Below are 57,671 nucleotides of genomic sequence, written 5' to 3' on the forward strand. Positions count from 1 at the left end.
GACTCGAACTCGCGACCTCCGGCGTGACAGGCCGGCATTCTAACCAACTGAACTACCGGTCCGCTATTACATCATGCTGATGCTACTTTGATACTGCTTTACGTTTCCAGACCATCTTGCGATGGTGGGTGGTACTGGGTTCGAACCAGTGACCCCCAGCTTGTAAGGCTGGTGCTCTCCCAACTGAGCTAACCACCCGCTGGTCACGTGGCGCTGCATTCTACAGAAGCCTGCCTGGATGTCAACACGTTACGTTTAAACTTTATGATTTAAACCAGCGCGTTGCTCACCTTCCCGAAGACGTTCCATGAGCGCGGACGAAGGATGCCGCAAGTTGGGCTGCTTCGTCAATCAAAAACTCATGTTTTAACCCGGAAGCACGCCTTGGCTTGAAATCGTGATCGCCATCGGTGAGCCATTTTAGGCAGGCATGGGGAATCAGTGAATAACGCTCTACTTCTTCACGGATGCCAAAAGGGTCGCGCTCTCCCTGCAGCACCAGTAGCGGACATTGAATATCGGGCCAATGGCTTAAGCGAAGCTTTTCAGGCGCTTTAGGCGGATGAAACGGATAGCCTGCCACAATGACACCCGGGCAGGCATGCTGGCTTGCCAGCAGTGTGGCAATTCGGCCACCCATGGATTTACCCCCTGCCCATAAGGGTAGGTCACCTAGCGGCTCAAGTAGACGGTACCACGCCATCAACGTTTCCAGCGTGCGCTCAACCGCTGGCGGCGGGCGACGCTTGCCCTGCTGCTGCATCTGCTGCATATACGGGAAATCAATTGCGAATACCTGAATGCCCTCTGCGGCGAGCGCCTTGATCATCTGCTGCATAAACGCCGACTGATGCCCCGCGCCCGCCCCGTGGGCCCATAAAAGCCGTCCAATGCGCGCCTCCCCCACCACAGCCAAAGGCCCTAACCCTTCCACCAGCAAACGTGGCGAGGCGACCTGCTTTAAGGCCCCGGCTAATGCTGCTGGCTGAATGGGGGTGTATTCCGAGTACGCGTCCTGTGTCACCGTTAGCTCTCCTGATGGCTATAACTGGCAGAAGTTTTCTGAGTATCCTGCTAGTCTTTTCAAGCTGTTAAGCATTTACTATTTATTGATTATCTGCCCATGGGCCGTTCACTCAAGGAAAGCGTCTTGCCGGATAAAGCGTTGATCATATGGCAACTTACAGCGCTGACAGCAAGGCCATGACAACGTTTGCGGCCAGTGCCTGCTATCACTGCGGCAGCTCCGTGCCCGCCAATGCGCCTTGGCACATTACGCTGAATGACACAGTGCATCCCCTGTGCTGTCCAGGCTGTGAAGCTGTGGCCCATGCCATTGTTGAGGGTGGCCTGGAAAGCTATTACCTCCAGCGTACCGAGCTACCTGAAAGGCCGGCTAATGATGCGCTGGATAGCGCTGCCTGGGCGCACTTTGACCAGCCTGAACGGCAGCGTACCTTCGTGACGCATGAAGGCGATACCGGGCAGGCAAGCGCTACGCTGGCGGTGGAAGGCATTACCTGCAATGCCTGCGCCTGGCTGATTGAACACCGCTTGAATGCGCTTGATGGACTCGTTTCAAGCGCGGTAAATATGACCCACCATCGGCTAACCGTTAGCTGGCAACCAGATCAGCTTAAAATTTCCAGACTCATGGCTGAGCTTGCGGCTATTGGCTACAACAGTCTTCCCTTTACGCCTGACCCTGACCAAACGCGTTTGCAGAATAAGAAACGCCTGACAGCCAAGCGCCTGACAATAGCGGCAACAAGCCTGGGGGGTATTGTCCTTTTGAATTTTTATCGCCCTATGGACGGGGTTGAAGCAAGCGGCGGCCGTGCTGATATTCTACTTGCCTGGCTATCGCTTGCGCTCGTCTCTGCCGTGATGTTTACCGCAAAGCCTTTTTTTCACCAGGTGTTCGTCGATCTCAAACGCGGCCGTTTTGGCCCCATGCTCCCTGCGGGAATTGCCCTGTTTGGTGCTTACCTGGCAAGCATTTATAGCGTGATATTGCATGCCGGCGAGTCCTATGCAGGGTTTATTGCCTTGTTAACCACTTTCCTACTACTAGGCCGCTACATTAAGCTTCGACACGTCCTGAAAGAGGCTCTGCATTCTAGGTTGCCCGTTTCTGCGACACGAATCGAGGGCGACGCAAGAAGTGAGCGCATACTCCCCTTAAGTGAACTGATGACCGGTGACTTGATAGTGGTGAAAGCCGGGCAGCGCCTTCCGGTTGATGGCACGATAGTTCAGGGGGAATCAAGCCTGAATGAGGCGATTCTTACCGGCGAACCGCTACCTGTCACACGTAAAGTGGGCGATCATGTATTGTGTGGCTGCCAGAATCTGGAAAACCCGTTGACCATCAAGGTAATGCAGATAGGCTCCCATACACGTATCGCGCGCATCAACGCTCAGGTGAAAGCCGCCTGGTGCGAGCAGCCCTTGGCCGAGATCGACTCTCGAAAAATACATAGGTGGGTTGTGTGTGTACTGCTGGGAACTGCCGCAATGGCGGCCATTGGATGGCGGCTTGGGCCAACCCAGACGCTGGATGGAGCACTCGCCATGCTGGTCGTGGGAAGCCCCTTCGCCCTGGCGCTGGCGGCTCCAGCAGGCCTGCTTGCCGGTTATCAACAGCTGCGCAGGCGTGGTGTAGTGGTTACCCATCCTGACGCCCTGCTTTGCCTGGCGCAGACAAACCACCCGGCTTCTGCCTCTATAGCGGCTTGCCCTGAGGTAATCGTGCTTAGCCCTCGTTCAAGCCGCCTTGAAGAAGCTGTGTATATTGCCCGCTTGGCAAAACGCTGCACCCGGCAGAATCAATGCATAGCTTTAGCCGCAAGCCTTATGCTGCTGTCCTTGGCCGCACTGGGTTATCTTCCACTCTGGGGCGCGGTTGTGGGTACTGCCGTAAGCTTGCTGGCCGTTCTAGGCAATACGCAGCGGCTTTCAGGCCTTCCCTTCTTCAAACCAGGGGCAATTTATGAATCCTAGCGGGTTTGATCTTCCACCCTTGCTGGCGGCCTTTGTGTTTGGCTTGCTGGGCGGTGCCCACTGTATCGGTATGTGCGGCGGAATCATGGGAGCGCTCACCTTTGCCGTACCGCCCAGCATGCGCAGCCCCTTGCGCATGGGCGGTCTGCTGCTGAGCTATAACCTTGGCCGTATCTCAAGCTATATGACAGCAGGAGCGCTAGTGGCCGCCTTGGGCACGCTCATTTCTCTTTCGCCGTTGGCCCGCCAGCTTCTACAGGGGTTAGCGGCAGTCATGCTGATTTTAATGGCACTTTACATCGCCAACTGGTGGAAAGGCTTGCTCGGCATAGAAGCCTTGGGAAAGCGCCTTTGGCGACACCTTGAGCCGGTGGGCCGTCGCTTGATGCCGGTGGTGCATTTTCCCCAAGCGTTCGCGCTGGGTGCCATTTGGGGCTGGCTGCCCTGCGGATTGGTCTACGCCATGCTGGCTTGGAGCCTGGCAACGGCTCAGCCGCTTCAGGGGGCGCTACTGATGGGCGCTTTCGGTCTTGGTACGCTGCCCGCTTTGCTGGCCACCGGGTTTGCGGCTCACAAGCTCGGCCGTCTGATTCGCCATCCCGCCACACGTACTTTAGCGGCACTCACTATTATTGCGTTTGCGCTATGGCAACTGTGGGCGCTTAATGCACATTCAGGTGCCCATCATGATTCACATAATCATTCACCCACGCATTCTCATTCACACTCTCACACCAATCCTTGATGTAGCTCAACACTTGGCGACGCTCTCTCGTTTAACCTTCCAGCAGGTTCTAAACGTATCAGCTACTGGAGGCGTTCTTCATGCCAGCTTGTGCCACTGTCGCCGCCCCCGCCGACCAGTCAACGGCTCACTGGAATCAGGCACTGCTACGCCGCTACGATAAAAGCGGCCCGCGGTATACGTCGTACCCAACCGCCCTGGCGTTTCATGAGCACTTTACAGCGGATAACGTTACCCAGGCGCTAGTGCGCAGCAATCAGCGCAACCGTCCGCTTTCTGTGTATGTGCACGTACCGTTTTGCCGCAAGATCTGCTTTTACTGTGCGTGTAACAAGATCGCTACCAAAGATACCTCGCTGGCCGAGCCTTACCTTTCGCGGCTTGATCGTGAAATGGTGCTGACATCACGCCATCTGGACACATCACGCCCGGTCGAGCAGCTACACTGGGGAGGTGGCACGCCAACCTTCCTATCGCTTTCGCAAATGGGCGATCTGATCGACCGACTGGATGCCCGGTTTGGGCTTTCAAGTGCCGCCGACCGCGATTACGCCATTGAAATCGACCCGCGCGAAGCGGATGTGTTTACCCTGCGCCATTTGCAGTCGCTGGGCTTCAACCGCTTGAGCCTCGGTGTTCAGGACCTGGCCCCTCAGGTTCAAAAAGCGATCAATCGCCACCAACCCCGCGTGCTGACCGAAACGCTTATGGACGAAGCTCACCGGCTAGGCTTTCGCTCTCTGAACCTGGATCTCATTTACGGGCTACCTTTTCAAACCGAAAAGAGCTTTAGCGAAACGTTGGAACAGGTGATCGAGCTGAGCCCGGCACGGCTGTCGGTGTTCAACTACGCCCATATGCCCGAACGGTTTAAACCCCAGCGGCGCATCCAGGTTAACGACCTACCCAGTGCCGAAGAGAAGCTTGCCATCCTGCGCGCGACCATCGAAAGGTTAACCGCTGCAGGCTATATACATATCGGTATGGATCATTTCGCCAAGCCTAACGACAGCCTGGCGGTTTCTCAGGCCAACGGTACGCTGCAGCGCAACTTTCAAGGCTATTCAAGCCATGCGCAGTGCGATTTGATCGGGCTAGGCGTCTCGGCCATTTCACGCATAGATGATATTTACGCCCAGAACCCGACTGACCTGGCAAGCTATGAAGCCGCTTTGGATCAAGGACGGCTAGCCACGATAAAAGGCGTGCGCTTAACTAAAGACGACTTGATAAGAGCCGACGTCATTGAACGGCTGATGTGCGATATGCAACTAGATTTGGCTGCTGTCGGCCAGCATTGGAAAATTAACGCGTTTGGCTACTTTACCGATGCGCTTGAAAAGCTGCGCACCGCCGAGCGGGATGGGCTAATCACCTGGCAGGGTGATACGCTTAGCGTAACGCCTATAGGTCGTTTACTGATTCGCCACCTGGCCATGGCGTTTGATACCTATTTGCTCGGTCACTCAAGCCCGCGCTATTCAAAGATTGTGTAGCAGGTTGACCGTACCCCCATCAGGGTACAAGACACGACACGGAGAGAGATATGTCATCACTGGCAAGCCAACGACGCTCGCTTCTTCAGGAAGCACGCTGTCAGACCTGCAGCCTAAGCTCGCTCTGCCTGCCGCTTGCGCTTGAGCTTGAAGATATGGGCCAGTTTGACGCCATTATCCGGCGCCGGACACCGCTCAAAAAAGGCGAGCCTCTGTTTCGCCAGGGCGACCGCTTTACCAGCGTTTATGCAGTACGCTCGGGCAGTCTGAAGCAGGTAACCAGCGAAGGTAACGGCAATGACCAGCTCACCAATTTCTTTTTACCCAGCGAGCTTGTCGGGTTGGACGGTATTGATGAAGAGCACTACCCGGGCAGCGTGATTGCCCTGGAAACCACGACCATTTGCGAAATCCCTTTTGACCGGCTGGACATGCTTTCAGAGGAACTGCCGGAGCTTCGCGGTCAGCTGTATCGCAGCATGAGTAAAGAACTTCGCGATGACCGGCGCATGATGCGGCTTTTATCGCGCAAAACCGCCGACCAGCGCTTGGCAAGCTTTCTACTCACGCTGTCAGAACGCTTCCGGCGCCGCGGCTACTCCCCTTACAGCTTCCGCCTCTCGATGGCTCGGGCGGATATCGGTAATTATCTGGGCCTGGCGGTCGAGACGGTCAGCCGTATTTTGAGCCGCTTTCAGCAGCAAAAGGTGATGGCCGTCTCGGGACGGGAGGTCAATATTCTCGATATGCAGCGCCTGATTGCCCTGACCGAAGAGGACGGCCATACGGTCAGTTCACGTTAAACGCCTGGATACGCCCATTCATCAGGTCGGCCTGCTTGGCTTCAAGGCCGGCAAAGTCAAACAGGTCGCGGTCAGCCAACTGGGATGGCGCCACGTTGGTGACGGCCTTGAACATGCTCTCAAGGCGGCCTGGATGTTTCTTATCCCACTCGGCCAACATTTCCTTGACGATCTGGCGCTGCATGTTGGGCTGTGAGCCGCACAGGTTGCAGGGGATAATCGGAAATTCCATCAGCCGGGAAAACTCCGCAATATCCGCCTCTTTGCAGTAGGCCAGCGGGCGAATCACGATATTCTTGCCGTCATCGGAAAGCAGTTTGGGCGGCATCGCTTTCAAGGTGCCGCCAAAGAACATATTCAGAAACATTGTTTCCAGGATATCTTCACGATGATGACCAAGGGCGATCTTGTTGGCGCCAATCTCTTCGGCAAACCCGTAAAGCGACCCGCGCCTTAACCGCGAACACAGCGCACAGGTCGTCTTGCCTTCGGGGGTTTTCTCTTTCACCACCGAGTAGGTATCGCGCTCAAGAATGTGATACTCCACGCCAAGATTATCCAGATAGCGAGGCAGTATATGCTCGGGAAAGCCGGGCTGTTTCTGATCCATATTGACAGCCACCAGTGAAAAATTCACCGGCGCATTGCGCTGCAGATTGCGCAAGATCTCAAGCATGGTATAGCTGTCTTTACCACCGGAAAGGCAAACCATGACCCGGTCGCCTTCATTAATCATTTGGTAATCGATAATCGCATTACCCACTTCACGCCGCAGTCGCTTTTGCAACTTGTTGAATTCGCGCTTTTGTTTGGCATCAGAAAGGTCTTGCTGGCTTTCAAAACCAGCTGCCGGTGCAACCGTTGCGGAGGCGGGGTCAAAATGATCAATGTGTTGCATGGTATAAGCACTGCCAATGGTAGAAGGAGCAGAGGTTATTCTAACAATACTCCTTCCATTCCCCCAACTGGCAAGCTCAGGTCATTTATTCGTCAAATGCTAACCAGATTGGGTCATATCACGCTGTAAACGCATATAAAGCAAAGCGCTGGCGGTCGCTTTACCCAATAAGCCGCGCGTGGCGATAGCGGGAATTTGCCAGCACGTCAGCGCGTCAGAAAACTGGCAGGGAGCCTCTACCAAAGGATGTCTACGGCGTAGTTGGCGCTGATGCAGTTTAGCGACATCCACCTGCGCGTTAGGCAGCCCAAAGCCCAAGTGATCGTTAAACGCATCATTTAACGTCGACAGTTGTTGATCCAGCTGCCAGCCAATCAAAGGCCGATTACCAATAAAATCGGCCAAACCTTTCAGCGTCTGAACACTAAACAGCAAGGTCGTCTCGATATTATAAAGCTCCCGATGGCGACGGAGCGTTTTTTCACAGGCTGCTTGAGGGCCTGAAAAGGTCGCCACCCAGGCTTGGCTCAGGTGAATCTGCTGCTGATCCAGAATCACCGCGGCAAGGCTTATCGTAGGCGTCTCTCCCGGCGTCACCTGACAGGCCAGGGCCACTAGCTCCTCCCCCATATAGGGCTGGAACAGCCAGGCATAGGGCGTATTCGCGTAGCGCCGACGGTCTCTTTCACGCTTGATTACCCCGCGCAGCGAGCGTCCGAATAGCGCGGCGTATTTATCGATTCCCTGCATGCTGCTCATGAGTACTCTAAGTGGTAGCGGTGGGAAAGGTGTTGCTTGAAGTCCTTGACGATGTGCAGCGACTCCCGCAGTAGATCGCGCTCAAGAGAGGACAGCTCCTGAACGATGACACGGTTGGAGTGGGTATCGTTAATCTCCTGACTACTCAGCTGTTGCTTAAGGCGCAGTTCGGTCAATAACGAAAGCGCCTCCCCCAGGTCATCGGCCATACGACGCTCAAGGCGGCCGTCATCGGCAAGCGCTTTCAACCGGCCAAGCGTTGAGGTCACGCCGATACGCCGCTCAAGCGCCATGGTCCGCACGCCGTGTACAATCGGGAAAATGCCACCCTTCTTGATATCGATACCGTGCTGGGGCTTTTTAAGCGAGCCGAACAGGGTCAGTGGCGTTGAAAAGCGCAGCGCCGTACGCGCAAGGTAGGAAAGCAGAATTTCATCACGAGCACAGCGTTCAAACAGTGCTTCGCGCACGCCTTCCAGCAGCCGCGGATTACCCGCGACCGAGTGGGCGTCAAGCATGATGGCAAGCTTCATCAGGCTATCGCCATCGCGTACATCGGCCCACCTGGCAATGCTCTTTTTCCACTCAGTGACACTGGCCACCCACTGTGGATTGGACACCATGATGTTGCCAGGGCACGGCGGGTACCCCAAGGTAATCAGGGTATTGGTCAAGGCTTGCATATTCTCTGCAACATCGGGCCACTGCGCATCGTCGGCCAGAATCAGCCCGTTATCCTGATCCGTTTTAAGAATCTGCTCACCCCGGCCTTCGCTACCCATGACCATCAGGCAGCTTTGGGAATGATGCTGCTCATCCACGGTAAATTCCCAGGCCTTATTCATGATGCGGCCGTTGAGTACTGCGAGTAGATCCATGGCAAAGCGCAGCTTGACGCCCTGCGCCATGAGCGCGCTGACCAGCTCAGGAGTGCGATGGCTGGCCGACGCCAATGTCTCCAGGTCGTTGGCCTGCTCCACCTGCAGGCTCACCACATAGCTTCTGCTGGAAAAATAGCTGAGTACGTCAGTAAGCTCGACCACCCCTTTCAGCGTTGACTGCTCCATGACCACAACCCGCGTTACCTTGTGCCGGGTCATTAATACCAGGGCTTCAAAGAGATACTGCTCGGGTGTCACGGTGACCAGTGTAAAGTGCGCCACCTGATCAATAAGGGCGTCCTGCGTGTAACCTTCAATGACCAGTCCGTTGAGCAAATCCGTTTTAGTGACCATGCCAAGCCGGCCTTGAGTCTCGACCAGCAGGCTATCGGCATGACTGTCATTGAGTTTTTTTACAGCGCCGGCAATGCTGATTGATGCATCCATCAACAATGGCTGGCGCATGCATTCGCTGACTTTGGCCAGCATGAACCCCGCCATGGTCACGCCGCCTTCGGCACGCTTTTCGGTTAGTAAGCGCGCTTTATGCGCCAGCGTCTGCCTGAAAAACTGCTCAAACGACGGATACTGCTGACATAGCTGGGTAAATAGCGTGCTGGGCATGAGATAGCATAAGCACTCCTGCTCGGCTTGAAAGCGATAGCGGCTTTTGCCGTTCAAGATACTGATAGCACCAAACAGGTCGCCTGCCGTGTAGTGGCCTATACGGGCGCTGGCGGCAGGCAAGGTGGTGTCGATCTCGGCGACTTCGCCTTTATGAATAAGAAAGACATATTCGCCCTTTTCTCCCGTTTCCAGAATGATTGTATCGGGCTCAAAGTAGGCAAGGTCCATGCCTCGACGAACGTGGTCGCGCCCTTCATCATCAAGCAGCATAAACGGCGGCTGGGACAGATCAACATCAACCATTGGGCATGCCCTCACGACAAGGCTCTTTTACTCAAGAGGAAAGCGACGGATAACGTAAAGGCGATCAGATCATCGTACGTATGAGAGCCGTTCCTGCATACGGCTTGAGTGCCATATGTCGCTTGTTATTGTTAAACGGGAAAGTATCTTGCTATTAACAGCCAGCCGACGAAAACAGCAACTAATCAAAGTTAAAAACACCTAAAAATTATTTAAAAAGCGTTATTTTAATCTTCTTCTGTATACCTTTAGCTATGCTGCTAACGTCGACTCGACGTTTGGATTAACGACTAAAGTAGTGCATTTAATAATCTAAAATAGGCATAATTGACCGTTTACTCAAAGTAGCAAACAATAGCCTAAATCAAACCCTAGACTATTGTTCTATTAACCGACAGTTATTTGTCATAAGTCAAAAACCTCTTTCATTACAGTGGCATTAAAACGTACTCATGTTTTTGAAGCGACTGTGATACCAAAGTCTGGGATTTATTTTTTAGCTATTATTGTCCAGTATTAACACTGTATGATTCAGGGTAATCTCATATGATCAACCAAAACTCGCCTTAACTCTTAAACGGCAACTCAGCCAAACTGAACCGGCCTTATAACTGACAACTAAAAGACAAGTGGTTTTTGGCGTGTAATTACCCTGATACGCCAAACGCTATTCCTGGTGAACTTTCCAAACCTTAAAAACACAAGTGGAGAGCAACACAATGGCAGACGACAAATCCAATGCTGCTGAATACTGGAAAGCCAACGTTCGCTTGATTTTCGGATGCCTGGTGGTATGGGCCTTCGTTTCTTATGGATGCGCGATCTTATTCCGTCCGATCCTGGCGAACATTCCAGTGGGGGGAACAGACCTGGGCTTCTGGTTTGCTCAGCAAGGCTCCATCCTTACCTTCATTGTCCTTATCTTCTTCTACGCCTGGAGAATGAATAAGCTCGATCAAAAATTTGGCCTTGGGGAGTAAGCCAGTATGAGCCAGTTTGCAATCAACCTACTGTTCGTTGGCGCCTCCTTTGTCCTGTATATCGGCATTGCGATCTGGGCGCGCGCGGGGTCCACCAAGGACTTCTACGTCGCGGGTGGCGGTGTCCACCCGATCACCAACGGCATGGCGACGGCCGCTGACTGGATGTCCGCGGCGTCGTTTATCTCCATGGCGGGCATCCTCGCTAGCGGCGGCTATGGCGCCTCTGGCTTCCTGATGGGCTGGACCGGTGGCTACGTTATTCTGGCGATGCTACTTGCGCCCTATCTGCGCAAGTTCGGCAAGTTCACCGTGCCTGACTTTATCGGCGACCGCTTCTACAGCAATACCGCCCGTTTTGTGGCCATCGTGTGTCTGATCATCGCCTCGGTCACCTACGTTATCGGCCAGATGACCGGCGCTGGTGTGGCCTTCTCACGCTTTCTGGAAGTCAGCAACACCTGGGGTATCTGGCTGGCGGCTTTAATTGTCTTCCTGTACGCCGTTTTCGGGGGTATGAAAGGGATTACCTATACTCAGGTGGCTCAGTACGTGGTGCTGATCGTGGCCTATACGATCCCCGCCGTATTTATCGCTTTCCAGCTGACCGGCAACCCCATCCCCATGTTCGGCATGTTCAGCACGCATACCGAATCGGGCGTTCCCCTACTGCAGAAGCTCGATGATGTGGTAAGCGCGTTAGGCTTCCAGGACTACACCGCCGATGTGGACAACAAGCTCAACATGGTGCTGTTCACGCTTTCACTGATGGTGGGTACTGCGGGCCTTCCCCACGTAATCATTCGCTTTTTCACCGTACCAAAGGTAGCCGATGCACGCTGGTCAGCCGGCTGGGCGCTGGTGTTCATCGCCTTGCTGTACCTCACCGCTCCTGCCGTAGGCTCCATGGCGCGCCTGAATCTGATGACCACGGTTTATCCAGAAATGGCTGGTCAAGTTGAAAACTATGACGAGGCCGCACAGACCCCCATTCTCTACGAAGACCGCCCTGAATGGTTCCGCACCTGGGAAGATACCGGGCTAATCACCTTCAATGATGTTAACAACGATGGTCGTATTCAGTTCTATAATGATGCAACTGACTACGCTGATCGCGGTTGGGAAGGCAACGAGCTAACGGTTAACAACGATATCCTGGTTCTTGCTAACCCGGAAATCGCTAACCTGCCAGGCTGGGTTATCGGCCTGATCGCTGCTGGCGGTATTGCCGCGGCCCTTTCCACAGCGGCCGGTCTACTGCTCGCGATCTCCTCGGCAATCAGCCACGATTTGATCAAGACCATGATCAATCCGAAGATTTCCGAGAAAGGTGAGATGCTCGCGGCTCGGATCTCCATGGGGGGTGCTATCCTACTGGCGACTTACCTGGGCTTGAACCCGCCCGGGTTTGCCGCGCAAACCGTGGCACTTGCCTTCGGGATTGCCGGCGCCTCGCTGTTCCCGGCACTCATGATGGGTATATTCTCGACCCGCATGAACAACGTGGGCGCGATTGCCGGCATGCTGGCAGGTTTGATCTGCACGCTGCTGTATATCTTCACCTACCTGGGTTGGTTCTTCATCCCTGGCACCAACACGCTGGCCAACACGCCCGATAACTGGATCCTTGGCATCTCGCCGCTCTCCTTCGGTGCGATAGGTGCGATGATCAACTTCGCGGTTGCCTTCGCGGTATCCAGCGTCACTGCCAAGCCGCCGCAGGAGATTCGCGAGCTGGTAGAAAGCGTTCGCTATCCAAAAGGGGCTGGTGTAGCGATTGATCACTAAGCCATAATCATTCCGAGCGTTTTACACGTCGGAAATCATAGAGTGACCATCGGGCCTCCTCAGGGAGGCCCGATGACTTTCAGAAAGGATGTTTTATGATATGGCACTTGATCGCCGCCGTGTTTGCCGGGCTTGCCGGTGCAGGGATCGGCCTACTACTTCGCACGTTAAGTGGCAAACGACTTCCTAAATGGATCGTGCCTGTCTTCGGCGGGCTTGGCATGTTGGCCTACCAGATCCAGGTGGAGTATATGTGGTTTGAACATAAACAGACTCAGCTACCCAACACCGCCATCGTGATTTCAAGCGACACCTCAAGCGCCGTATGGCGCCCCTGGACCTTTGCCTTTCCGATGACCACCAAGTTTAGCGTGGTCGATAGCGACAATATTGTTATCCGTGAGATTGATGACACGCCGGTGGTGGAATTCATTTTGTATCAGTTCGAGCGCCACCATACCGATATCCTCATCACCCAACCCTACGTTCTAAACTGCGAAAGCCGCGAGTTGGTACCGTTAAATAACGACACGGGAGAAGCACAGCTTAGCGAGCTTCGCCGACTGCGCGAAACATCTCCGCTATTAACCACCGTGTGCGGCCTCGCTAGCGCGTAAGCGAGACGTAAGCGTTCGTCTTCGCCTAGAATGAGGCTCTTTGTACGCGCCGCTCGCTGGGCGAGATAAACGTTGGTGGGGGAATAGGCATGTTTCACGGTGGGCTACTGGTCGCAGTATCACTACTTTATATTGCGATTCTATTCGGTATTGCCTGGTACGGTGACCGCCGTGCACGTACCCACGGCGCCAGCCGTCGGCGCCCCATCATCTATAGTCTGGCCTTGGCCATCTACTGCACCTCATGGACCTTTTACGGCGCGGTCGGCCAGGCGGCCACCGCAGGCTGGTCTTTTGCCAGTATCTTCGTAGGGCCCATCCTTACGTTTCTGCTGTTCTGGCCGGTGCTGGCCAAGATGATTCGTGTGGCCAAGCACCAGAACGTCACCTCGATTGCCGACTTTATCGCCTCACGTTACGGCAAGACCCAGTCGCTGGCGGCGTTTGCCAGCCTGGTGGCACTGGTCGGCACGCTCCCCTATATCGCCCTGCAGCTCAAAGCCGTCTCGACTACCTTCAGCGTACTCACCGATGCGGATACGTCCGGCGCCCCGCTGTTTGGCGACACCGCTTTCTACGTGGCCATTGTCATGGTGGTGTTTGCGATTCTGTTCGGCACTCGGCATACCGACGCCACCGAGCACCACGAGGGCCTGATACACGCCGTGGCGTTCGAGTCCATCGTCAAACTGCTGGCCTTCGTGGTGCTGGGCGCTTTCGTTACCTGGGGCATGTTTGACGGCTTGGGCGAGCTGATGGGGCATGCCGAGAGCCAGCTTGAACTGCATCGCCAGCTTGCCAACCAGGACTTTGGACAAAGCTTCTGGGCACAAACCCTGCTCGCCATGCTGGCGATCCTATGTCTCCCCCGCCAGTTTCACGTCGCAGTGGTCGAGAACATCCACCCCGATGATGCTACCAAGGCCCGCTGGCTGTTCCCGCTTTACCTGTTAGCCATTGCCTTTTTTGTCGTGCCGCTGGCCGCTGCCGGACTATTACTCTTTTCAGAAAGTGGTGTGGAGCCCGACACCTACGTACTGGCGCTCTCCATGCAGTCCGGCCAGCAGTGGCTGACACTGCTTACCTTTATTGGCGGCTTTTCAGCCGCCACCGGCATGGTGATAGTGGCGGCTGTGGCGGTATCCATCATGATCTCCAACGAGATTGTTATACCGGCGCTGTTCAGGTTGCGCTGGTTTGATACCAAGGCCCGCGATTATGGACGCCTGGTGCTGCGTGCTCGACGCATCACCATCGCCGTGGTGCTGACAATGGCCTACGGCTTCTACCGGTTGATTGCCGAGTTCACCTCGCTTGCCTCTATCGGCATGCTTTCTTTTGCCGCCGCCGCACAATTTGCGCCCGCGGTTATTGGCGGCCTTTACTGGAAACGCGGTAACCGGCTGGGCGTTATTGTAGGCATGAATGCAGGCTTTGCCATTTGGGCATATAGCCTGCTGATGCCCGCAATGATCAATGCCGGTGTACTGCCCCAGGAGTGGCTAAATGGCGGGCCTTTAGGTATTCGCTGGCTCTCACCTACCGGACTTTTGGGCTTGAATCTGGGCGACAGCTTTACCCACGGCGTGATGCTATCGCTTGGGGTTAACCTGTTTTGCTATATCTTCATTTCCCAGGTGACCTCACAGCGCGTGGTGGAGCGTATTCAGGCCTCGCTGTTTGTGGACAGCGTTGAAACCCGCCAGACCTCGGTTAATCGCCCCTGGACCGGCGCCACGACAGTGGGCGATCTTAAAGTGTTATGCGAACGCTTTTTGGGCGCCAGCCAGGTTGACCGCGCATTTGAGGATTACGCCCGCCGGGCCGGTAAGCCGCTGGACAACAGCACCCGGGCCTCCATCGATATTATTCAGTTTACTGAACGCTTCCTTGCCTCGGTGCTTGGCGCCTCCTCGGCGCGCATCGTGGTCAATTCCGCGCTTCAGGGGCGCGGTATCGGTATTTCCGATGTTATCTCGATTGTCGATGAAGCATCCCAAGTACTGGAATTTAACCGCGCCCTGCTGCAAGCCACGATAGAAAACATCAACCAGGGCATTAGCGTCGTCGATCAAAATTTACGCCTGGTGGTCTGGAACCAGCGCTACCTTGAGCTGTTTCGTTTTCCGGATCACCTGATTCGTGTTGGCGCGCCGATTGATCGCATCTTCCGCTATAACGCCCATAACGGTGAGTACGGTCCGGGCGACCCAGAAGAGCACGTTCAGCTGCTGCTGGATAACATTCGCGATGGCCACCCCCATCGCTATGTTCGCTACCGCCAGGATGGCAGCGTGCTGGAAGTGCAGGGCAACCCCATGCCTGGCGGCGGGTTTGTGTATACCTATCAGGATATTACCCAGCAAAAGCGCATCGAAGAAGCGCTTATTCGCTCGGAAAACAACATTCGCATTTACACCGATAACGTCCCTGCGCTGATCGCCTATTTTGATAAAGAGTGTCGTTATCTATTCACCAACCGCGCCTACGAGCAAGCGTTCAGCATTGATCGTAATGCCGTCATTGGCCGACGCTTTGAAGACGTACTCTCACTGAAGCAGTCAGAAGAACGCGGCCCTTGGGTCGAGCGCGCACTGGCCGGAGAACGGGTGAGCTTTGAGGTCGCTATGCGCGTAAACGACGCTATGCGCTATATGCTGGTTACCTACACGCCGCACTTTGGCGACAGTCAGTCGATTCTAGGGTTCTTTGCCCTGTATCAGGATATTACCGAACGGCGCCAAGCAGAGATTGCGCTTAAAGAGACCAACGAAACCCTTGAAGAGCGCGTTCGCGAGCGTACCCAGGCGCTTTCTGAGGCCAACGCAGCGCTGCGTCAGGAGAACCGCGTACGCGCCGAGGCCGAGCAGGCTCTGCGCCAGGCCAAGCAGTTGGCGGAAGATGCCAACGCGTCCAAAACACGCTTTTTAGCTGCGGCTAGCCACGATTTGTTACAGCCGTTAAACGCCGCCCGGCTGTTTACCTCCGCTCTGATGCAAAACGTTACCGCCCCCGATACCCAGCGCACCATCGGACATATCGATAATTCGTTACAGGCCGCTGAAGAGCTGCTCGGCACGCTGCTGGATATCTCCAAGCTGGATGCTGGCGCACTGACGCCTCGCCGCAACCACTTTGCCCTGGCGGATATTTTCCGGCCGCTGCGCGCTGAGTTTGAAGTGATGGCCGACAACCGCGGACTTGATCTGGTAGTGGTGCCCACCCATCAGTGGGTCGACTCAGATCCGCAAATGCTTCGTCGGATTGTGCAGAACTTTTTATCCAACGCCATTCGCTATACCCAGGATGGCCGCGTGCTGCTGGGCTGTCGCCGCCAAAGTGGCCGGCTGGTGATTGAAGTGTGGGACAGCGGCCCTGGTATTCCGGAATCCAAGCTTACGGAAATATTCCAGGAGTTTCGTCGCCTGGATCAGGTATCGCGGCATAAAGAGAGTGAAAAAGGCCTGGGGCTTGGTCTCTCGATTGCCGACCGGATGAGCCGCGTGCTCGACCACCCCATTAAGGTGCGCTCCTGGGAAGGCCGTGGCACCGTATTCTCGGTCAGCGTCCCCATTGTGGCCGCCAAGGAAATCAGCCCGGACGAACAGGAGCCGTCAAATCGACGCAGTGGTAATAAGCTTGCCGGTACCCGAATCGTGTGTATCGATAACGAAACGCTCATTTTGGAAGGCATGACAGCTATGCTGAGCGGCTGGGGATGCGAGGTGTTTACCGCGACCAGCATTGGGGGCGCTAAATCAATACTACGCAATATGGATGGCGACCCCGACGCAATTCTGGCCGATTACCATCTGGACAATGAAGTCACCGGTTTGATGGCGCTGGAGGCCCTTAGCGAGCGCTTATCCAGTGCGGTGCCCGGCATTGTGATTACGGCCGACCGAACGGAAGCCGTTGCCGAAGAGATCAAACGCGATGGGTATCAGCTGCTCTTAAAACCGGTAAAACCGGCCGCCTTGCGCGCACTTTTAACCCGCACGCTGCAAGCCAGCCGGGCGAATGTCTAAGCATTAAACGGCTGTATCAATAAAAAACCTCGCTTACGGTCAACGTAAGCGAGGTTTTTTCATAAGCGCAGGCGCTTATGACACGACTTTAGGCGGCTCAACTTCCAGCTTCTGGGCGGCAATAACCGCTTGGGTGCGAGAGTGAACACCAAGCTTACGCAGGATAGCCGTGACGTGGGCCTTGATGGTCGCTTCAGAAACATTAAGCTCGTAGGCAATCTGCTTGTTCAGCAGGCCTTCGGTCAGCATGTTAAGCACGCGAAACTGCTGGGGCGTCAAGGAGGCAATCGCCTCGGCAAAGCGCGACTCTTCCTCGCTGGTTTCTTCAAGTACGTTAGCCAACGCTTCCGGTAGCCAGACCTCGCCCTGGAGAATTTCACCTACCGCCTCGGCGATCAACTGTAGCGAGGAGGACTTGGGAATAAAGCCTGAGGCGCCGTAATCAATAGCGCGGCGGACCACGTAAGGTTCATCGCTTCCCGATACCACCGCCACCGGAATATCCGGCATCTGGCCACGTAGCTGAATTAGCCCCGAGAAGCCATGCGCGCCCGGCATATGTAGATCCAGCAAAATCAGGTCAGCATCAGGATGGCGATTAACCACTTCCGTTGTGGCTTCCATGGTGTCAGCCTCGACAATCTCAGCCTGCGGGGCCAGTTGACGCAACGCTTGGGTAAGCGCTGCGCGAAACAGCGGATGGTCGTCTGCAACGATAAACTTATGGGCTACTGCCATGGATATTCCTCCGGTTCCTCGTACAGCGGTTTTAAGCCGCCGCGACGCTAGGCTCATACGGTCACATGGTACCCCATGGGCTTATTCAAGCCCAAACATCCCATGCACATTTTGTCATCGTTATGTCACCCGTTTAAACGCAACAGTGCCGGCTCTGTGGCCGGCACTACAACGCGTAAGCGCAGTATGCTGCTATTCACGCCTTTTTGGGTTGGCGCTAAAAACAGGTATCTTAGCCGAGCTAAGATCACTGAGTGATAAGCTACTACTGATTGGCGCGATGCTCAATCAAATCATCAACTACCGAGGGGTCTGCCAGTGTACTCGTATCCCCTAGACCATCACATTCATTGGCAGCAATTTTACGCAAAATACGCCGCATGATCTTGCCCGAGCGGGTTTTGGGTAGCCCCGGCGCCCACTGAATGACATCTGGTGACGCAATAGGCCCGATATCTTTACGCACCCACTGGGTCAGCTCTTTCTTCAATTCATCGGACGGATCGATACCGTCATTAAGGGTAACGTAAATATAGATGCCCTGGCCTTTGATATCGTGAGGGAAACCGACCACTGCCGCTTCGGCAACCGCCGAGTGCGCCACCAAGGAGGACTCGATTTCTGCGGTACCCATACGGTGACCCGACACGTTAAGCACGTCATCCACGCGACCGGTAATCCAGTAATAGCCATCCTCATCGCGGCGGCAGCCGTCACCGGTAAAATACATACCATCGTAGGTAGAAAAGTACGTCTGAACGAAGCGTTCGTGATCGCCCCAGATAGAGCGCGCCTGCCCCGGCCAGGAATCGAGAATTACCAGGTTGCCTTCAGTGGCGCCTTCAAGCTGGTTACCTTCGTTATCCACCAGCGCTGGCTGTACGCCAAAGAAAGGCAGCGTTGCTGAACCGGGTTTCAAATCGGTTGCCCCAGGTAGCGGGGTAATCATGATGCCGCCAGTTTCGGTTTGCCACCAGGTATCCACAATCGGGCACTTCTCGTTGCCGATCACGCGGTAAAACCACTCCCAGGCTTCCGGGTTGATAGGCTCGCCTACTGAGCCAAGTAGGCGCAGGCTGCCCCGCGAGCTGCTATCCATGACGTTATCGCCATGAGCCATTAGCGCACGTACGGCGGTCGGGGCAGTATAGAGAATGTTGACCTTATGCTTATCAACAATTTCACCCAGGCGGCCATGGGTCGGGTAGCTCGGCACGCCTTCGAACATTAGCGTGGTGGCTCCATTGGCCAGCGGCCCATAAACGATGTAGCTATGCCCGGTAACCCAGCCGACATCGGCGCTGCACCAGTAGACTTCACCTTCCTGATAATCGAACACGTACTGGTGGGTCATGGAGGCGTAGGTAAGGTATCCGCCGGTCGTGTGCTTAAGCCCCTTGGGCGCGCCAGTGGAACCTGAGGTGTAAAGAATAAACAGCGGATCTTCCGCGCCCATCGGCTCGGCTTCGCACTCGGTTGACTGCTTGTCCACCAGCTCATCAAACCAGAGATCGCGGCCTTCATTCCACTCGATATCACCGCCGGTGCGTTTGACGACCAGCACGTTCTTGCAGACATCGGTGCCATCACGGGTCAGCGCTGAATCAACATTATCTTTGAGCGGCACATGCTTTCCACCGCGCACCGACTCATCGGCCGTAATGATCAGTTTTGAATCAGCACCGATAATACGTTGGGCTACCGCATCGGGTGAGAAGCCTCCAAATACCACCGAGTGCACCGCACCAATGCGCGCGCAGGCCAGCATCGCCATGGCCGCTTCCGGAATCATCGGCATGTACATCGTAACGGTATCGCCCTTCTTGATGCCGAGTTCTTTCAGGGCATTGGCAAGCTGACAAGTACGCGCATGCAGCTCGCGATAGGTAATATGCTTGGACTCATCAGGGTTATCACCTTCCCAGATGATCGCCGTTTGATCGCCACGTTTTTCCAGATGCCGGTCAAGGCAGTTAGCGCTTACGTTGAGCACGCCATCTTCGAACCAGCGAATATCCACGTTATCGCGTTTAAAAGAGGTGTTCTTGATTTTGGTCGGCGCTTTGATCCAATCAAGACGTTTGGCCTGTTCTGCCCAGAAACTTTCGGGGTCATCCTTGGACTGCTGGTACATGGCCGTGAATTTATCTTTGTCGGCCCAGGCATTGGCGGCGATAGCATCGCGCACCGGATAGACGTTTTGATGTTCGCTCATAGTTGCCTCTGTCCGTGGAAACACATTCTTATAGGAAATGTAGTCGGTATTCGTTCTGGCGCGCCGACACCACTAAATATTCCTCTAGCATAAACCTCCCTTAGGCGCCTTCCTCTTAGACATTGGTATTAATAATTTTTAATTTAAAAACAGCAACCTAGAACCAGCTCATGACGCATCACAGGCAGTATAGACCAACGCCTGCTGACAATGGCGGCAGCGATAGCGGCGCCCCTTCACGACCAGGGCATGGCGTCTGGCCGTTAGCTGGTGGGTACGACAGCTGCAACGATAGCCATAAGGCGCTGGCTGGGCTTTTTGAATATCAAAGCGGTGGGTCACAAGAGGAGCCACCCCAAACAGGTTGCGCATGACAGACTGCCATTCGCGTCCATGGGGTTTCAAGCGCTGCCCACCCTGGAGGTGAAAGACCAGCCAGTGGGCCATTTCATGGGGAATAACCTCATCGAAAAAAGCGGTGCGGTTATCGCTCAGCAAAATAGGGTTAAAGCGCAACCCGCCCCGCCCGAGGTGAGCTTGGCCAGCCGAGGCCCCTTTCAGATCAAACCACACACGAGGGCGTGGCAGCTGTGGATAAACTTCCAGGCAGCGCTGCCACGCCTGCTCGACCCGACTTAATGCCGCTTTTTGCAGCGCCTCTACCGAAAGTGCAGCTAGCTCATTAACTGGCCAGGAGGGCAGCGGCGATACGCCCATTGGTGATCCCCCTATTAGTGATAAACTGATCATTAATGAATGCCTGAACATTGTTACCCATTAAACGACTAAATTCATGAGGCTTGCCATGGCAGAGCGCCCCCACGACGCAAACGCGCCAGAGACCGCCCCACCACAGCCGCTGCTTACCGACGAGCAGCTTGATCGGCTGGATGATTTCCTCGACTCCGACCAAGTGGACGAGGATGCGCTGGACCTGATCTCCGCCCACGGCTTTCTGGTGGCGTTGGCGGTAGCCCCCAGCGAGGTGCCGTCTGCCCAGTGGCTTACCGAGCTGTTTCAAGGCGAGCCGCGCTATACCGATGACAGTGAGCGCGACGAGATCGTCACTCTGCTTACGTTACTGCGCGATAACGCGATGTCGGTGCTGGAACAAGGCGGCCTGCCCGAACTGCCCTTTGAGCTGACCCTTGATGGCCTGCCCGCTGAAGAAACGTCGATTGGCGATTGGTGCGCGGGCTTTATGGAAGGCGTATTCAGTGACGAAAGCGCCTGGTTCCAGGACGATGAAGAAGCCGCTGCAACGCTGCTGTTACCTTTCATGCTGCTTTCCGGGCTATTTGATGACGAGCCCGACATGGCCGAGATGGCCAGCGACACCGAGCGTCAAGAGGGGCTGGTCGCACAGCTTCCTGAGCTGGTGCTGGACCTGTATTTGCACTACCGCGTTCCGCCAGAAACGCCCAAGCCCAAACCGCGCAAGAAAACGCCTGCCAAGGGCGGCAAGCGTCGCTAGGTGACTCGCTGCCTTATCTTTACTTAAGCCGGGTAATCACTGAGTCCAGCGTACCGAATACCCATTCAAAAATACGCTGTGTCCGGGGGCGCTCGGCCCACTCTTCGGCCAGCACTTCCTTGCTGGCCGAAAAATTTCGCTCAAACATCGCCTGTACATCACAGGCCAAGCGTTCATCCATCGCTTCCTGATTGGCTTCCAGGTTCCAGTGAAGATTCCAGTGATCGAAATTGCACGAGCCAATGCTCACCCAGTTATCTGCCAATACGAACTTGGCGTGAATAAAGGTGGGCTGGAACTCATAGATACGTACACCCGCTTTGAGCATTGCTTGATAGAAGCGTTGCCCGGCATAGCGGACACTGGGATGATCATGCTTGGAGCCGGGAAGCAGCAGCCGTACATCCACACCACGCTTGGCAGCACGGGCCAAGCGGCGCCTTAAGGTAAACGTAGGCACAAAGTAAGGCGTGCATAGCCATAGGCGCTGTTGAACGCTCCCCACTTGCTGGTAAAGCGAGTGGCGAATCGCTTGATACCGATACCCCCTGCCCTGCATTGCCCGCCCTGTCGCCCCATCTTCAAACGCCAACGCCTTGCGCTGTTTGGGAAGCGGCTCAGGTCCTCGCTTATCGTCTGCCCGCGCCAGCCGCGAGCGCCATAGGCGGCGAAAAAGTATTTCCCAATCGGCAACCACCGGGCCTTCGATACGTACCGCAATCTCGTACCAGGCTTCCAGAAACTCATCGACTGCGCCAAAACCCCCGGTAAAGGCAATCTCTCCATCAATCACCAGAATCTTGCGATGGTCGCGACTCAAGTTACGCGCTAGTGAGTGCAGCCCTAGCGGATTAAAAAAACGCAGCGCGACCCCGGCTTCCAGAAGCCGCTCACGATCCTGCTTGGCAAGCCCCATGGCCCCAAAGCCATCAAGCAGCAAGTAGACACTTACACCGCGTTGAGCGGTTTTATTAAGCACCTCAATGAACTGGTCAGCAAGCTTCCCCGACTCCATCAAGTAAAGCTCTACCAAAACATATTGCTTTGCATTGTTGATGGCTTCAAACATGGCAGGCAGGAAGCGTGATGCCTCGGGCAGCAGGGTAAACCGGTTTCCCTTGCGCCATGTCAGAGGCTGATACTTCATAGATCCTGCTCCTTGTTGCGAGTCATTCGTCAGCGATGCATATCGACCTAACGATGCAACGACTGTTTGACATAAAGATCATAGCGGCTGGTCTTGCCTTCCAGCACATGCTGAGGCGCTGGTCCTGCGACAGGAGGAGCCTTGCGCGGGCGCTTTACCACTACCCGGTGCGTGGCGATGTCCAGGGCAGCTTCCAGCAGCCGTGGCGCATCATCGTCATCGCCGGCCAGTTCACGAAACAGGCGCATCTCTTTTTTAACCAACGCCGATTTTTCCCGATGCGGGAACATCGGATCCAGGTGAATGACCTGAGGATCAAACGCTGCCTCTGCGATCAGCGCTTCAAGTGACTGGGCCGAATCCCCATGGCGTAACGTCATCCGGTCGATGATATCGGCAATCTCGGCTTCTTTTGCGCCACGCCTTAAGCCGTCGTCAAGCAGAGCTGCAATGGCCTCGACACGCTCAATTAACAGCACCCGGGCGCCGAGGCTTGCCAGTACAAAGGCATCCCGGCCAAGCCCGGCGGTTGCATCCACGATACTTGGCGTTACGCCTTTAGCCAGCCCGCACGCCTTAGCCACCAATTGACCACGCCCGCCGCCAAACTGACGACGATGCGCCGCCTTGCCTGCAGCAAAATCGATGCTTAGCGGCTTACCGTAACATTTTTCATCCCCGGCCAGCACCAGCTGGCCATTCTGCATGACAAGCGACAATCCTGAAGGTAGATCAGCCGTATGAGGCAGGCTCATGCGGGCTTTTTCCAGGCCACGTCATTGCGTAAGTAAACCGGCTGCGCCAGATGGGCGGCCTGACCCAATCCAGCAGCAAAATCGTCTGCTGCAAGCCAGGCCATCTCCTCAGCACGTGGCTCAAGATCATCAAGGTGCTGAGACATGCGTACCTGCACGGTGGGCGCAAATTGCTCCCATAGGGTAAAACCCGAGCCCACGCCCACCCAATCAATTTCATCTTCCGGTAGGTGAAATGCTTCCGGAGCCAGTACGGCTTCAGCATGCTTAAGACTTACACTGTCGTTCAGACAGTACCAAGTAGCCGCATACACCTCCCCCATGCGTGCATCCAACGCGGTGACGATATGGCGAAAGTGAAAGCGTCGATGAGCCTGAAGGGCCAGCGCCTTGAGCGTTGAGATACCCAGTAGCGGGCAATCGAGCCCGAATGCCAGCCCCTGCGCCGCACCTGCCGCAATACGCAGGCCGGTGAACGACCCAGGGCCCTGCCCAAACGCGATGGCATCGAGTGCAGCAGGTGTAATCTGCGCGTCAGCCAGCAACTCATCCACCATGGGCATCAGACGCCGGGTATGGGCGCGTGGCGTCACCTCATGACGCGCCAGACATTCACTATTGCCACCATCCTGACGTAGCAGCGCAACCGAGCAGGCGCTGGATGAGGCGTCTAGCGCAAGAAGATGTAACGACATAGCAATTCAGCACTCGTGATAAGTATCCGGCCATTATACCTTTAGCGCGCCGATACGACGATGGCCCGCGAAAGGCGGGCCATCGGTTTGCACTACTTCAAGGCATGCTTAGCTAAGCGCTTCTTTAACCTGGCGGGTAATATCATTAACACTGCCTACGCCTTCTACGCGATGGTATTGCGGCGCGGCGGCCGGGTCGCTGTTTGCCCACTGCTGATAGTAATCGACCAGAGGCGCCGTTTGGTCGTGATAGACCGACAGACGATTGCGCACCGTTGATTCCTGGTCATCCTCGCGCTGAATCAGCTGCTCACCGGTCACATCGTCTTTACCCGGCTCTTTAGGCGGGTTGTGATCAACGTGATACACGCGACCCGAGGCCGGGTGAACGCGACGCCCTGCCAGACGGTTCACAATCTCTTCATCCGGTACGGCGATTTCCAGTACGTGGTCGATCTTCACACCACCTTCCTTCATGGCGTCCGCCTGGGGAATGGTGCGTGGGAAACCGTCAAACAGGAACCCGTTTTCACAGTCAGGCTGGCTAATGCGTTCTTTCACCAAATCAATGATGATCTCGTCGGACACCAGGCCGCCGCTATTCATGATCTCTTTAACTTTAAGCCCCAGCTCGGTGCCGTCTTTAATCGCCGCGCGCAGCATATCCCCGGTGGAAATCTGGGGAATCTTGAACTGCTCGCAGATATATTGAGCCTGAGTCCCCTTCCCCGCGCCGGGGGCACCCAACAGGATTAAACGCATGGCACTGCTCCTTGAATGTAAAAAATGCGACACAATGAATTAACTGACAATAACCGGGCCACTCAGGCGGCACAACTCCCCAAAAGCCTGAGAAACACATTTTTCTGAGATTTTTTTAAATAAAACAGCTAAATGACGAACGCCAAACCCCTTGGGCGCCCTTTTTACCATCCTAAACGCACGCGGCGCCCGTTATGGGCGCCGCGCGATAGACCGTATTGCCTTGCTACTAATTGATTACTGATGACGCATCATTACAGCAGCAGGCGGCGGATATCGGTCAGTACATCAGCCAGGAAGGCAGTAAAGCGTGCCGCATCGGCACCGTTGATCGCTCGGTGATCATAAGAGAGCGACAGCGGCATCATCAGCCGCGGCTGGAAGGCGCTGCCATCCCAGACGGGCTTCATCTGCGCTTTGGAAACACCCAGAATAGCCACTTCCGGCGCATTGACGATCGGTGTGAACGCCGTGCCACCAATCGAGCCCAGGCTCGAAATAGTGAAACAGCCACCGGTCATCTCTTCGCGCTTGAGCTTCTTGGTTTGCGCCTTCTTGCCAAGCTCCGCCATGTCCTTGGCAATCTCGATCAAGGATTTCTTGTCGGCATCGCGCAGTACCGGCACCATCAGGCCGTCCGGCGTGTCAACGGCGATACCGATATGGACATAATTTTTCCATACCAGAGTTTCGCCATCGCCCTTCAGGCTGACATTGAACTGCGGGAACTTACGCAGTGCAAAGGCACAGGCTTTCACCAGGAAGGGAAGCGGGGTCAGCTTGGCGCCCTGGGCTTCGGCTTCTGCCTTCATCGATTTACGGAAGTTCTCGAGCTCGGTGATATCCGCCTCATCAAACTGGGTCACGTGAGGCACGTTAAGCCAGCTACGATGCAGATTGGTCGCGCCCATCTTGAGCAGGCGGCCCATCGGCTTCTCTTCCACTTCACCAAACTGGCTGAAGTCGACTTCCGGAATTGGCGGAATACCGGCACCACTGCTGGCCGTTGCTGTACCACCGGTGGCTTGCGCCTTACCCTGGTTGGCAATGACCTGCTTCACATAGGCCTGCACATCCTCTTTGAGCACGCGCTCCTTGGGACCGCTGGGCTTAACTAGGCCAATATCGACGCCAAGCTCGCGGGCCAGCATACGTACCGCAGGGCCTGCGTGTACCAGTTTGCCATCACGCGGCTTATGGGCCGCCATTTGGGCTTCTGGACTTGGCGTGCCACCTGTATCAGGCGATGCGTCTTTCTTGGCTGTGCGCTTATCAGCAGTTTTCTCGGGTGCTTTTTGGGAAGCATCTTTTTTGGGCGCAGGCTTGGAAGCGGCTTTTTTGGTGCCAGCTACTTCGATGTAACCAATTACATCGCCTTCAGAAACGGTGTCACCCTCTTTAACGCTCAGCTCAACAAGCTTGCCTTTATAGGGGCTGGGTACGTCCATTGAAGCCTTGTCGGACTCAAGCGTGATCAGCGGGTCTTCTTCATTGATCTCATCGCCCACCGCTACACCGATCTCAATAATCGGTACGTCTGTAGAGCCCGAGATATCCGGAACGCGAATTTCCTTGCGTTCTGGTTCAGCACTTTCAGATCCAGAGCTCTCAGTTTCTTCAGTACTGTTACCTTCTTCATCAGCGGTGTCTGCAGCCGCTTCAAGGTCGTCAGATACTTTAGGGTCTTCGGTACGTGGCGGGGCGTCAGCAGATTCGCTGCCGCCTTCCCCATCCTCACCTTCGACTTCCATCTGGCCGATGACATCGCCTTCAGAAACCGTATCGCCTTCTTTCACCGTAAACGCCACGATTTTACCGGCGTAGGGGCTAGGCACATCCATGGAGGCCTTGTCAGACTCCAGGGTGATCAGCGTGTCTTCAGCGTCGACGGTATCGCCTTCGCTTACTGCGACTTCGATGATTTCAACGTTGTCCGAGCCGCCGAGATCGGGCACCTTGATATCCACGGTCTGCTTGCCACCGCTGGATTTCTTGGCGCTCTTTTGCTCAGTCTTGGGCTTCTCTTCGGTCGCTGGGGCTTCTTCCAGCTTGGGTTCAGACGCTTGCTGCTCGCCCTCACCAGCATCGCCACCACCTTCCGCTTCAAGCTCAACGATATCGTCACCTTCAGAAACGGTATCGCCTTCTTTTACCAGCACTTTAATGACTTTGCCGCCTTTCGGGGCAGGAATATCCATGCTGGCTTTATCAGATTCCAGCGTGATCAGGGTGTCTTCCGCTGCAATGACGTCGCCTTCCGACACCGCGATCTCGATGATTTCGACATCTTCGCTTCCGCCGATGTCGGGCACTTTGATGATTTCGCTACTCAAGGTCGCGCTCCTTTCAAATCGGATCGAGCCGGCGGGTACTTAACCCGCCGGGCAGCGGTTTAGCTGGTCAGCGGATTCGGCTTGTTAGCGTCAATGCCATATTTCTTCATGGCTTCGCCAACCTGCTTACGTTCAATCTCACCACGCTCAGCCAGCGCACGCAAAGCGGCTACGGTGACGAAGTAACGATCTACCTCAAAGAAGTAACGCAGCTTCTTACGCGTGTCCGAACGGCCATAGCCATCAGTACCCAGAACAGTATAGTCACCTGGCACCCAGGCACGTACCTGATCCGCATAGAGCTTCATGTAGTCAGTCGAAGCAATCACCGGGCCATCGCGACCTTCCAGACATTTCGTGACGTGGGGCTTGTCGGCCTCCGCGTCCGGATTCAGGAAGGACTCACGCTCAAGCAGCAGCGCTTCACGACGCAGCTCGTTAAAGCTGGTCACGCTCCAGATGTCGGCGCCAATGCCCCAGTCGTTTTCCAGAAGCTCAGCCGCGGCTTCCACCTCACGCAGAATGGTGCCAGAACCCAACAGCTGAACGCGGCCCTTATCGCCCTTCGTTTCGCGCAGCAGGTACATACCTTTGACGATATCGTCGACCGGTACGTTCTCAAGCTCCGGATGCTCGTAGTTCTCGTTCATGACGGTCAAGTAGTAGAAGCAGTTCTCTTTACCAGTGAACATGCGCTTCAAACCATCCTGAACGATGACGGCGACTTCGTGACCGTAAGTGGGGTCGTAGCTGCGGCAGTTGGGGATGGTAGACGCCTGGATCAGGCTGTGGCCATCCTGGTGCTGCAGACCTTCACCGTTAAGCGTGGTACGACCAGCAGTACCGCCCACCATAAAGCCACGTGCCTGCAAGTCACCCGCGGCCCATGCCAGATCGCCAATACGCTGAAAACCAAACATGGAGTAGTAAATGTAAAATGGCAGCAGCGTGACATGGTTGTTGCTGTAGGAGGTTGCCGCCGCAATCCACGCTGACATCGCGCCTGCTTCAGTAATACCTTCTTCAAGGACCTGGCCTTTCTGGTCCTCGCGGTAGTACATGATCTGGCCTTTATCCATCGGCTCATACTTCTGGCCTTCGGCGGTATAAATGCCTAGCTGACGGAACATACCTTCCATACCGAAGGTACGCGCTTCATCAGGGATAATCGGTACGACCAGCTTGCCAAGCGTCTTATCTTTTACCAAACCATTGAGCACCCGCACAAAGGACATGGTGGTAGATACTTCGCGACCTTTGGAGCCCGCCATTTGCGTGGCGAATGTCTTGTCTTCAAGCGTGGGAATTTCCAGCGCTTCGAAATCGCTTTTTCGGCTGGGCAGGTAGCCGTTCAAGCGCTCGCGCTGAAGGTGCATGTACTTGAGCTCGGGAGAATCGTCTTCCGGCTTGTAGTAAGGCACTTCCTTGAGCTGCTCATCAGTAAGCGGAATACCGAAGCGGTCGCGGAATTTCCTCAGCGCCTCGTACTCCATGCTTTTCACTTGGTGCGCTTCGTTGGCTGCTTCGCCATCACCGCTACCCATACCGTAACCTTTCACGGTATGCGCCAGGATAACCGTCGGCTTACCGTTCGAGGAATTGACGGCTTCATGATAGGCCGCGTAAACCTTGAACGGGTCGTGTCCACCGCGGTTGAGCTTCCAGATATCTTCATCGGAAAGGTCTTTAACCATCTCTTCGGTTTCAGGATACTTGCCGAAGAAGTGCTCACGCGTGTATGCGCCGCCGTTGGCCTTGTAGTTCTGGTACTCACCGTCGACCGCTTCGTCCATACGCTTTTGAAGGAAGCCTTTCTTGTCCTTCTCAAACAGCGGATCCCAGTGACGGCCCCAGACAACCTTGATGACGTTCCAGCCAGCACCTCGGAAAACGCCTTCGAACTCATCCATGACACGCGAGTTACCGCGCACCGGACCGTCCAGACGCTGCAGGTTGCAGTTGATGACGAAGATCAGGTTATCCAGGTTCTCACGACCTGCCAAAGAGATGGCGCCTAAGGACTCCGGCTCATCGCACTCACCATCACCCATGAAGCACCAGATCTTGCGATCGTACATGTCCTTCATTTCGCGATGATGCAGGTACTTCATCACGTGGGCCTGATAGATCGCCTGGATCGGGCCAAGGCCCATGGAAACAGTCGGGAACTGCCAGTAATCCGGCATCAGCCAGGGGTGCGGATAGGACGACAGGCCGTCGCCATCCACTTCCTGACGGAACTTGTCCATCTGCTCTTCAGACAGACGGCCTTCCAGGAAGGAGCGCGCGTAAATACCCGGCGCCACGTGGCCCTGGATGTAGATCAAGTCGCCGGCAAAATCGTCTTTAGGCGCGCGGAAGAAGTGGTTAAAGCCCACGTCGTAAAGGGTTGCCGATGACATGAAACTGGCAATGTGGCCGCCAAGCCCTGGGTTGGCCCGGTTATTACGAATAACCTGAGCAATCGCGTTGTAGCGGATCAAAGAGCGGATACGACGCTCCATGAACAGATCGCCAGGCATCGGGGCTTCACGATGCAGTGGAATCGTGTTGCGATGCGGGGTTGTCACCGAGAAGGGTACCTTCATACCGTCACGGCGTAAGCGATCCGCCAGGCGGGTCATCAGGTAACGGGCGCGATCTTCGCCCTCACGATCCAGTACCGATTCCAGGGATTCCAGCCACTCCGTGGTTTCGATCGGATCGAGATCTTCTCTTGTCTCCAGACTCATAGAGGTCTCTCCGAATGACGATAAATGACATGAGCCCCGCCAACCCAGTTGGGCTTGGGGCGGCTGCGATGATTGGTGGCCACCGCAGAAAAGCATTTGCGCGGTAACGCTAACGGTATTTTAGCTCTACATTCAATGAGCTACAGTAATCTGAATGTAGTAAAGCTACACAAATGTCGTAAAAGTTAGCCTTTTGTATATAGGAAGATACCGCAAAGTCGTCACGCTGCCAATTCTAGAACAGAGGAAAAGACTATCGAAAACAAACTATTGCACCGCAACATTAGCAATTTCAAAAATTGTTTCCAGACCCGCCACTAATTCATAGTGTAACTAAACTACCGTTTTATTCTCTTATTGGTGAATAACTTAACCCACATCTTTAAAGCGCATCAACGCTATTTATGTTCAATAATTGATAAAAATATGCCCAATCAAATGCAGGCCCTGGGTCCGTTTTGCGCAGCGGCGCGACACGGGCATGGCTGGTAATTCGTGAAATGTTAAGCGCTGGATAGCGGGTTCTCAGCCATGTCACGACCTCAACCAGCGTATGATACTGAGCCTTGGTAAACGGTGTGGTGTCGTCGCCTTCAAGCTCAATGCCTAGCGAAAAATCGTTGAGCGCCTGACGCCATTCCATTCGCTGCTTATCCCACCATCTTGAGCGCCCCGCGTGCCATGCGCGCTGATCTGTATCAACAAATTGCACGCATTCACCATCGCGCCGAATCAGAAAATGCGCTGAAACGCGAAGGTGCGCAATAGCGGTAAAATAGGGATGCTCATCTGCGGCTAGCTGATTGGTGAATAGCGCTTCAATAGCCGGACCGCTAAATTGGCCCGGTGGCAGACTGATCGCGTGCAGTACCAATAAGGACACTTCATCCGTGGGCCGCGGGTCGCAGTTAGGTGATGCCACCTTTCGTGCCTGCTTGTACCACCCGTCTGGCTTCTCGTTATCAATCACGCGCAAGGTCTCCTTTCGGTTGGCACGTACTTTCACTGCTCTCTTTTACTATAATGCCGGTCACACTTGACGATGCCCAGAGAACTCACTGCTATGAATGATCAGAATGCGCTTGCTGAAGAGATCCGCCTCTGCGCTGCTCGCCTGCTGGCTGAAGACGTAGGCAGTGGCGATATTACCGCCCAGCTAATCCCCGAAAACCAGTGGGCAACGGCCAAGGTTATTACTCGCGAAGCATCCGTGCTATGCGGCACGGCCTGGGTCGAAGAGATATTTCGCCAACTAAACGAGCGCGTCACCCTGCGTTGGCAGGCCGCCGACGGTGATCGACTGGATGCTGGGCAGTGTTTTCTGGAAATTGAAGGCCCTGCACGCAGCCTGCTGACCGGCGAGCGCGCCGCGCTGAACGTGCTGCAAACGCTATCGGCGACCGCCACCACAACGCGTACCTATGTGGACTTGATGGCAGGCACTGGAGCACGTTTGCTGGATACCCGGAAAACGCTTCCCGGCCTGCGCCTGGCACAAAAGTATGCGGTTACCTGCGGTGGCGGGCACAATCACCGCATTGGCCTGTGGGACGCGTTTTTGATCAAAGAGAACCATATCGCAGCCTGCGGCGGCATTCAGGCGGCTGTTGCCCAGGCGCGGACGCTTGCGCCCAAGCTACCGGTCGAGGTTGAAGTCGAAACCTTCGAAGAATTGGATCAGGCGCTTGCAGCTGGCGCCGACATCATCATGCTGGACAACTTTGCCCTGGAAGATCTACACGTGGCCGTTGAGCTCAACGGCGGCCGAGCCACCCTTGAGGCATCGGGTAACGTGGACGCCACTACGCTTAAAGCTATTGCCGATACCGGTGTTGACTGTATTTCCAGCGGCGCACTTACTAAAGATGTTAAATCAATCGATCTTTCCATGCGCATTACCCAGACGTTCAACGTTTAACATTTAGCCCAGGCTAGGTCTCAATGGCGCTTAACCGCTTTTCCAGCCGGTAACGCTTCAACGACTCACCGCTGCGCTCGACCCACTGCTCGCCCAGGCTTTCCCATCCACGGCGCAGCAGTCGGTCAAACAGCACCAGGCTTGCTTCAATCTCTACCCGGTCGACGCCTTGCTCCAGCAGTATTCGCTCGGCATGAATCAATAGGGTGGTGCCTATTCCGCGGCCATTGAGCGACGGCCAGACATACAGCGTCTCAATACGCCCTTTAGCAATATCCAACTCAAGAAAGCCAACGCAACGTCCGTCGCATACAGCAACCAGTGTTGTGTAAAGTGCTTGGCGAGCCGCCCAGGCGCTAGCCTCACGGGGGAGCGCATTGGCCCAAGCACGCCGCTGGCTCAATTCATAGTGGCTAGCCGCGCCCTGCATGACCGCATGGTAAAACACTTCGGCCTGGTCCGAGGCGTCACGCATTAGCGCCGCGCGGTAAGTCACGCGGGGGGTGGGCGCTTTAGGCGCAGAAAGCTGCTCGGTGGTTGGCATGCATCACCTCTACGCTAATGTCGAAAGGAAGGTTACCTGTGGTGCTCGGCGCATGACGCCAGGCTACTGGATACCTAGTCTGCTTTATACCTAGGTTGCTTTATACTAAGGGCACCTATCTCAGCATAAGGCAGTATGATGCGCAACGCCCGCCAATGTGCACCCTTTACATTAACGACCATTGGTTATGTTGAGAGCGACTATCCAGACAAGTTTGGCATTCCCCGCCAGCCGGGCCTGGCGCCAGCAGCTGATGCTTCTCTTGTACTGGTGCCGCCCTATAACGATCCGCTAACCGTGCGCGGCTTGGAAGACTTTAGCCACCTTTGGGTGTCTTTTATTTTTCACCAGAGCCCCGAGCGCTGGACGCCACTGGTACGCCCGCCCCGGCTGGGCGGCAATCGCAAGGTAGGTGTATTTGCCAGCCGCAGCACGCACCGCCCTAACCGGCTGGGGCTGTCGCTGGTGAAGCTTGCCGGTATTGAAGCCCGGCACGGCGTGCGCTTGAAACTTGAAGGCTGCGACCTGGTAAACGGTACGCCGGTGGTAGACATCAAACCCTACCTGCCTTGGGCGGAGGCACGCCCTGATGCCAGCGCTGGCTTTGCGCCCGAGGCGCCAGCCCTTTTGAACGTAAGCTTTAGCCAAGACGCACTGGAAACGCTGACAATGCGTGCCGACAGCACTACCCTGCACGCTTTAATCACCCAAGTGCTGGGTCAGGACCCTCGTCCCGCCTATAAGCGTGCTGAAGAGAGCGGGCGCGTCTACGGCGTGCGCCTACGCGACGTGGATGTGAAATTTTGCGCCTTGCAAAACGACGAAGCCACCACGTTGAACGTGGTGGCTATCGACTTGGCCACAGAGTAGCGCAATCAGTTTAAGCGGGGAAAGTGATGCCCAAACGGCGGCCGACTTCCTCGTAGGCTTCGATCACGCCGCCCAGGCCTTGGCGGAAGCGGTCTTTATCCAGCTTCTCGCGGGTGTTGGCATCCCACAGGCGGCAGCCATCCGGCGAAAACTCATCGCCCAGCACCACTTCGCCCTTGAAGATGCCAAACTCAAGCTTGTAGTCCACCAGCAGCATATCGCCTTCGGCAAACAGGTGCTTGAGTACATGGTTGACCTTGAAGGTGAGCGTCTTCATCTTGGTCAGTTGCTCAGGCGTTGCCCAGCCAAAGGTTTCCGCCAGCGATTCGTTGATCATCGGATCGCCCTTCTCGTCGTTCTTCAAGAACAGCTCAAAGGTCGGCGGCGTCAGTGCAATGCCTTCTTCAACACCCAGGCGCTTCACCAGACCGCCAGCGGCAATATTGCGCACCACACACTCTACCGGGATCATCTGCATTTTTTTCACGAGACTTTCAGTAGGTGAAAGCTGCTTTTCAAAATGCGTAGGAATACCCGCTTCCTGCAAGCGCTCCATAATGAACGCGTTGAAGATGTTGTTCACCATCCCTTTACGGGCAAGGGCTTCTTTCTTCTTGCCATCAAACGCGCTGGTGTCATCACGAAAATGCAGCACCAGCAGGTCCGGATCATCGGTGGTATATACAGACTTTGCCTTGCCGGCATAGAGTTCTTGGCGCTTTTCCATGAGAGCTCCGAAGGGGATCAAGTAAACGGGTTAACGTAAATAGCTTGCGACACGCTCGATCAGCTCACGCTGATCGTCGGCGGTGAACACCCGCTCGCTGGCGTTGACGGCACGCAGAACGGTCTGGTTACCATCCGGCTGCAGAATCAGGCGTATTTCTTGTGGCATCTGGCGCACGTCCCGACTGAAGACGACCTGCAGCGGATTGCGGCCGCGTTCGGTCTCAGTCATGTAATCAACCAGAAACTCGTAGTTTTCAGGGTGGGTGGCCAGTAGGTTACGCTCACCTTCCCGGGTAAAGTCCAGGGCCAGGTAGTGGTTCAGCTCGGCCCATACACGGTCGACCGGCTGAGGGATAACAGCCTCCCAGTCGTCACCTTGCTGGCGGATCTGCAGCGTTTGCTGCGTATTAAGGCGCTGCGCGTTCCAGGAAGAAGCCACGCTTTGCGATGCGCTGCGAGCGCCTAGGTACTCTTCTAGGGCGTCCAGGCAGTTCGCTACAGTCTGACCACCGCGCTCACAACGTACCTCACTGCTGCCCGCGCGCATGGCGCTTTGCAAGCGCAGGTCAGCCTGGGAAGTAGTAATCAAGCCCTGCGATACATCGCTTTGCTGCACGCCAAGCTGACGACTATGCGCAAAGGCTTCCAACTGCGGCCAAACGGCCCCTGTATTGGCGGCGATGACCAACCAGCTTTGATCACCTACCTGACGGCGCTCAACGTATTCAGACTCCAAGCCACTGCCAATGGCCAGCGACTGGGGCGGGCGTATTTCTGCCGCTTCCTTGATACGCGCGCCCTGTACGGCCGCTTGAGGAACGGGTAAGGCATCCTGATAGCGCTGAGCATTGCGGGTCTCGGGCAGCACCAGAGGCGGGGCCGGGGCAGCTTCCGTGTAGTCCAGGTTGCGGTCGTGGTAATAACCATCGCGCGCGCACCCAGCCAGGGTGACAGCCGTTACGAGTGCCAGCGGTATCCATTTTAGCGCACGTTTTTCAAGCACAGAGCTCATCAAGCCACCTTAACAGTCAACAAATCAGCTGCCCGACACACCTCGAGTGCGCCGGGCAGCAAAAGGTATCGCGCCGGGGTAATGGAAGAGCATTACTCCTCGATCACACCCGCCATTTGCATCGCTTCACTCACAGTGGCGTGGTATTTATCAGACAGCCACGTCAATGGCAAACGAATCCCCGCATCCATATAGCCCATGCGGTTAAGCGCCCATTTTACCGGGATGGGGTTCGACTCAACGCCCAGATTGGTATGTAGCGGCATTAAGCGGGTATTGATTTGATGCGCTTTATCAGCATCTCCAGCAACAGCGGCCGCACACAGTTCATGCATCGCCTTCGGGGCAACGTTTGCAGTGACGGAAATATCGCCATGCCCACCCATCAGCATAAAGTCGCAGGCGGTTGCATCATCACCTGAGTAGAGCATGAAATCGCTGCCTTTCAAGCGAGCAATTAGATCTTCTGCGCGCTCAAGGTTCCCGGTCGCATCTTTCAAGCCAATAATGTTGTCCACACCGGCTAGGCGTACCACGGTTTCATTGTACAGATCAGAGCAGGTACGGCCCGGTACGTTATACATGATGACCGGCAGCTTGCTGCCTTCTGCCACGGCTTTGAAATGCTGGTACAAGCCTTCCTGCGTCGGCTTGTTGTAATACGGGCACACTGACAAGCAGTAATCAGCGCCTACTTCGCTGGCGTAACGGGCAAGTTCCACGGCTTCCGAAGTCGCGTTGGCTCCTGTCCCGGCAATCACCGGAATACGGCCGTTAACTTCCTCGACCACGCTTCTGATCACGTCAAAGTGCTCGGCAAATGACATGGTCGTTGGCTCGCCCGTGGTGCCTGCGGCCACAATACCGTCAGTCCCGTTCTCAAGGTGGAAATTTACCAGACGACGAAGCGCCTCCCAGTCGATGTCGCCATTGACTTTCATCGGCGTCGCCAGGGCGACGATGCTGCCTGTGATCATCCGTTTATTCCTCACCTGCAAAATTATGAAATCAAGCCCAACACGGGTAGTGAGACAAGGAGTCGAACTGCTGACTAAAGCAACAGTATTATCGCCCTTTTGGGCTTACAGAGGGTAAATGGTACTCAGGCGATTCATGCCTGTACAGCGCAAACCGCTGTGAGTTTGTGACGCATGCCTCTTGCACCTTTGACATGCAGCCTCAGGTTGCGTGTAATCACCCCAACCTACTGCCAACGATAAGGAGTTTCCATGAGCCTTGAAATAGGCCAGCCTGTAGCTGATTTTTCTGCCAGCGCTACCGGTAATACCACCGTAACGCTATCGGAGCTACGCGGTAAACAGGTCGTTATCTACTTTTACCCTAAAGCCAGTACGCCGGGATGCACCACCGAGGGCGGCGACTTTCGTGACCGTAAAACCGCATTCGATGAAGCCAATACCGTTATTCTGGGTGTCTCGCGAGACAGCTTGCGTGCCCAGGAAAACTTCAAGGCCAAGCAAGATTTCAACTTTGCGTTGATTTCTGACAAGGATGAAACGGTCTGCGCACACTTTGATGTGATCAAACTCAAGAAAATGTACGGTAAAGAGCATCTGGGGATTGAGCGTAGCACTTTCTTGATCGATGCAGACGGCAAACTGGCTAATGAATGGCGTGGCGTTAAAGTACCGGGCCATGTTGATGAAGTACTGGCAGCGGCGCAAGCGCTCAACGCCAACCGCTAATCAATAACGCCCGCCGGTTTCTAACCGAGCGGGCGCAACGTCTGGCCATTAAAGCCTACCTATTTATCTGCTCTTATCTATTTATCCATAAAACGCAATAACACACCGCGCTTTCCAGCCGCCTGCATGCGGTCTATGAATCCACCCTCACAATGCCACTCGTCCTTTCCTGTTCATTGATACCTCGCGGCCACGCATAGGTAAGTGCCTTGAGTAGCGTTGCCAATGGAATAGCAAAAAACACGCCCCAAAATCCCCAGATCCCGCCAAAGAACAGTACGGCCACGATAATGGAAACCGGATGAATATTGTTGGTTTCGGAAAAGAGTACGGGAGAGAGCACATTGCCATCCAACGCCTGAATAACACCGTAGGCCACCAGTACGTAAAAGAACTGGTCGCTCAAACCAAAATAGAAGCCGGCTACCGCTGCTACAGGTAGAGTAGCTACCGCCGCCCCGATAAAAGGCACCAGCACTGAAAATCCAACCAACACGGCCAGCAGCGCTGTATAAGGCAACCCAAAGAAGGTAAAGGTAAAAAACGCGACGGTGCCCACAATCATGATTTCGATGAATTTACCGCGAATATAATTTGCGATCTGGTGATCCATCTCTTTCCAGATTCGCGTTAATAACGCGCGTTTCTGGGGCAGCAACGAAAGCGCAAAACCTACCAGCACCTCGCGGTCTTTAAGCATGAAGAACACCAGGATAGGCACTAATACCAGGTAAATGATTAACGACATCACATTACCCAGCGAAGCCAGGGAAAGCGTCAGGGCGCGCTGGCCCAACTGGCTAATTTCCCGGCTCGCCACGCCAATCCAGCTCTGCATTTGATCCGGGGTAATCAAGTTGGGGTAGCGCGCCTGCATCTCATCCAACCACAGCTGGCCGCTGGCAAACATCCGCGGCGTTTCTTGAACAAGCCCGACCAACTGGTTCCAGATAAGCGGCATCAAAATAAACGCCAGGGTTAATAGCGCACTGACAAACGCCAGAAATATGATAATAACCGCCAGCAAATGCGGCACGCCGCGACGTGTCAAAGCGCCCACAACACCTTGCAGTAGGAAGGCAACTACCAGCGCGGTAAAAAATGGTGCCAGCATGCGGCCAAACAAGATAATGGCGGCAAAACCCGCGATCAGTATCAGCAGCAAAACGAGCGCTTCTTCGTCGGAGAAATAACGCTCAACCCAGCTTTTTAAAATCGTTCGCATGGTCATGAACGCATATCCCCCGCCTTGCGTATCCAAAAAAAGTACTCATCTTCGCGTTGCTCTCGGGCTTCCATGGCATGACCACTTTGATCGGTGAAGGAGGCCATATCTCGCCAGGACCCTGCATCGGTCGCGCGCACTTCCAGCAACTGCCCGGCAGCAAGACCGGCGAGCGCCTGCTTGGCTTTCAGCAATGGCAACGGGCATGGCAACCCACGTGCATCCAGCACGTCGTCAGGTTGAAGACCTGTTGTTGGTTCAGACATACGTACTCCCAAAAAATGCCTGCATGATCACCGCATTGTTGCATAAACTGTTTACGTTGCGATGCTCGATGACTATTTGATTTAACGGCACTTCACTGCATCAATCAATGTCACAGGTTGACCGCTGCGCCTTACTCTTATAAATGAGGATGCCATGCCGCACTTACGGACTGTTTACTCGCGCGGGCTTCGCGCGCTTGTCATTGCTTGCAGCCTTAGCGTATTAAGCCCCCTAAGCTACGCGCTCAATGACTACCACCTGCCCTCGCTTGGCGGTGCTGCGTCATCGGCTACCAGCGAAGAGTTCCGGTTAGGACGCGCCTGGCTACGCCAGTTCCGTGCGCAAGCGCCTCAGTGGCAAGACCCTATCGTCAGCGACTATTTCGAAAACCTGGTGTCACGCTTGATCCCCTATAGCCAGCTAGGCGGTCTGCAGATCACTACCGTGATGGTGGATAATCGCTCCCTTAACGCCTTTGCGGTGCCTGGTGGCGTTATTGGCATCAATTCAGGGCTGTTTGCATTTGCCGAAGATGAAGGCGCGTTTGTGTCAGTTATCGCTCACGAGCTGGGCCACCTCTCTCAACGCCACTACGCACGCGGAAGCGCCCGCGCCGAACAGACGCAGCTACCCGCAATGGCCGCGATGCTGGCAGGCATGCTGGTAGCCGCTAGTGGTGGCGGCGATGCCGGCATAGCCGCTGCCATGGGCTCACAGGCGGCGCTGATCCAGGACCAGCTCACCTATTCACGACGCTTTGAGCAAGAGGCTGACCGCATCGGCCTGCAGGCCATGGCAGACGCCGGGTACGACCCGCAATCGATGGTGCGCATGTTTGCCGCCATGCAGCGAATGGCCCGCCTGCAGGGCGGCACGCCGCCCGAGTTTCTGCTGACCCACCCCGTCTCTGATAGCCGTTTGAGTGATGCCCAGGCACGCGCCTCGCAGTTAAGCGTAGCCAATGTGTACACCAGCGATACGCTTTATGACATGATGCGCGCCCGCGCGCTGCTGAGCATTTACAGCAGCTCACCGCAGCAAGCCGCCTCTCGGCTTTCCCAGGAAGGCGCCGAGGAACCTGCAAGACGCTATCTAGATGCACTGATTGCCGCACGCAATGGCCAAACCGACCGCGCCCTGCAAATGATTGACCAGCTAGCGACCGAGCTTCCCGATTACGGCATGCTGCCCGCCTCAGGTGCCAACATTGCCTTGAATGCCCAGCGTTATGATGACGCTATTACCCGCAGTCAGCGTTTGCTGAGAATAATGCCCGGCTATTTACCCACCCAACTGACACTGGCCGAAGCGCAGTTGCAGCGAGACCCAGCCGCTGCCTACGCGCTCCTCAACGATATCACGTCACGTCACCCTGAGAACCCTCAGGGCTTCAACCTGCTTGCCGAGGCGGCAGGCCGGAGTGGGCGCAATAGCTGGGGGCACTTGGCTCGCGCCGAGCACCTGCAGCTTACCGGGCGAGTGGATCAGGGCATACGCCAGCTCTCGCTAGCGCGTGACGCCGCTGAGCGGGATAACGACCAACAGGCGCTGGCACGCATTGAACAGCGCCGCGAGGCCTTTATTAAATACCGCGAGACGTTAAAGGACTTCTAAAAGCGTCGGCGCTGTCTGCTACTGCCTTACTATTGCCAATAAAAGCGCCCGGCCTGTTGGCACAGCCGGGCGCTTTATATGGAGCCTTGCTAACACGCACAATCAAGCATTGAAACTGAGCATTCGCTCCAGAGGCTTGAGTGCACGCAGGCGAAGCGACTCATCGATATAAATTTCGCCGCTACCGTGGCGTAAGGCGCCTGCCAGATTATCCAACGCGTTCATCGCCATCCACGGACAGTGGGCACAGCTACGACACGTGGCGCCGTTTCCAGCCGTGGGCGCTTCAAACAGTATTTTGCCCGGCACTGCTTGCTGCATCTTAAAGAAAATACCCCGGTCCGTGGCCACAATCAGCTTATCATTGGGCAGTGACTGGGCTGCTTTAATGAGTTGCGAGGTAGAACCAGCCACATCCGCCATGCTGACCACCGACGCTGGCGATTCTGGATGGACCAGGACCGCTGCCTCGGGGTAAAGACGCTTTAAATCCTCGATTCCCTTGGCCTTGAACTCTTCATGGACAATACAGGCACCGTCCCACATCAGCATATCGGCACCGGTCTTTTTCTGGATATAGCTACCCAAATGCTTATCCGGTGCCCACAGGATCTTTTCGCCCCGCGCCTGCAAATACTCAATCACCTCAACCGCGATGGAAGAAGTCACTACCCAGTCAGCGCGCGCTTTTACAGCCGCTGAGGTATTGGCGTAAACCACCACCGTGCGCTCAGGATGAGCATCGCAGAAAGCGCTGAATGCTTTCTCCGGGCAGCCGATATCCAGCGAGCAGGTAGCCTCGAGGGTGGGCATCAATACGCGTTTTTCAGGCGAAAGAATCTTGGCCGTTTCCCCCATGAAACGCACGCCGGCCACGACCAGAGTGGTGGCATCGTGGCGCGCACCAAAGCGGGCCATTTCAAGGGAGTCTGCCACACAGCCGCCGGTTTCTTCAGCCAGCTGTTGAATCGCATCATCTGTATAGTAATGCGCGACCAGTACCGCATTGTGCACCTTGAGTAGCTGCTTTATTTCTGCAACACGTGCCTGGTCTTCAGCAGGAATACGGGTCGGGCAATAAGGGCTAGGCAGCGGAGCATCAAGCTCAGCCTGAGAAGTCATCATAGTCATCGTGTCTACCACTGTGACGAACAGGGAATCCCCCTGTTAAACACCCGTCGCGGTCTGTGTGATCCACACCTACCGCTCGCGATTGCAACAAGCCGCTGCGTCTTTCGCGGTGGCCTGCTGCGCTACTAGCTATGTTCTCTTTACTGCTATCAAAATGACTCTTTCTTGCTAGTGAGTCAGCTGGGTCATATTGTGAGTCAGCTGGGTCATATTGTCAGCCAGCTCCCAATGATTGTGGTAGCAAAGCAATACTTGCCGCAAGCGAAATATAGTAAGGGAAATATAGTCTGCCGTTCCATGTTAACGCGCATAGCAAAACGCCCTTGGTAGCAAGCTACCAAGGGCGTGGAATTTGGTGGGTCGTGTAGGATTCGAACCTACGACCAATTGATTAAAAGTCAACTGCTCTACCAACTGAGCTAACGACCCAAATTCTTGCTTACTTAATTTTTACAGCAACACCGTTCAAAACGGCTGTTACATCATTCGAATGGTGGGTCGTGTAGGATTCGAACCTACGACCAATTGATTAAAAGTCAACTGCTCTACCAACTGAGCTAACGACCCCCTCGAACGGATGCATATAGTACAGACACACCTTATGAATAGCAAGGGCTTTTTTGCCTTCCTCCCCCTTATCTTTTGGCTAAAGGGGAGAAAGGCCATTACATACGTACAAGAAGCACAGGGGGCGTTCGCGGTCGTCCTCTCAATTTTCCGACTGATTATCGGAAGATTTTGGTCCAGCCTGAAAGCGAGGGGCAGTCAGCGGTCAAGGAGCCTATTTTTAGGCATGCTTAACTACCCTGGAAGACAAAAAATTACTCTATATGCCAAAAAAACAATCACTTAATGGCGATCAGACTTAGGCTTGGGTTTGCGCATGGTTTGTACCGGCCGGCGCTTATTCTTATCGCGGCTCCAGCGGTTCTTTTCATCAGGCGTAAGCTCAGGCACTTTGCGCGTTTCTAGATTAGCAAGCGTAGACAGGTCGTCGACCTCATCTTGAGAAAGCTCTACCCACTCCCCAGCTTTAGCGCGCTTATCAATAAAGATATTACCGTAGCGAACACGCTTTAAGCGGCTTACGGTAAGCTCTTGCGACTCCCACAAGCGACGCACTTCGCGGTTTCGGCCTTCCAGGATGACAACGTGGAACCAGGTATTGATACCTTCGCCGCCAAACTCCTGAACATCGGTAAAACGTGCCGGGCCATCTTCCAACATGACACCATCGACCATGGCAACGATGTGTTCGCGTTTTACTTCACCCATAACGCGAACCGCGTACTCACGCTCGACCTGGGTCGAGGGGTGCATCAAACGGTTGGCAAGCTCGCCGTCTGTGGTGAACAGCAGCAGGCCACTGGTGTTGATATCCAGTCGGCCAATTGCGATCCAGCGTTCACCTTTCAAGCGCGGCAAGCGATCAAATACAGTACGACGGCCTTCAGGATCTTTACGGGTGCACAACTCACCTTCTGGTTTGTTGTACATGATGACTCGACGCGGCGCTTCGTTCTCGGGACGCAGCGTTACCGGGCGATCATCAAGGCTGACCTTATCGCGAATTTCAACGCGGTCGCCTAGCTTGGCTACCTGGCCGTTGACCTTTACCCGGCCATCGGCAATCACGGTTTCCATTTCACGCCGCGAGCCAAGCCCTGCGCGAGCAAGTACTTTTTGCAGCTTTTCACTGGTGGGAGGAGTGTTATTGCTCTGAGTCATGATCGTCTGACCTCATGTCATTGGTCTGCGTACGCGCGCTGTCATCATTTGAGCGCTGCGCACGTGCCGCGAGCCGTGCTTCCAAGTCAGCAAAACTCAGCGGCTGGGTTAACGCCGTCTCGGCGTGTTCGTCGGCTATCTCAGCCGTCTCGGGTGGCGCATCCTGCACGCTTCCAGACGTTTCGTCCAGTATTTCTTCTAGGGTTTCTTCGTCATTATCAGCGTAGGATAGCGCTCTGGCTTCTTGCGGGCTGGACGCTTCTGTATCGCCCATATCTTCCCAATTGGCAAGTTCATGCATGGGCGGCAGAGCATCCAGCGTTTTGAGGCCAAAATCGTCCAGAAAGCTACGCGTGGTGGCATAAACCGCTGGCCGCCCGGGCACATCACGGTGCCCGACAACGCGGATCCAGCCGCGCTCCATCAGGGTGCGCATAATCGAGCTGCTGACACTAACCCCTCGAACTTCTTCGATATCCCCACGGGTAACGGGCTGTCGATAAGCAACCAGCGCCAGCGTTTCAAGCAGGGCCCGCGAATAGCGCTGAGGGCGCTCATCCCATAAGCGCGATACCCAGTGTGACAGTCGTGGACGGATACGCAGCTGAAACCCGGAGGCGGTCTCGACCAGCTCCAGGGCGCCCTCCTTGTGGCGCTGTGAGAGCCGCGCAAGCGCGTCACGCAGCTCACGCCGAGCGGGGCACTCATCTTCAAGAAACAGGGTTTCAAGCCGCTCCAGTGCCAACGGTTCGCCTGCAGCAAGGAGCGCCGCCTCAATAATATCGTCTAGGGTGGTATCTCTCATGGCGACTTCTCGTCAGGCTCAAAGGCGGACTCTTCGAAAGCGGACTCGCCCACATCAGACGTTTCAAAGGCACCCTCTACCCCATCAACCAGCGTAGCGCTGCGCGCGCGCACGTGAATGGGCGATAGCGGCGCGTTTTGAACAATTTCGATCATGGCCTCTTTCGCCAGTTCCAGGATTGCCATAAAGGTCACCACAACGCCTGCACGCCCTTCCTCCAAAGTAAACAGGGCTTCAAAGGGTGTATAGTGCTCGTTGGTCAGCTGCTCCATTATCTTGAGCATGCGCTCACGGGTCGAGAGCACTTCCCGGCTAATTTGGTGAGCCTTTACAAGCTCGGCACGTTTGAGAATATCGGACAGTGCGCCGAGCAGTTCATCAAGTTCCACATCGGGATGAATGACCCGTGCCTCAAGAGGCGGCAGGCCAGCCTGAACGCTAAACCAGTCGCGCCCCATGCGAGGTAGCGTATCCAACGTTTCCGCGGCGGCCTTTAAGCGCTCATACTCCTGAAGCCTGCGAATAAGCTCGGCACGCGGGTCTTCTTCGTCCTCTCCTTCGGCCTTGGGCGGCCGCGGCAGCAGCGTGCGTGACTTGATCTCAGCAAGCATCGCCGCCATCAGCAGGTACTCACCGGCAAGCTCAATCTCCATGGCCTGCATCAGCTCTACGTACTCAATGTACTGATGCGTAATAGCCGCCACGTTGATGGTCAGAATATCCAGATTCTGCCGACGGATAAGATACAGAAGAAGATCCAGCGGCCCCTCGAACGTTTCCAGAAATACGCGTAGCGCCTCAGGGGGAATGTATAAATCCTCGGGCAACTGGGTAATCGGCTCGTCAAACAGCCGCCCAAGCGCCTCCTTCACCGGCTCGAGCGTTGGGGTAATCAGTTGGTCTGGATCAACAGTGGCGCTTTGTATCTCGCTCACGCAGTAGAAGTCTCTTGATCAATGGGCTCAGGCGCGCAGTGTAACAAAGTCGGCGCATAGCGAGGTGTGGCGTTTGAAGTAGCTCCCACTTTAGCCAGCCTCGTCCGCTTTGCGGTAACGTCCTTGATAATCGAAAAGCTTGTCACGAATCTGAAAATGCCGACCTGCCTTACGCCCAACCACAAAATCCGGATGGCGTAAGCGGCGCTGTTCGTTAATCACTTCCTCGGGTGTTACCGGCTGCCAGGAAGCGCCCGGTGCACGCAGGTGGCGGCGCAGGAAAACTGCATAAAATGCCCGGCGCTGGGCCGGGGTTTCCAGAGCAAACCATTCACAGAGCGTGATGCCATCCTCATCGTGATAGGTAACTTTCAAACGCGGCAGCCCACGTCCGTTGTTAGCCGCTTCCAGCTGCATACCGCTGACCCGCAGCACCCGGGCATCCTTGAGTCTTAATGCATCCTTGAGCTTATCATCCGCATCCACCAGCAGCTGCTCGCAGCCATGGCAGCGTCGTGCGGCAATATCGTTTTCGGTGCCGCAGTTATCACACACCTTGAAGCGAAAGCGAAAATCGCACTGGGTGCGTTTCCCGGCCTCATTTTCAATCAGCCCCTGGCAGCGGCGGCCAAAGTGCTCGATCACTAGCTCGCCATCGCGCTTGCCCCAAAAAAGATTGGCGTGACCACAGGCCGGACACTCTACCTGAACAGGCTCATTGTCGCCTGGCGGTTTAGGCTCGCCCACTTCCGGGGCATATAGATCCCAAGGATTACCGGCGTAATCCAGAATCAGACAGTCTTCCTTACCTTCAGAGAGGCGCAGACCTCGCCCGGCGATCTGCTGATAAAGGCTCACCGACTCCGTGGGCCGCAGTATGGCAATCAAGTCCACATGCGGTGCGTCAAAACCAGTAGTCAGCACCGAAACATTCACCAGGTATTTAAGCCTTCGTGCCTTGAAAGCGTTTATCAGCTCAGTGCGCTCGATGGAAGGCGTTGAACCGGTAATAAGGGCCGCTTGATCAAGCGGTAAATACCCCATGACTTCTTCGGCGTGGGCAACGGTGGCAGCAAAGATCATCACACCCTGGCGTGAAGCGGCGCGCTCAATAATCTGGCTGATAATCATGGGCGTGGCGCGATTACCGGCGACCACGCGGTTAAGTTCCGCCTCACGATAATGTCCGCTTTCAGCGGGCGCCAGCAGGGAAAAGTCGTACCCTTCGATCGCCATGTCCAAACGTTTTGGCTCGGCTAGATAGCCCTGCTTGACCATCAGGCGCAGTGGCTGCTCGAACACGCAGTCGCGAAAAAAACTCTCCTCACTGCCGCGCACCATGCCGTGATAATGGCGGTGATAGATAAACCCCTGCCCCAGCCGATAAGGCGTGGCAGTCAGGCCCAGCACCTTGAGATTGGCATTTTGCTTGCGCAAGTGGTCAATCACCTGGCGGTAGCTGGCATCTTTACCCAGCGATACACGGTGGCATTCATCAATCACCAGCAGCGTGAAGCCTGCATCGTTGAATGAATCCAGATTGCGCACCACCGACTGCACTGAACCAAACACCACCTGGCGGGAAGCCTCCTTACGCTTTAGCCCCGCGCTGAAGATATCCGCTTCAAGCCCATAGGCCTGGTATTTGGCGTGATTTTGCTCGACCAGCTCGCGCACGTGGGCCAGCACCAGCACGCGCCCCCGGGCAAGCCGAGCCAGCTCGGCAATGACCAGCGATTTGCCGCTGCCGGTAGGAAGCACCACCACGGCAGGCTCGCTGGAGGCGCGAAAGTGCTCCACAACGCGTTTCACGGCATCTGTCTGGTAAGGCCGCAAGGCAGGTGACGACATAGCGCTCCTTCGGCAAGAAATTGGTTGAGCCAGGCATCCAAGCACCCGGCAGTAGTACGCTATCAGCGATAACGGCGGCCCCAGGGCCGCCGTCATGCGTTGCTACTGCCTTACAAAGTGGCGTTTAGCCTACCCATACCCGCGCATTGCGGAACAGGCGCAGCCAGGCACCATCCTCTGTCCATTCTGCTGGCCGCCAGGAGTTTGTCACTGCCCGAGTAACACGCTCCGGGTGGGGCATCATGATCGTGACGCGGCCATCCGGCGTGGTTAGTCCGGTAATGCCCGACGGTGAGCCGTTGGGGTTGGCCGGATAGCGTGTGGTTACCTGCCCGTAGTTATCAATATAGCGCAGCGCAATCTGGTTGCTGGACTGCATGCTGCGCAGGTGTGCGGTATCACGGAACTCGGCGCGACCTTCGCCATGCGCAACCGCGATAGGCAGTTGAGAGCCTTCCATACCGGCCAGCAAGATCGAGGGCGTCTTCTCAACCCGCAGCATGGCAACCCGCGCTTCAAACTGCTCAGACTCGTTGCGCACAAAGCTAGGCCAGTTTTCAGCTCCCGGAATCAGTGACTTGAGCTGCGACAGCATCTGGCAGCCGTTACACACGCCTAATGAAAAGCTGTCGTCGCGGTTAAAGAACGCCGCAAACTGATCGCGCGCCCGCTCATTGAACAGCACCGATTTCGCCCAGCCCCCGCCGGCGCCCAGCACATCGCCATAGGAGAAGCCGCCACAGGCGACCAGCCCCTTGAACTCATCGAGGCTAACGCGACCTTCCAGAATATCGCTCATGTGCACATCGACCGCGTCGAAACCAGCCTTGTCGAACGCCCAGCCCATCTCGACCTGGCCATTCACGCCCTGCTCGCGCAGTACCGCCACGGCGGGTTTTGCGGTGTTGATGAACGGTGCGCTGATGTCTTCATTGATATCGAACGTCGGTGTTGCGAAAAGACCCGGATCGCGCGCGTCGAGCAGGTTGTCGAACTCGTTCTTGGCGCATTCGGGATTATCACGCAACGCCTGCAGGCGATAGCTGGTTTCTGACCAGGTACGCTGGGTCAGCTGACGCGTGGTTTCCAGCAGCGGCTCTTCAAACAGCGTTACCCGCACCTGGTCATCGTAACGTGGCCGTGCGATCACGCCACAGGTTTCAATGCCCGCCACGGCGAACTGGGAGAGCACTTCTTCGGTGTGCTTGCGGTTGACCTGAATGACCGCGCCAAGCTCTTCAGAGAACAGCGCGTTGAGCGCTTCAACCGGCTCATCAATCATCCAGTCGAGCTTGATTTCAAGCCCGGCGTGGGCGGCAAAGGCCATCTCAAGTAGCGTGACCAGCAGGCCACCATCACTGCGGTCGTGGTAGGCCAGCAGCTTGCCGTCACGGTTAAGGCCCTGAATCACTTCAAAGAACGCCTTCAGGTCTTCCGGATCATCCAGGTCCGGGCAGGTATTGCCCACCTGGCCATAGACTTGGGCCAGCGCAGAGCCGCCCAGGCGATTCTGGCCGTTACCCAGGTCGATCAAGATCAGATCCGACTCGTCCTGTTCCAGGTTGATCTGGGGCGTCAGGGTGGCCAGGGCATCGGTCACCGGGGCAAAACCGGTAATCACGGCCGCGAGCGGCGAAGTAACGCTTTTCGCCTCCAACTCACCCTGGGCATTCTCTTCCTGCCAAGCAGTGCGCATGGACATCGAGTCCTTGCCTACCGGCACCGCAATCCCCAATTGAGGACAAAGCTCCATGCCGACCGCATACACCGCATCATACAGCGCCTGATTCTCGCCAGGATGATCGGCCGCGCTCATCCAGTTGGCGGAGAGCTTGATATCCCCCAGCTTGGCAATCGGCGCCGCCGCCAGATTGGTAATCGTCTCGGCGACCGCCAACCGTGCGCTGGCTGCGGGGTTAATCAAGGCCACCGGCGGACGCTCGCCCATGGCCATCGCTTCACCGGCATGGGTGTCGTAACTGGCGGTCGTGACCGCCACATCAGCAACCGGCACCTGCCAGGGGCCGACCATCTGGTCGCGGGCCACCTGGCCTGTGATTGAACGGTCGCCAATGGTAATCAGGAAACTCTTGGAAGCCACGGCAGGCAGACGCAGCACACGATCAAGCGCTTCACGAAGGTCCAGGTTATCCAGCATCACCCCGGAAAGCTCGGGTTCGTGGCGCTCAAAGCTGCGCTGCATTTTCGGCGCCTTGCCGAACAGCACGCTCATGGGCAGGTCAATCGGCTTGGTATTGAAATGGCCGTCGCGCACTTCCAGGTGATGATCCGCCTGGGCCTCACCCACGACCGCGTAAGGACAGCGTTCGCGCTTGCACAGCGCATCAAAGGTAGCCAGGTCTTCAGCCGCCACCGCCAGCACGTAGCGCTCCTGAGCTTCGTTACACCAGATTTCCAGCGGACTCATTCCCGGTTCGGCGTTGGGTACCGCGCGTAGATCAAAAAGCCCGCCCCGGTTGCCGTCTTTAACAAGCTCTGGAAGCGCGTTGGAAAGCCCGCCTGCACCCACATCATGAATAAAGCAGATCGGGTTTTTATCCCCCAGCGCCCAGCAGCGGTCGATAACCTCCTGGGCACGCCGTTCAATTTCCGGGTTTTCCCGCTGTACCGAAGCAAAATCCAGATCGGCGCTTGAAGTACCGGAAGACATGCTGGAGGCAGCACCACCGCCCAGGCCAATCAGCATCGCTGGGCCGCCCATCACGATCAGCTTGCCGCCAACCGGAATATCGCCCTTCTGAACGTGCTGGGCGCGGATATTGCCATAACCACCGGCAATCATGATCGGCTTATGGAAACCACGCCGTTCAATGCCGCCTTCGTTGAGCGACTCCTGCTCGTAAGTACGGAAGTAGCCGGTGAGATTCGGGCGGCCAAACTCGTTGTTGAATGCCGCACCGCCAATCGGTCCTTCCAGCATGATATTAAGCGCCGACTGCATGCGCTCGGGCTTGCCGTAATCGAACGCTTCCCAGGGCTGCACGAATTCGGGAATACGCAGGTTTGAAACGGTGAAACCTGACAGGCCAGCCTTGGGCTTGCCGCCGATACCCGTGGCACCCTCATCACGAATTTCGCCACCCGAGCCGGTCGCCGCGCCAGGAAACGGTGCAATCGCCGTGGGGTGGTTATGGGTTTCCACCTTCATCAGGATATGAATGGGCTCCTGATGCGCACCGTAAAGCGCACGCTCATCATCAGCGCTGGTCAGTGGCGTCGCGTAAAAACGCCCCGCCTGGCTACCCTTGATGACCGCCGCGTTATCGCTGTAGGCGGAAAGCACGTTATCGGGGGATGTGGCGAACGTGTTCTTGATCATCTTGAACAGCGAATGGGCCTGAGGCTCGCCATCGATCACCCAGTCGGCATTGAAGATCTTATGCCGGCAATGTTCGGAGTTGGCCTGAGCGAACATCATCAGCTCGATATCCGTCGGGTTGCGTCCCAGTTCGTTGAAGGCATCGACCAGATAATCGACTTCATCCTCAGCCAACGCCAGACCCAGCTCACGGTTGGCCGTCACCAGCGCCTCACGGCCATTGTTCAGGATATCTACGCTACCCAGCGGCGCCGGGGCGTGATGGGCAAACAGCCTTGCCGCATCAGATGCGTCATCAAGCACGGTTTCCGTCATGCGGTCGTGCAGCAGTGCCGCCACGGCCATCAGGCTCTCTTCGCTGGGCGTTGTGCTAAACCCTACCCGGTAGTCGACACCACGCTCAATGCGGCGAATTTCCGACAAGCCACAGTTATGGGCGATATCAGTGGCCTTGGATGACCAGGGCGACTGCGTGCCTAGGCGTGGCACCACCAGAAAACGCTTAGCGTTGTCCGGCGCTTCCACCTGGGAAGCGGTGCCATAATCCAAAAGCTGCGTCAGACGCTCGCCAGAGGCGTCGCTGAGTTCTTCACGGTGGTCAATAAAATGAACATAGTGGGCAGACAGCGCCTCCACCTCGGGAACACGTTCACGCAGCACCGTTAACAGCCGTGTATGACGGAAGGCAGAAAGGGCGGGCGCGCCTCGCAGTTCGAGCATATCCTGAAGCCTCTAGAGCAGGGAGAATTCGAGCAGGGAAATAGCAGGCCGCTATACGGCCCCTTAAATGACACTGATTAGACACTATGATACTGGAAAGCAGCGCCCACACGAAATCAACAAGGTGACAGCATGCCCCTGCCTGGGTATCGTGGCAGCTTGTTTCATGCCGAAAAGCCCCCATGTCAACGTTGATCCACCCACATTTCATAGCGCATTTTCGCCGCTATTTAGCGTTAATTTTCATCACATTACTGATTTTCTTCCCGACGTTTCCCAATGTGGGGCCAGGGGAGCATTTAACGCAGATTCAAACAAAAGATTTCATCACCGCGCAGACCCGTAACACCCCAACGACCTACTACGAAGGTCGCCAGGGGCCAACCGGGTTTGAGTACGAGCTGATGCACCTGTTTGCCGAGTATCTCGGCGTCAGCCTGAACTTGAATGCCAAACATAACCCTGAGAGTGTTCTGTCGGCGGTGCGGGAACAGGGTGATCTTGGCGCGGCAGCTTTGCCGCTACTGCCCGCAACGCCCGGAGTCCACTACACCCGCCCAATCATCCAGATGCAGCCACTGGTGGTTTATCGTCGTGGCCTCTATGGCATACAGGAACCGGGCGATCTGGTGGGTCTGGAGCTTGGCACGCTAAGCGAAGCAGGTACCAGCGAGGCGCTGCGCGAACTTCAGCGCGACTACGCCGCCTTAAGCTGGAAAGAGTCTTCCGAGCTGGAAGTTGCCGAACTGCTTGCCCAGGTAGAGAACGGCATGCTGGACGCCGCGGTTATCTTTGATCATCAATTCCGGCTCAACCGGCTGTTTTTTCCCAACGTTGAACGCGGCTTTCTGATTGGCGACCCGCTCTCCATGGTGTGGGCCGTGCCCCGTGGGCGCGGGCTGGGGCTGCTGGAAGCGGCCAACCAGTTTCTGCAGGACCTGGATGAGAGCGGCACCCTCGACCACCTGATCAACCGTTACTTCGGCCACGACGACTACCTGGAGTACGTGGGCACCCGCACCTTTCTTGCCCATCTGGACGCCCGCCTGCCCCAGTTTGTCGATCTGTTCCAGCTGGCAGCCAGCGAAACCGGCTTCGACTGGAAGCTGCTCGCCGCCGTAGGTTATCAGGAGTCACACTGGGATGCGGAGGCGGTATCGCCAACCGGTGTACGCGGGCTGATGATGCTGACCCACCCCACCGCCAGCGAAATGGGCGTGGATAACCGCCGCGATGCGGCCCAGAGCATTGACGGCGGGGCTCGCTACCTGCGCAGCCTCAAGAACCGTCTTCCGGAAAGCATTACGGGCAACGACCGCCTGTATATGGCCATGGCGGCTTACAACATTGGCTTGGGGCACCTTTACGATGCGCGGAAAATTGCCGGAATGCGCGGCGGCGACCCGAACCTGTGGCGCGATGTTCGCGAAGCGCTGCCGCTTTTACAGCACGAGGAGTGGCATAGCCAAACGCGCCACGGCTATGCGCGTGGTGGTGAGCCGGTGATTTATGTGCGCAATATTCGCCGCTATTACGAAATGATTGAGTACGTGGAGCGCAGCCGCCAGCAGTTTTTTCAGCTGGAGCAAGCAGGCACTGACAACATGCCGCTGCTACCATTTGAACTTATCCCACCGTTAAGCCAGTAGCGCTTTACCTCGCCGCCTTCGGCCCAACCCTGCGTGCGTACCCCATTTTTATATAAAAAATAATTACCTAAACTGGGGAATTAAAGAAAATTCGCGACATTTGGATTACGCTTTTCTAACGGCTGAATAAAATACGCTCATCATCAGCGTTAGTTGCGTTAACACCACGTCAGACGCAGATTCTGTAAAGTGCTATGAAGGAACATGCTGGCCTGTCACTCGTGGCCGCCACACACTTTCAGCGACTGACAGACATATCGCCATAATGGGAAACCAGGGATTGCTTTAATGAACGCCAGCGTCGATACACTCTCAAGCTATGAAGACGAGTTGCAGGCACTGCGCGACGCGCTTCAAACACGCCTTGCGCAGCTGCTGCCCGAAGGGCATGAGCACGACCTGGTATGCGCAGCAATGCGCGAAGGAACCTTGGTACCGGGCAAACGCATCCGTCCGCTGTTATTGATATTGGCAGCCCAGGATTTAGGCTGCAAATTAGGACAGCCAGGGCTTCTCGACTTGGCCTGTGCAATCGAAATGGTCCATGCGGCCTCTTTGATTTTGGATGATATTCCCTGCATGGACAACGCGCTGCTGCGCCGCGGCAAGCCCACCATTCACCGCCAGTTTGGTGAGAATGTCGCCATTTTAGCGGCCGTTGCACTACTCAGCCGGGCTTTTGGTGTCGTGGCAGAAGCTGAAGGCCTTCGGGATGTCTGCAAAACCGAGGCGGCCGCCGAACTGTCCCGTGCGGCTGGCCTGCAGGGCCTTGTGCAGGGCCAGTTTCGCGACTTAAGCGAGGGCAGTCAGCCACGCAGCGCCGAGGCAATTCTCTCGACCAACACGCTGAAAACCAGCACGCTATTTGAAGCGACGCTGCAAATGGCCGCCCTGGCAGCGGGCGCCTCTACGGAAGTCCGCCAAACGCTGCGCTGCTTTGCGCAGGACCTGGGGCAGGCCTTTCAATTGCTGGACGACCTTTCCGACGGCTGCAGTACCACCGGCAAGGACATCAACAAAGATAGTGGCAAATCGACACTGGTCGCCATTCTCGGCCCTGAGGAAGTACATCAGCGCCTGCAAGAGCACTTGAGCAGCGCCGATGAGCACCTTTTACATGCCTGCGGTCAAAAGGCCGTTACCCGACATTTTATGCGCCGCTGGTTTGAAAAGCAGTTGACCATGTTCAGCTGATTTCCCATACGTTATAGCGCAGCCCTTACTATCTTCGGCGAGGGAAGCCGGTAACTGGGCCGTGATGTGTCTCCATATCCAGGTTCAAAGGAGTGACAATGAAGGATACAGAGCTGACTCGGCGTAAAAACGATCATCTGGACATTGTGCTCGACCCCGCACTGGCGATGAAAAAGACTCGCACGGGGTTTGAGCGCTGGCGCTTTGAACACTGCGCTCTGCCCGAGCTTGACCTAGACAGCATCGACCTTGGCACAACGCTCTTTGGGCGGGCCATGCAGGCGCCGCTTTTGATCAGCTCCATGACGGGGGGTGCCAGCCGCGCCAACGACATCAACCGGTTTCTGGCTGAAGCGGCGCAGAACCTGGGGCTTGCCATGGGTGTTGGTTCTCAGCGAGTAGCACTTGAAAGCGACGCCAACTGGGGGCTGACCCGGGAGCTACGCTCCCTCGCCCCGGATATTCCGCTGCTGGCCAACCTGGGTGCCGCACAGCTTACCGGTCAACACGGCCTCGATTACGCCCGGCGGGCGGTGGAAATGGTCGAGGCAGACGCGCTGATCATTCATTTGAACCCCTTGCAGGAAGCCTTGCAAACCGGCGGCGACCGCGACTGGCGCGGCATTCTGGCGGCCATCGAGCGCGTCACGGCTTCACTCGGAGCCCCAGTGGTGGTCAAGGAGGTAGGCGCCGGGCTTTCCGCCACGGTTGCTCGCCAGCTCCATGAAGCGGGGGTAGCCATGCTGGATATCGCCGGCGCCGGCGGTACCAGCTGGGCTGCCGTTGAAGGTGAGCGTGCCAGCACGCCGCACAACCGTGCAGTGGCCATGGCCTTTGCCAACTGGGGCATTCCTACCGCGCAGGCACTATGTGAGGTGCGCAAAGCGCTGCCTGCCATGCCGCTGATTGCCTCCGGGGGCATCAACGACGGCATCGATGCGGCCAAAGCGTTGTGCCTAGGGGCTGACCTGGTAGGCCAGGCGGCGGCGGCCCTGTATAGCGCAACCACCTCCCTGGAGGCGGTTATCGAGCACTTTCAAATTGTGATTGACCAACTACGCGTAGCCTGCTTCTGTACCGGCAGCGCTGACCTGGTCGCGCTAAAGCATGCAGCGTTACTGCCGTTAGAGCGCGCGTCATGAGTCACTATGCGGTTATCGCGCCCCCGCTTCACAGCCACGTTAAAGCACTGCAAGCACTGGCTATCCGTTTGATTGAGCGCGGTCACCGAGTCACATTTATCCAGCAGTTCGAGGCACGCACGCTGCTGGATGACCCGCGTATTGGTTTTTATCCTCTGGGTGAAACGCGCCTCGCTCCAGGCAGCCTGGCCAATACCCTGAAGCTTGCCGCCCGCCCCTCGGGCTTTGGCCTGCTTAGGCTGATTAACGACCTGGCCGCGACTACCGATATGCTCTGCGATGAGCTCCCCGCAGTTCTTGAAGCGCTAAGTATCGACGGGCTCATTGTTGACCAAATGGAAGCCGCCGGCAGCTTGGTAGCCGATGCGCTAAAGCTGCCTTACGTATCGGTCGCCTGCGCGTTGCCGGTTAACCGCGAGCCGGGCCTGCCGCTACCCGTCATGCCGTTTGGCTACGCCACCAGTGTCCAGGCCCGCCACCGCTATCAAGCCAGTGAGAAAATCTACGACTGGCTAATGCGCCGCCATGCCCTAGTAATTGCGCGCCATGCCCAGCGCTTTGGGCTGGCACCGCGCCACTCGTTGCATGAGTGCCTGTCCACGCTTGCCCAGATCAGCCAGACGCCTGTCTCGCTGGATTTTCCTCGCCACTCCCTGCCCGCCTGTTTTCATGCGGTAGGCCCACTGCGAGAAACCAGACTAGCCGGCCGTTCATCTATCGCGCAGGCGCCCATACCGTCTGAGCCCTTTGTATTTGCCTCGTTAGGTACGCTGCAGGGTCATCGCTACGCTCTATTTCACAAGATTGCCAGGGCCTGTCAACGCCTGGACATATCATTGCTGATTGCCCACTGCGGCGGACTAAGCACAGCTCAAGCCGCCAAGCTTGCAACCTACGCCACGACGTCAGTTACCGATTTTGCCGACCAGCACGCCGTGCTTTCCAAAGCCCGCGCGGTGATTACTCACGGTGGCTTGAACACCGTTATTGATGCCATCGAAAGCACCACGCCCATGCTTGCCATACCGCTGGCCTTTGATCAGCCGGGGGTGGCGGCACGCGTTGTTCATCATGGTATTGGACAGCGCGCTTCTCGGTTTGCCAGCAGTGTTACCCTGGCCACGCGTTTAAGCGACCTGCTCAATAACGACATTTATCGACTGCGCCTGCGGGCCATGCGTGCCTCGCTTGGCAGATCAGAAAGTGCGGCTCAAGCAGACGGCGCCCTAAAGGCAGCTCTGATTACCGAGCAGGCGCTGCGTGAACAGCGCCCTGTACTGGCGGTAGCAGCATGATGAATACGCGGTGGGATCTTATTCTGGTGGGCGCGGGGTTAGCCAACGGCCTGATTGCCTGGCGCTTGAAACAGCGCCAGCCTGCGCTTAACGTACTGCTGCTGGAAGCGGGCCCGGCTCCCGGCGGCAACCATACCTGGTCATATCATCACGGCGACCTTAGCTCTGCCCAGCATGCCTGGATTGCCCCGCTGGTAGTACACCACTGGGACGATTACGACGTCTTCTTTCCAGCTATTACCCGCACTGTCGCAGGCGGCTACTACAGCGTAACGTCCGAGCGCTTTGCCGACATCATCAGCCAGGCACTCGGTGATCACTTGGTCACCCATACGCCAATTACTCAGCTAACGCCCACCGCGGTAACTCTGGAAGATGGGCGCACGCTTGAAGCAAGGGCGGTTATTGATGGCCGCGGCTACCGGCCAAGCCCACACCTTACTGTCGGGCTTCAGGCGTTTTTTGGTCAGCAGTGGCAGCTTGATCGCCCTCATGGGTTAACCCGCCCGCGGCTGATGGATGCCACCGTGGACCAGCAAGGCGGCTACCGCTTTGTCTATACCCTGCCTCTGTCAGCAACAGAGCTTTTGATTGAAGATACCTACTATATTGACCAGGCCACGCTCAAAGCCCAGCAGGCGCGTGACAATATCCAGCACTACGCGAGCACTCAGGGCTGGCAGCTCAAGACGTTGCAGCGCGAAGAGCAGGGCAATCTACCCATTACCCTGACAGGCAATCATCAGGCGTTCTGGCAAGCGGCCCAGGGTCAACCTTGCAGCGGTCTGCGCGGAGGACTGTTTCATCCCACCACGGGCTACTCATTACCACAGGCGGTGGCGCTGGCGGATGTGATCGCCACCCAAACAAGCTTTACACCTGAATTGCTTTATCGCCTTGTTCGCCAATTTGCCAAGCAGCGCTGGCGAGAGCAGCGCTTTTTTCGCATGCTCAACCGAATGTTGTTTCTGGCAGGCCCGGCAGACAAACGCTGGCAGGTAATGCAACGCTTTTACGACTTGAATGATGGCCTGATTGCGCGGTTTTATGCAGGCAAGCTGCGCCTTGCCGACCAGGCACGACTTTTGACGGGCAAACCACCGGTACCCGTGCGCGAGGCCTTACAGGCCGTTCTCAAAAAAACTCCACGGCTGCGAGCCTTTCATGATGAGTAAAGCTATCGTAATTGGGTCAGGCTTTGGCGGCTTGGCGTTGGCTATCCGTTTACAGGCAGCGGGTATTCCTACTTTGATTCTTGAACAGCGCGACAAACCGGGCGGACGCGCCTATGTCTATCAGGATCAGGGCTTTACCTTTGATGCCGGCCCCACGGTCATCACCGACCCAAGCGCTATTGAGGAGCTGTTTACCCTGGCGGGTAAGCGCCTGGCCGACTATGTCGAGCTAATGCCAGTCACGCCTTTTTATCGTTTGTGCTGGGAGTCGGGGAAGGTATTTGATTACGATAACGATCAGGCGCATCTGGAGGAGCAGATTGGTCAGTTCAATCCTTCAGATGTAGAGGGTTACCGGCGCTTTCTGGATTACTCCCAGGCGGTATTCAAGGAGGGGTATTTAAAGCTTGGCACCGTGCCGTTTCTATCGTTTCGCGATATGGTGCGCGCCGGGCCGCAGTTGGCGCGTCTGCAAGCCTGGCGCAGCGTCTACAGCATGGTTGCCAAGTTCATCGAAGACGACCACCTGCGCCAGGCGTTCTCGTTTCACTCGCTGCTGGTCGGCGGCAACCCGTTTGCCACCTCCTCCATTTACACGCTGATTCATGCGCTTGAGCGCGAATGGGGCGTATGGTTTCCGCGCGGCGGTACCGGCGCGCTGATCCAGGGCATGGTCAAGCTCTTTCAGGACCTGGGCGGCGAGATCGAGCTCAATGCGGAAGTCACGCAGCTTGAAGCCGAAGGCAACACCCTGCAGGCGGTAAAGCTGGCCGACGGCCGGCGCATTGAAGCAAGCGCCGTGGCCTCCAACGCCGACGTGGTGCACACCTATGAAAAGCTTCTCGGTCATCATCCGGTAGGCGCCAAACGCAGCACCTCACTCAAGCGCAAGCGCATGAGCAACTCGCTGTTCGTCCTCTATTTTGGCCTCAACCATCACCACGATCAGCTGGCCCACCATACCGTCTGCTTTGGGCCACGCTACAAAGAGCTGATTGACGATATCTTCAACAGCGACGCGCTGGCCGAGGATTTCTCGCTC

45 protein-coding genes and 3 tRNA genes (1 of these 48 running past the window's edge) are annotated in these 57,671 nt (G+C 56.0%); 19 read left to right on the plus strand and 29 right to left on the minus strand.

The window, feature by feature from the left end:
* Positions 1-122 precede the first annotated feature (122 nt).
* Together ELY25_RS11570 and ELY25_RS11575 are read right to left on the minus strand one after the other, a co-directional pair.
* Positions 123-198: transfer RNA gene (locus ELY25_RS11570), tRNA-Val, on the minus strand.
* A gap of 88 nt (positions 199-286) precedes the next feature.
* Complete coding sequence (locus tag ELY25_RS11575; protein WP_236995720.1) at positions 287-1,024, minus strand: alpha/beta fold hydrolase; 738 nt, start codon at positions 1,022-1,024, stop codon at positions 287-289.
* Between the two features lie 149 nt (positions 1,025-1,173).
* On the opposite strand from ELY25_RS11575, the gene ELY25_RS11580 reads away from it, so the two are divergent.
* From ELY25_RS11580 to fnr, 4 genes are all read left to right on the plus strand, one after another.
* On the plus strand, positions 1,174-3,003 hold the full coding sequence (locus ELY25_RS11580) for a heavy metal translocating P-type ATPase metal-binding domain-containing protein (RefSeq protein WP_126951442.1): 1,830 nt from the start codon (positions 1,174-1,176) through the stop codon (positions 3,001-3,003).
* Entirely contained in the window at positions 2,993-3,748 is a 756-nt protein-coding gene (locus ELY25_RS11585) for a sulfite exporter TauE/SafE family protein (RefSeq protein ID WP_126951443.1), read from the plus strand. The genes ELY25_RS11580 and ELY25_RS11585 overlap by 11 nt, the downstream gene beginning before the upstream one ends.
* Before the next feature lie 80 nt (positions 3,749-3,828).
* Entirely contained in the window at positions 3,829-5,244 is a 1,416-nt protein-coding gene (hemN, locus tag ELY25_RS11590; protein WP_126951444.1) for an oxygen-independent coproporphyrinogen III oxidase, read from the plus strand.
* A 50-nt stretch (positions 5,245-5,294) separates the two neighbouring features.
* The gene (gene fnr / locus ELY25_RS11595) at positions 5,295-6,047 is read left to right on the plus strand and encodes a fumarate/nitrate reduction transcriptional regulator Fnr (RefSeq protein WP_126951445.1); all 753 of its coding nucleotides are present in this window, start codon (positions 5,295-5,297) and stop codon (positions 6,045-6,047) included.
* On the opposite strand, the gene ttcA is transcribed toward fnr, so the two are convergent.
* The 3 genes from ttcA to ELY25_RS11610 all read right to left on the minus strand — a co-directional run bounded on the left by ttcA (position 6,034) and on the right by ELY25_RS11610 (position 9,515).
* Entirely contained in the window at positions 6,034-6,945 is a 912-nt protein-coding gene (gene ttcA / locus ELY25_RS11600; RefSeq protein WP_126951446.1) for a tRNA 2-thiocytidine(32) synthetase TtcA, read from the minus strand. The genes fnr and ttcA overlap by 14 nt on opposite strands.
* 99 nt (positions 6,946-7,044) lie before the next feature.
* On the minus strand, positions 7,045-7,704 hold the full coding sequence (locus ELY25_RS11605; RefSeq protein WP_236995722.1) for a 3'-5' exonuclease family protein: 660 nt from the start codon (positions 7,702-7,704) through the stop codon (positions 7,045-7,047).
* Positions 7,701-9,515 carry a DUF294 nucleotidyltransferase-like domain-containing protein gene (locus ELY25_RS11610; protein ID WP_126951447.1) on the minus strand — a complete coding sequence of 605 codons (1,815 nt, stop codon included), beginning with the start codon at positions 9,513-9,515 and terminating at the stop codon, positions 7,701-7,703. Before ELY25_RS11610 ends, ELY25_RS11605 begins: the two co-directional genes overlap by 4 nt.
* A gap of 719 nt (positions 9,516-10,234) precedes the next feature.
* Here ELY25_RS11610 and ELY25_RS11615 point away from each other — a divergent pair.
* The 4 genes from ELY25_RS11615 to ELY25_RS11630 all read left to right on the plus strand — a co-directional run bounded on the left by ELY25_RS11615 (position 10,235) and on the right by ELY25_RS11630 (position 16,928).
* Entirely contained in the window at positions 10,235-10,495 is a 261-nt protein-coding gene (locus ELY25_RS11615; protein WP_126951448.1) for a DUF4212 domain-containing protein, read from the plus strand.
* A gap of 6 nt (positions 10,496-10,501) precedes the next feature.
* Positions 10,502-12,283 carry a sodium:solute symporter family protein gene (locus ELY25_RS11620; protein WP_126951449.1) on the plus strand — a complete coding sequence of 594 codons (1,782 nt, stop codon included), beginning with the start codon at positions 10,502-10,504 and terminating at the stop codon, positions 12,281-12,283.
* 95 nt (positions 12,284-12,378) lie between these two features.
* Positions 12,379-12,900: a hypothetical protein gene (locus tag ELY25_RS11625; RefSeq protein WP_126951450.1), complete on the plus strand. Its 522-nt coding sequence runs from the start codon at positions 12,379-12,381 to the stop codon at positions 12,898-12,900.
* 89 nt (positions 12,901-12,989) lie between these two features.
* Complete coding sequence (locus ELY25_RS11630) at positions 12,990-16,928, plus strand: hybrid sensor histidine kinase/response regulator (RefSeq protein ID WP_126951451.1); 3,939 nt, start codon at positions 12,990-12,992, stop codon at positions 16,926-16,928.
* A gap of 75 nt (positions 16,929-17,003) precedes the next feature.
* Here ELY25_RS11630 and ELY25_RS11635 read toward each other — a convergent pair whose 3' ends face one another.
* From ELY25_RS11635 to ELY25_RS11645, 3 genes are all read right to left on the minus strand, one after another.
* Positions 17,004-17,666, minus strand: a complete 663-nt coding sequence (locus ELY25_RS11635) for a LuxR C-terminal-related transcriptional regulator (RefSeq protein WP_018916303.1) — start codon at positions 17,664-17,666, stop codon at positions 17,004-17,006.
* 265 nt (positions 17,667-17,931) lie between these two features.
* Positions 17,932-19,881: an acetate--CoA ligase gene (gene acs, locus ELY25_RS11640; RefSeq protein ID WP_126951452.1), complete on the minus strand. Its 1,950-nt coding sequence runs from the start codon at positions 19,879-19,881 to the stop codon at positions 17,932-17,934.
* Positions 19,882-20,049: 168 nt separating this feature from the next.
* Complete coding sequence (locus ELY25_RS11645; protein WP_236995723.1) at positions 20,050-20,598, minus strand: SprT family zinc-dependent metalloprotease; 549 nt, start codon at positions 20,596-20,598, stop codon at positions 20,050-20,052.
* Positions 20,599-20,686: 88 nt separating this feature from the next.
* Between ELY25_RS11645 and ELY25_RS11650 the strand changes: the two genes are divergently transcribed.
* Positions 20,687-21,355 (plus strand): YecA/YgfB family protein, encoded by a 669-nt coding sequence (locus tag ELY25_RS11650; RefSeq protein WP_126951454.1) that lies wholly within the window; start codon positions 20,687-20,689, stop codon positions 21,353-21,355.
* Between the two features lie 19 nt (positions 21,356-21,374).
* On the opposite strand, the gene ELY25_RS11655 is transcribed toward ELY25_RS11650, so the two are convergent.
* From ELY25_RS11655 to ampD, 7 genes are all read right to left on the minus strand, one after another.
* Positions 21,375-22,502, minus strand: coding sequence for a phospholipase D-like domain-containing protein (locus ELY25_RS11655; protein ID WP_126951455.1), 1,128 nt, complete (start codon positions 22,500-22,502; stop codon positions 21,375-21,377).
* Positions 22,503-22,549: 47 nt separating this feature from the next.
* Positions 22,550-23,257, minus strand: a complete 708-nt coding sequence (locus tag ELY25_RS11660; protein ID WP_126951456.1) for a class I SAM-dependent methyltransferase — start codon at positions 23,255-23,257, stop codon at positions 22,550-22,552.
* Complete coding sequence (gene tsaB, locus ELY25_RS11665) at positions 23,254-23,952, minus strand: tRNA (adenosine(37)-N6)-threonylcarbamoyltransferase complex dimerization subunit type 1 TsaB (protein WP_126951457.1); 699 nt, start codon at positions 23,950-23,952, stop codon at positions 23,254-23,256. The genes ELY25_RS11660 and tsaB overlap by 4 nt, the downstream gene beginning before the upstream one ends.
* Before the next feature lie 108 nt (positions 23,953-24,060).
* Positions 24,061-24,714, minus strand: a complete 654-nt coding sequence (gene adk, locus ELY25_RS11670) for an adenylate kinase (protein WP_126951458.1) — start codon at positions 24,712-24,714, stop codon at positions 24,061-24,063.
* Positions 24,715-24,968: 254 nt separating this feature from the next.
* Positions 24,969-27,047, minus strand: a complete 2,079-nt coding sequence (aceF, locus tag ELY25_RS11675; RefSeq protein WP_126951459.1) for a pyruvate dehydrogenase complex dihydrolipoyllysine-residue acetyltransferase — start codon at positions 27,045-27,047, stop codon at positions 24,969-24,971.
* Between the two features lie 59 nt (positions 27,048-27,106).
* Positions 27,107-29,779, minus strand: coding sequence for a pyruvate dehydrogenase (acetyl-transferring), homodimeric type (aceE, locus tag ELY25_RS11680; protein ID WP_126951460.1), 2,673 nt, complete (start codon positions 29,777-29,779; stop codon positions 27,107-27,109).
* Between the two features lie 382 nt (positions 29,780-30,161).
* Complete coding sequence (ampD, locus tag ELY25_RS11685; RefSeq protein WP_126951561.1) at positions 30,162-30,746, minus strand: 1,6-anhydro-N-acetylmuramyl-L-alanine amidase AmpD; 585 nt, start codon at positions 30,744-30,746, stop codon at positions 30,162-30,164.
* Positions 30,747-30,842: 96 nt separating this feature from the next.
* Here ampD and nadC point away from each other — a divergent pair, with 96 nt between their 5' ends.
* Entirely contained in the window at positions 30,843-31,697 is an 855-nt protein-coding gene (nadC, locus tag ELY25_RS11690) for a carboxylating nicotinate-nucleotide diphosphorylase (RefSeq protein WP_126951461.1), read from the plus strand.
* Between the two features lie 13 nt (positions 31,698-31,710).
* Here the strand turns inward: nadC and ELY25_RS11695 are convergent, their stop codons facing one another.
* Positions 31,711-32,241 carry a GNAT family N-acetyltransferase gene (locus ELY25_RS11695; protein ID WP_126951462.1) on the minus strand — a complete coding sequence of 177 codons (531 nt, stop codon included), beginning with the start codon at positions 32,239-32,241 and terminating at the stop codon, positions 31,711-31,713.
* A 138-nt stretch (positions 32,242-32,379) separates the two neighbouring features.
* Here ELY25_RS11695 and tsaA point away from each other — a divergent pair, with 138 nt between their 5' ends.
* Positions 32,380-33,111, plus strand: a complete 732-nt coding sequence (gene tsaA / locus ELY25_RS11700; protein ID WP_126951463.1) for a tRNA (N6-threonylcarbamoyladenosine(37)-N6)-methyltransferase TrmO — start codon at positions 32,380-32,382, stop codon at positions 33,109-33,111.
* A 10-nt stretch (positions 33,112-33,121) separates the two neighbouring features.
* On the opposite strand, the gene purC is transcribed toward tsaA, so the two are convergent.
* The 3 genes from purC to dapA all read right to left on the minus strand — a co-directional run bounded on the left by purC (position 33,122) and on the right by dapA (position 35,829).
* The gene (gene purC, locus ELY25_RS11705; RefSeq protein ID WP_126951464.1) at positions 33,122-33,838 is read right to left on the minus strand and encodes a phosphoribosylaminoimidazolesuccinocarboxamide synthase; all 717 of its coding nucleotides are present in this window, start codon (positions 33,836-33,838) and stop codon (positions 33,122-33,124) included.
* Between the two features lie 30 nt (positions 33,839-33,868).
* Positions 33,869-34,852: an outer membrane protein assembly factor BamC gene (gene bamC / locus ELY25_RS11710; protein ID WP_126951465.1), complete on the minus strand. Its 984-nt coding sequence runs from the start codon at positions 34,850-34,852 to the stop codon at positions 33,869-33,871.
* Between the two features lie 92 nt (positions 34,853-34,944).
* On the minus strand, positions 34,945-35,829 hold the full coding sequence (gene dapA / locus ELY25_RS11715) for a 4-hydroxy-tetrahydrodipicolinate synthase (protein ID WP_126951466.1): 885 nt from the start codon (positions 35,827-35,829) through the stop codon (positions 34,945-34,947).
* Between the two features lie 252 nt (positions 35,830-36,081).
* Between dapA and ELY25_RS11720 the strand changes: the two genes are divergently transcribed.
* Positions 36,082-36,558, plus strand: a complete 477-nt coding sequence (locus ELY25_RS11720; protein WP_126951467.1) for a peroxiredoxin — start codon at positions 36,082-36,084, stop codon at positions 36,556-36,558.
* Between the two features lie 133 nt (positions 36,559-36,691).
* Here ELY25_RS11720 and ELY25_RS11725 read toward each other — a convergent pair whose 3' ends face one another.
* Together ELY25_RS11725 and ELY25_RS11730 are read right to left on the minus strand one after the other, a co-directional pair.
* Complete coding sequence (locus ELY25_RS11725; protein ID WP_126951468.1) at positions 36,692-37,789, minus strand: AI-2E family transporter; 1,098 nt, start codon at positions 37,787-37,789, stop codon at positions 36,692-36,694.
* Positions 37,786-38,049, minus strand: a complete 264-nt coding sequence (locus tag ELY25_RS11730) for a sulfurtransferase TusA family protein (RefSeq protein ID WP_126951469.1) — start codon at positions 38,047-38,049, stop codon at positions 37,786-37,788. The genes ELY25_RS11725 and ELY25_RS11730 overlap by 4 nt, the downstream gene beginning before the upstream one ends.
* Before the next feature lie 154 nt (positions 38,050-38,203).
* On the opposite strand from ELY25_RS11730, the gene ELY25_RS11735 reads away from it, so the two are divergent.
* Positions 38,204-39,664, plus strand: a complete 1,461-nt coding sequence (locus tag ELY25_RS11735) for a M48 family metalloprotease (RefSeq protein WP_126951470.1) — start codon at positions 38,204-38,206, stop codon at positions 39,662-39,664.
* A gap of 102 nt (positions 39,665-39,766) precedes the next feature.
* Here the strand turns inward: ELY25_RS11735 and nadA are convergent, their stop codons facing one another.
* The 8 genes from nadA to purL all read right to left on the minus strand — a co-directional run bounded on the left by nadA (position 39,767) and on the right by purL (position 50,174).
* On the minus strand, positions 39,767-40,795 hold the full coding sequence (nadA, locus tag ELY25_RS11740) for a quinolinate synthase NadA (RefSeq protein ID WP_126951471.1): 1,029 nt from the start codon (positions 40,793-40,795) through the stop codon (positions 39,767-39,769).
* 353 nt (positions 40,796-41,148) lie between these two features.
* Positions 41,149-41,224: transfer RNA gene (locus ELY25_RS11745), tRNA-Lys, on the minus strand.
* 62 nt (positions 41,225-41,286) lie between these two features.
* Positions 41,287-41,362: transfer RNA gene (locus tag ELY25_RS11750), tRNA-Lys, on the minus strand.
* A 282-nt stretch (positions 41,363-41,644) separates the two neighbouring features.
* Positions 41,645-42,523: a 23S rRNA pseudouridine(2605) synthase RluB gene (gene rluB, locus ELY25_RS11755; protein ID WP_126951472.1), complete on the minus strand. Its 879-nt coding sequence runs from the start codon at positions 42,521-42,523 to the stop codon at positions 41,645-41,647.
* The gene (gene scpB, locus ELY25_RS11760; protein WP_126951473.1) at positions 42,507-43,328 is read right to left on the minus strand and encodes an SMC-Scp complex subunit ScpB; all 822 of its coding nucleotides are present in this window, start codon (positions 43,326-43,328) and stop codon (positions 42,507-42,509) included. The genes rluB and scpB overlap by 17 nt, the downstream gene beginning before the upstream one ends.
* Positions 43,325-44,224 carry a segregation and condensation protein A gene (locus ELY25_RS11765; protein WP_236995729.1) on the minus strand — a complete coding sequence of 300 codons (900 nt, stop codon included), beginning with the start codon at positions 44,222-44,224 and terminating at the stop codon, positions 43,325-43,327. Before ELY25_RS11765 ends, scpB begins: the two co-directional genes overlap by 4 nt.
* Before the next feature lie 129 nt (positions 44,225-44,353).
* Positions 44,354-46,114 (minus strand): DNA repair helicase RadD, encoded by a 1,761-nt coding sequence (gene radD, locus ELY25_RS11770; RefSeq protein WP_126951475.1) that lies wholly within the window; start codon positions 46,112-46,114, stop codon positions 44,354-44,356.
* 124 nt (positions 46,115-46,238) lie between these two features.
* Positions 46,239-50,174 (minus strand): phosphoribosylformylglycinamidine synthase, encoded by a 3,936-nt coding sequence (purL, locus tag ELY25_RS11775; RefSeq protein ID WP_126951476.1) that lies wholly within the window; start codon positions 50,172-50,174, stop codon positions 46,239-46,241.
* A 182-nt stretch (positions 50,175-50,356) separates the two neighbouring features.
* On the opposite strand from purL, the gene mltF reads away from it, so the two are divergent.
* The 6 genes from mltF to ELY25_RS11805 all read left to right on the plus strand — a co-directional run.
* Positions 50,357-51,823: a membrane-bound lytic murein transglycosylase MltF gene (gene mltF / locus ELY25_RS11780; RefSeq protein ID WP_126951477.1), complete on the plus strand. Its 1,467-nt coding sequence runs from the start codon at positions 50,357-50,359 to the stop codon at positions 51,821-51,823.
* A gap of 288 nt (positions 51,824-52,111) precedes the next feature.
* The gene (locus ELY25_RS11785; RefSeq protein ID WP_126951478.1) at positions 52,112-53,017 is read left to right on the plus strand and encodes a polyprenyl synthetase family protein; all 906 of its coding nucleotides are present in this window, start codon (positions 52,112-52,114) and stop codon (positions 53,015-53,017) included.
* A gap of 98 nt (positions 53,018-53,115) precedes the next feature.
* Positions 53,116-54,159, plus strand: coding sequence for a type 2 isopentenyl-diphosphate Delta-isomerase (gene fni, locus ELY25_RS11790; protein ID WP_126951479.1), 1,044 nt, complete (start codon positions 53,116-53,118; stop codon positions 54,157-54,159).
* Positions 54,156-55,454: a glycosyltransferase gene (locus tag ELY25_RS11795; RefSeq protein WP_126951480.1), complete on the plus strand. Its 1,299-nt coding sequence runs from the start codon at positions 54,156-54,158 to the stop codon at positions 55,452-55,454. Before fni ends, ELY25_RS11795 begins: the two co-directional genes overlap by 4 nt.
* On the plus strand, positions 55,451-56,629 hold the full coding sequence (gene crtY, locus ELY25_RS11800; RefSeq protein ID WP_236995725.1) for a lycopene beta-cyclase CrtY: 1,179 nt from the start codon (positions 55,451-55,453) through the stop codon (positions 56,627-56,629). The genes ELY25_RS11795 and crtY overlap by 4 nt, the downstream gene beginning before the upstream one ends.
* Positions 56,619-57,671, plus strand: the 5' portion of a protein-coding gene (locus ELY25_RS11805) for a phytoene desaturase (RefSeq protein ID WP_221885433.1). It continues 432 nt past the right edge of the window; only the first 1,053 of its 1,485 coding nucleotides appear in the window; its start codon is at positions 56,619-56,621; its stop codon lies beyond the right edge, outside the window. The genes crtY and ELY25_RS11805 overlap by 11 nt, the downstream gene beginning before the upstream one ends.

Origin of the sequence: Vreelandella populi (assembly GCF_003989825.1) — a bacterium.
In the GTDB taxonomy this organism is placed as follows: domain Bacteria; phylum Pseudomonadota; class Gammaproteobacteria; order Pseudomonadales; family Halomonadaceae; genus Vreelandella; species Vreelandella populi.

What these genes read in the sequence shown, in the direction of transcription:
- nadC (WP_126951461.1), top strand. Translation starts at nt 30,843, where the DNA reads ATGAATGATCAGAATGCGCTTGCTGAAGAGATCCGCCTCTGCGCTGCT.
- ELY25_RS11795 (WP_126951480.1), top strand. Translation starts at nt 54,156, where the DNA reads ATGAGTCACTATGCGGTTATCGCGCCCCCGCTTCACAGCCACGTTAAA.
- ELY25_RS11720 (WP_126951467.1), top strand. Translation starts at nt 36,082, where the DNA reads ATGAGCCTTGAAATAGGCCAGCCTGTAGCTGATTTTTCTGCCAGCGCT.
- tsaA (WP_126951463.1), top strand. Translation starts at nt 32,380, where the DNA reads ATGCGCAACGCCCGCCAATGTGCACCCTTTACATTAACGACCATTGGT.
- scpB (WP_126951473.1), bottom strand. Translation starts at nt 43,328, where the DNA reads ATGAGAGATACCACCCTAGACGATATTATTGAGGCGGCGCTCCTTGCT.
- dapA (WP_126951466.1), bottom strand. Translation starts at nt 35,829, where the DNA reads ATGATCACAGGCAGCATCGTCGCCCTGGCGACGCCGATGAAAGTCAAT.
- ELY25_RS11785 (WP_126951478.1), top strand. Translation starts at nt 52,112, where the DNA reads ATGAACGCCAGCGTCGATACACTCTCAAGCTATGAAGACGAGTTGCAG.
- ELY25_RS11630 (WP_126951451.1), top strand. Translation starts at nt 12,990, where the DNA reads ATGTTTCACGGTGGGCTACTGGTCGCAGTATCACTACTTTATATTGCG.
- nadA (WP_126951471.1), bottom strand. Translation starts at nt 40,795, where the DNA reads ATGACTATGATGACTTCTCAGGCTGAGCTTGATGCTCCGCTGCCTAGC.
- ELY25_RS11660 (WP_126951456.1), bottom strand. Translation starts at nt 23,257, where the DNA reads ATGAGCCTGCCTCATACGGCTGATCTACCTTCAGGATTGTCGCTTGTC.
- ELY25_RS11625 (WP_126951450.1), top strand. Translation starts at nt 12,379, where the DNA reads ATGATATGGCACTTGATCGCCGCCGTGTTTGCCGGGCTTGCCGGTGCA.
- ELY25_RS11735 (WP_126951470.1), top strand. Translation starts at nt 38,204, where the DNA reads ATGCCGCACTTACGGACTGTTTACTCGCGCGGGCTTCGCGCGCTTGTC.
- crtY (WP_236995725.1), top strand. Translation starts at nt 55,451, where the DNA reads ATGATGAATACGCGGTGGGATCTTATTCTGGTGGGCGCGGGGTTAGCC.
- ELY25_RS11620 (WP_126951449.1), top strand. Translation starts at nt 10,502, where the DNA reads ATGAGCCAGTTTGCAATCAACCTACTGTTCGTTGGCGCCTCCTTTGTC.
- ELY25_RS11580 (WP_126951442.1), top strand. Translation starts at nt 1,174, where the DNA reads ATGGCAACTTACAGCGCTGACAGCAAGGCCATGACAACGTTTGCGGCC.
- ELY25_RS11645 (WP_236995723.1), bottom strand. Translation starts at nt 20,598, where the DNA reads ATGGGCGTATCGCCGCTGCCCTCCTGGCCAGTTAATGAGCTAGCTGCA.
- acs (WP_126951452.1), bottom strand. Translation starts at nt 19,881, where the DNA reads ATGAGCGAACATCAAAACGTCTATCCGGTGCGCGATGCTATCGCCGCC.
- ELY25_RS11725 (WP_126951468.1), bottom strand. Translation starts at nt 37,789, where the DNA reads ATGACCATGCGAACGATTTTAAAAAGCTGGGTTGAGCGTTATTTCTCC.
- rluB (WP_126951472.1), bottom strand. Translation starts at nt 42,523, where the DNA reads ATGACTCAGAGCAATAACACTCCTCCCACCAGTGAAAAGCTGCAAAAA.
- ELY25_RS11635 (WP_018916303.1), bottom strand. Translation starts at nt 17,666, where the DNA reads ATGGCAGTAGCCCATAAGTTTATCGTTGCAGACGACCATCCGCTGTTT.
- hemN (WP_126951444.1), top strand. Translation starts at nt 3,829, where the DNA reads ATGCCAGCTTGTGCCACTGTCGCCGCCCCCGCCGACCAGTCAACGGCT.
- ELY25_RS11585 (WP_126951443.1), top strand. Translation starts at nt 2,993, where the DNA reads ATGAATCCTAGCGGGTTTGATCTTCCACCCTTGCTGGCGGCCTTTGTG.
- purL (WP_126951476.1), bottom strand. Translation starts at nt 50,174, where the DNA reads ATGCTCGAACTGCGAGGCGCGCCCGCCCTTTCTGCCTTCCGTCATACA.
- ELY25_RS11650 (WP_126951454.1), top strand. Translation starts at nt 20,687, where the DNA reads ATGGCAGAGCGCCCCCACGACGCAAACGCGCCAGAGACCGCCCCACCA.
- aceE (WP_126951460.1), bottom strand. Translation starts at nt 29,779, where the DNA reads ATGAGTCTGGAGACAAGAGAAGATCTCGATCCGATCGAAACCACGGAG.
- mltF (WP_126951477.1), top strand. Translation starts at nt 50,357, where the DNA reads ATGTCAACGTTGATCCACCCACATTTCATAGCGCATTTTCGCCGCTAT.
- radD (WP_126951475.1), bottom strand. Translation starts at nt 46,114, where the DNA reads ATGTCGTCACCTGCCTTGCGGCCTTACCAGACAGATGCCGTGAAACGC.
- fnr (WP_126951445.1), top strand. Translation starts at nt 5,295, where the DNA reads ATGTCATCACTGGCAAGCCAACGACGCTCGCTTCTTCAGGAAGCACGC.
- ELY25_RS11610 (WP_126951447.1), bottom strand. Translation starts at nt 9,515, where the DNA reads ATGGTTGATGTTGATCTGTCCCAGCCGCCGTTTATGCTGCTTGATGAT.
- ELY25_RS11655 (WP_126951455.1), bottom strand. Translation starts at nt 22,502, where the DNA reads ATGAAGTATCAGCCTCTGACATGGCGCAAGGGAAACCGGTTTACCCTG.
- tsaB (WP_126951457.1), bottom strand. Translation starts at nt 23,952, where the DNA reads ATGTCGTTACATCTTCTTGCGCTAGACGCCTCATCCAGCGCCTGCTCG.
- ELY25_RS11695 (WP_126951462.1), bottom strand. Translation starts at nt 32,241, where the DNA reads ATGCCAACCACCGAGCAGCTTTCTGCGCCTAAAGCGCCCACCCCCCGC.
- fni (WP_126951479.1), top strand. Translation starts at nt 53,116, where the DNA reads ATGAAGGATACAGAGCTGACTCGGCGTAAAAACGATCATCTGGACATT.
- bamC (WP_126951465.1), bottom strand. Translation starts at nt 34,852, where the DNA reads ATGAGCTCTGTGCTTGAAAAACGTGCGCTAAAATGGATACCGCTGGCA.
- ELY25_RS11615 (WP_126951448.1), top strand. Translation starts at nt 10,235, where the DNA reads ATGGCAGACGACAAATCCAATGCTGCTGAATACTGGAAAGCCAACGTT.
- ELY25_RS11605 (WP_236995722.1), bottom strand. Translation starts at nt 7,704, where the DNA reads ATGAGCAGCATGCAGGGAATCGATAAATACGCCGCGCTATTCGGACGC.
- ttcA (WP_126951446.1), bottom strand. Translation starts at nt 6,945, where the DNA reads ATGCAACACATTGATCATTTTGACCCCGCCTCCGCAACGGTTGCACCG.
- adk (WP_126951458.1), bottom strand. Translation starts at nt 24,714, where the DNA reads ATGCGTTTAATCCTGTTGGGTGCCCCCGGCGCGGGGAAGGGGACTCAG.
- ELY25_RS11730 (WP_126951469.1), bottom strand. Translation starts at nt 38,049, where the DNA reads ATGTCTGAACCAACAACAGGTCTTCAACCTGACGACGTGCTGGATGCA.
- purC (WP_126951464.1), bottom strand. Translation starts at nt 33,838, where the DNA reads ATGGAAAAGCGCCAAGAACTCTATGCCGGCAAGGCAAAGTCTGTATAT.